At 63.7% G+C, this 56,306-nt stretch carries 54 protein-coding genes (2 of these 54 only partly in view); 33 read left to right on the forward strand and 21 right to left on the reverse strand.

Annotated elements, in window-relative coordinates; translation table 11 throughout:
* The 3 genes in view from AC1DZU_RS25830 to AC1DZU_RS25840 are tightly spaced (each overlapping or abutting the next) and all read right to left on the reverse strand, a layout consistent with a single transcriptional unit that may run on beyond the window.
* On the reverse strand, positions 1–261 hold the start of the coding sequence (locus AC1DZU_RS25830) for a CCA tRNA nucleotidyltransferase (protein WP_477289535.1). 1,005 nt of this gene lie to the left of the window's left edge; 261 of the gene's 1,266 nt are visible here — the first part of the coding sequence; its start codon is at positions 259–261; the stop codon falls past the left edge of the window.
* Entirely contained in the window at positions 258–890 is a 633-nt protein-coding gene (locus tag AC1DZU_RS25835) for a CoA pyrophosphatase (protein WP_477289536.1), read from the reverse strand. The genes AC1DZU_RS25830 and AC1DZU_RS25835 overlap by 4 nt, the downstream gene beginning before the upstream one ends.
* Positions 890–1,519, reverse strand: a complete 630-nt coding sequence (locus tag AC1DZU_RS25840; RefSeq protein WP_477289594.1) for a DUF1285 domain-containing protein — start codon at positions 1,517–1,519, stop codon at positions 890–892. Before AC1DZU_RS25840 ends, AC1DZU_RS25835 begins: the two co-directional genes overlap by 1 nt.
* 157 nt (positions 1,520–1,676) lie before the next feature.
* Here AC1DZU_RS25840 and AC1DZU_RS25845 point away from each other — a divergent pair, with 157 nt between their 5' ends.
* From AC1DZU_RS25845 to AC1DZU_RS25860, 4 genes are all read left to right on the forward strand, one after another.
* Positions 1,677–2,681: an AAA family ATPase gene (locus AC1DZU_RS25845; protein WP_184874690.1), complete on the forward strand. Its 1,005-nt coding sequence runs from the start codon at positions 1,677–1,679 to the stop codon at positions 2,679–2,681.
* Positions 2,681–3,646 carry a DUF58 domain-containing protein gene (locus AC1DZU_RS25850; RefSeq protein ID WP_477289537.1) on the forward strand — a complete coding sequence of 322 codons (966 nt, stop codon included), beginning with the start codon at positions 2,681–2,683 and terminating at the stop codon, positions 3,644–3,646. Before AC1DZU_RS25845 ends, AC1DZU_RS25850 begins: the two co-directional genes overlap by 1 nt.
* Positions 3,643–6,462: a DUF4159 domain-containing protein gene (locus AC1DZU_RS25855; RefSeq protein WP_477289538.1), complete on the forward strand. Its 2,820-nt coding sequence runs from the start codon at positions 3,643–3,645 to the stop codon at positions 6,460–6,462. Before AC1DZU_RS25850 ends, AC1DZU_RS25855 begins: the two co-directional genes overlap by 4 nt.
* A 63-nt stretch (positions 6,463–6,525) precedes the next feature.
* Positions 6,526–8,604: a hypothetical protein gene (locus AC1DZU_RS25860; protein WP_477289539.1), complete on the forward strand. Its 2,079-nt coding sequence runs from the start codon at positions 6,526–6,528 to the stop codon at positions 8,602–8,604.
* 2 nt (positions 8,605–8,606) lie between these two features.
* Here AC1DZU_RS25860 and clpS read toward each other — a convergent pair whose 3' ends face one another.
* The 4 genes from clpS to AC1DZU_RS25880 form a co-directional block, all read right to left on the reverse strand.
* On the reverse strand, positions 8,607–8,912 hold the full coding sequence (gene clpS / locus AC1DZU_RS25865) for an ATP-dependent Clp protease adapter ClpS (RefSeq protein WP_095090829.1): 306 nt from the start codon (positions 8,910–8,912) through the stop codon (positions 8,607–8,609).
* Positions 8,913–9,024: 112 nt separating this feature from the next.
* Entirely contained in the window at positions 9,025–9,417 is a 393-nt protein-coding gene (locus AC1DZU_RS25870; protein WP_477289540.1) for a hypothetical protein, read from the reverse strand.
* Positions 9,418–9,631: 214 nt separating this feature from the next.
* Positions 9,632–9,865, reverse strand: coding sequence for a hypothetical protein (locus tag AC1DZU_RS25875; RefSeq protein ID WP_095090827.1), 234 nt, complete (start codon positions 9,863–9,865; stop codon positions 9,632–9,634).
* A gap of 39 nt (positions 9,866–9,904) precedes the next feature.
* A complete protein-coding gene (locus AC1DZU_RS25880; RefSeq protein ID WP_111542844.1) occupies positions 9,905–10,207 on the reverse strand; it encodes a hypothetical protein in 303 nt (100 codons plus the stop codon).
* Between the two features lie 235 nt (positions 10,208–10,442).
* On the opposite strand from AC1DZU_RS25880, the gene AC1DZU_RS25885 reads away from it, so the two are divergent.
* The gene (locus tag AC1DZU_RS25885) at positions 10,443–11,159 is read left to right on the forward strand and encodes a response regulator (RefSeq protein WP_095090825.1); all 717 of its coding nucleotides are present in this window, start codon (positions 10,443–10,445) and stop codon (positions 11,157–11,159) included.
* Positions 11,156–12,562: an ATP-binding protein gene (locus AC1DZU_RS25890; RefSeq protein ID WP_477289541.1), complete on the forward strand. Its 1,407-nt coding sequence runs from the start codon at positions 11,156–11,158 to the stop codon at positions 12,560–12,562. Before AC1DZU_RS25885 ends, AC1DZU_RS25890 begins: the two co-directional genes overlap by 4 nt.
* A gap of 60 nt (positions 12,563–12,622) precedes the next feature.
* Here the strand turns inward: AC1DZU_RS25890 and choV are convergent, their stop codons facing one another.
* The 3 genes from choV to AC1DZU_RS25905 form a co-directional block, all read right to left on the reverse strand.
* Positions 12,623–13,804 (reverse strand): choline ABC transporter ATP-binding protein, encoded by a 1,182-nt coding sequence (gene choV, locus AC1DZU_RS25895; protein ID WP_477289542.1) that lies wholly within the window; start codon positions 13,802–13,804, stop codon positions 12,623–12,625.
* Complete coding sequence (gene choW, locus AC1DZU_RS25900; protein ID WP_095090822.1) at positions 13,801–14,655, reverse strand: choline ABC transporter permease subunit; 855 nt, start codon at positions 14,653–14,655, stop codon at positions 13,801–13,803. Before choW ends, choV begins: the two co-directional genes overlap by 4 nt.
* A 138-nt stretch (positions 14,656–14,793) precedes the next feature.
* The gene (locus tag AC1DZU_RS25905; protein WP_095090821.1) at positions 14,794–15,729 is read right to left on the reverse strand and encodes a choline ABC transporter substrate-binding protein; all 936 of its coding nucleotides are present in this window, start codon (positions 15,727–15,729) and stop codon (positions 14,794–14,796) included.
* Between the two features lie 258 nt (positions 15,730–15,987).
* On the opposite strand from AC1DZU_RS25905, the gene AC1DZU_RS25910 reads away from it, so the two are divergent.
* The 9 genes from AC1DZU_RS25910 (at position 15,988) to AC1DZU_RS25950 (ending at position 26,746) form a co-directional block, all read left to right on the forward strand.
* Positions 15,988–16,599 (forward strand): thymidine kinase, encoded by a 612-nt coding sequence (locus AC1DZU_RS25910; RefSeq protein WP_477289543.1) that lies wholly within the window; start codon positions 15,988–15,990, stop codon positions 16,597–16,599.
* 185 nt (positions 16,600–16,784) lie between these two features.
* Entirely contained in the window at positions 16,785–17,174 is a 390-nt protein-coding gene (locus AC1DZU_RS25915; protein WP_477289544.1) for a c-type cytochrome, read from the forward strand.
* A gap of 309 nt (positions 17,175–17,483) precedes the next feature.
* Positions 17,484–18,572, forward strand: a complete 1,089-nt coding sequence (locus tag AC1DZU_RS25920) for a hypothetical protein (RefSeq protein WP_095091695.1) — start codon at positions 17,484–17,486, stop codon at positions 18,570–18,572.
* A 31-nt stretch (positions 18,573–18,603) separates the two neighbouring features.
* Positions 18,604–19,749 (forward strand): hypothetical protein, encoded by a 1,146-nt coding sequence (locus AC1DZU_RS25925; RefSeq protein ID WP_477289545.1) that lies wholly within the window; start codon positions 18,604–18,606, stop codon positions 19,747–19,749.
* 24 nt (positions 19,750–19,773) lie between these two features.
* A complete protein-coding gene (locus AC1DZU_RS25930) occupies positions 19,774–21,684 on the forward strand; it encodes an AAA family ATPase (RefSeq protein WP_477289546.1) in 1,911 nt (636 codons plus the stop codon).
* 59 nt (positions 21,685–21,743) lie between these two features.
* Entirely contained in the window at positions 21,744–22,154 is a 411-nt protein-coding gene (locus tag AC1DZU_RS25935; protein WP_477289595.1) for an endonuclease domain-containing protein, read from the forward strand.
* A gap of 67 nt (positions 22,155–22,221) precedes the next feature.
* Entirely contained in the window at positions 22,222–23,523 is a 1,302-nt protein-coding gene (locus AC1DZU_RS25940) for a DUF6638 family protein (RefSeq protein WP_477289547.1), read from the forward strand.
* A gap of 105 nt (positions 23,524–23,628) precedes the next feature.
* A complete protein-coding gene (locus tag AC1DZU_RS25945) occupies positions 23,629–24,753 on the forward strand; it encodes a DUF2333 family protein (protein WP_477289548.1) in 1,125 nt (374 codons plus the stop codon).
* A 313-nt stretch (positions 24,754–25,066) separates the two neighbouring features.
* A complete protein-coding gene (locus AC1DZU_RS25950; RefSeq protein WP_184874706.1) occupies positions 25,067–26,746 on the forward strand; it encodes a formate--tetrahydrofolate ligase in 1,680 nt (559 codons plus the stop codon).
* Between the two features lie 75 nt (positions 26,747–26,821).
* Here AC1DZU_RS25950 and AC1DZU_RS25955 read toward each other — a convergent pair whose 3' ends face one another.
* Positions 26,822–27,466 carry a cysteine hydrolase family protein gene (locus AC1DZU_RS25955; RefSeq protein ID WP_477289549.1) on the reverse strand — a complete coding sequence of 215 codons (645 nt, stop codon included), beginning with the start codon at positions 27,464–27,466 and terminating at the stop codon, positions 26,822–26,824.
* 127 nt (positions 27,467–27,593) lie between these two features.
* On the opposite strand from AC1DZU_RS25955, the gene AC1DZU_RS25960 reads away from it, so the two are divergent.
* On the forward strand, positions 27,594–28,580 hold the full coding sequence (locus tag AC1DZU_RS25960) for a GlxA family transcriptional regulator (RefSeq protein ID WP_477289550.1): 987 nt from the start codon (positions 27,594–27,596) through the stop codon (positions 28,578–28,580).
* 70 nt (positions 28,581–28,650) lie between these two features.
* On the opposite strand, the gene AC1DZU_RS25965 is transcribed toward AC1DZU_RS25960, so the two are convergent.
* Positions 28,651–29,283 carry a cytochrome b/b6 domain-containing protein gene (locus AC1DZU_RS25965; protein ID WP_477289551.1) on the reverse strand — a complete coding sequence of 211 codons (633 nt, stop codon included), beginning with the start codon at positions 29,281–29,283 and terminating at the stop codon, positions 28,651–28,653.
* Positions 29,284–29,288: 5 nt separating this feature from the next.
* Positions 29,289–29,555, reverse strand: a complete 267-nt coding sequence (locus AC1DZU_RS25970) for a PepSY domain-containing protein (RefSeq protein WP_095091693.1) — start codon at positions 29,553–29,555, stop codon at positions 29,289–29,291.
* Positions 29,556–29,721: 166 nt separating this feature from the next.
* Between AC1DZU_RS25970 and AC1DZU_RS25975 the strand changes: the two genes are divergently transcribed.
* Together AC1DZU_RS25975 and AC1DZU_RS25980 are read left to right on the forward strand one after the other, a co-directional pair.
* A complete protein-coding gene (locus AC1DZU_RS25975; protein WP_477289552.1) occupies positions 29,722–30,381 on the forward strand; it encodes a response regulator in 660 nt (219 codons plus the stop codon).
* Positions 30,378–31,712, forward strand: a complete 1,335-nt coding sequence (locus AC1DZU_RS25980) for an ATP-binding protein (RefSeq protein WP_477289553.1) — start codon at positions 30,378–30,380, stop codon at positions 31,710–31,712. The genes AC1DZU_RS25975 and AC1DZU_RS25980 overlap by 4 nt, the downstream gene beginning before the upstream one ends.
* Positions 31,713–31,805: 93 nt before the next feature.
* On the opposite strand, the gene AC1DZU_RS25985 is transcribed toward AC1DZU_RS25980, so the two are convergent.
* Together AC1DZU_RS25985 and AC1DZU_RS25990 are read right to left on the reverse strand one after the other, a co-directional pair.
* Entirely contained in the window at positions 31,806–32,741 is a 936-nt protein-coding gene (locus tag AC1DZU_RS25985; RefSeq protein WP_477289554.1) for an IS110 family RNA-guided transposase, read from the reverse strand.
* Positions 32,742–33,050: 309 nt separating this feature from the next.
* Positions 33,051–33,608 carry a sugar O-acetyltransferase gene (locus tag AC1DZU_RS25990; protein ID WP_477289555.1) on the reverse strand — a complete coding sequence of 186 codons (558 nt, stop codon included), beginning with the start codon at positions 33,606–33,608 and terminating at the stop codon, positions 33,051–33,053.
* A gap of 184 nt (positions 33,609–33,792) precedes the next feature.
* On the opposite strand from AC1DZU_RS25990, the gene AC1DZU_RS25995 reads away from it, so the two are divergent.
* From AC1DZU_RS25995 to AC1DZU_RS26010, 4 genes are all read left to right on the forward strand, one after another.
* Entirely contained in the window at positions 33,793–34,254 is a 462-nt protein-coding gene (locus tag AC1DZU_RS25995; protein WP_095090807.1) for a DUF4126 domain-containing protein, read from the forward strand.
* Positions 34,251–35,627, forward strand: coding sequence for an FAD-containing oxidoreductase (locus tag AC1DZU_RS26000; RefSeq protein ID WP_477289556.1), 1,377 nt, complete (start codon positions 34,251–34,253; stop codon positions 35,625–35,627). Before AC1DZU_RS25995 ends, AC1DZU_RS26000 begins: the two co-directional genes overlap by 4 nt.
* Positions 35,628–35,747: 120 nt before the next feature.
* Complete coding sequence (locus tag AC1DZU_RS26005; protein ID WP_477289557.1) at positions 35,748–36,926, forward strand: MFS transporter; 1,179 nt, start codon at positions 35,748–35,750, stop codon at positions 36,924–36,926.
* Positions 36,927–37,015: 89 nt separating this feature from the next.
* Positions 37,016–38,071, forward strand: coding sequence for a M14 family metallopeptidase (locus AC1DZU_RS26010; RefSeq protein ID WP_477289558.1), 1,056 nt, complete (start codon positions 37,016–37,018; stop codon positions 38,069–38,071).
* Positions 38,072–38,244: 173 nt separating this feature from the next.
* On the opposite strand, the gene AC1DZU_RS26015 is transcribed toward AC1DZU_RS26010, so the two are convergent.
* Complete coding sequence (locus AC1DZU_RS26015; protein ID WP_477289559.1) at positions 38,245–39,015, reverse strand: isocitrate lyase/PEP mutase family protein; 771 nt, start codon at positions 39,013–39,015, stop codon at positions 38,245–38,247.
* 320 nt (positions 39,016–39,335) lie between these two features.
* Here AC1DZU_RS26015 and AC1DZU_RS26020 point away from each other — a divergent pair, with 320 nt between their 5' ends.
* Together AC1DZU_RS26020 and AC1DZU_RS26025 are read left to right on the forward strand one after the other, a co-directional pair.
* The gene (locus AC1DZU_RS26020; RefSeq protein ID WP_477289560.1) at positions 39,336–41,525 is read left to right on the forward strand and encodes an anthranilate synthase; all 2,190 of its coding nucleotides are present in this window, start codon (positions 39,336–39,338) and stop codon (positions 41,523–41,525) included.
* A 5-nt stretch (positions 41,526–41,530) separates the two neighbouring features.
* Positions 41,531–42,478, forward strand: coding sequence for a cation diffusion facilitator family transporter (locus AC1DZU_RS26025; protein WP_477289561.1), 948 nt, complete (start codon positions 41,531–41,533; stop codon positions 42,476–42,478).
* Between the two features lie 7 nt (positions 42,479–42,485).
* Here the strand turns inward: AC1DZU_RS26025 and AC1DZU_RS26030 are convergent, their stop codons facing one another.
* On the reverse strand, positions 42,486–43,577 hold the full coding sequence (locus tag AC1DZU_RS26030) for a hypothetical protein (RefSeq protein ID WP_477289562.1): 1,092 nt from the start codon (positions 43,575–43,577) through the stop codon (positions 42,486–42,488).
* 102 nt (positions 43,578–43,679) lie between these two features.
* Here AC1DZU_RS26030 and AC1DZU_RS26035 point away from each other — a divergent pair, with 102 nt between their 5' ends.
* From AC1DZU_RS26035 to AC1DZU_RS26050, 4 genes are all read left to right on the forward strand, one after another.
* Positions 43,680–44,117 carry a DsrE family protein gene (locus tag AC1DZU_RS26035; RefSeq protein ID WP_477289563.1) on the forward strand — a complete coding sequence of 146 codons (438 nt, stop codon included), beginning with the start codon at positions 43,680–43,682 and terminating at the stop codon, positions 44,115–44,117.
* A 61-nt stretch (positions 44,118–44,178) separates the two neighbouring features.
* Complete coding sequence (locus AC1DZU_RS26040; protein WP_477289564.1) at positions 44,179–44,961, forward strand: SDR family NAD(P)-dependent oxidoreductase; 783 nt, start codon at positions 44,179–44,181, stop codon at positions 44,959–44,961.
* A gap of 62 nt (positions 44,962–45,023) precedes the next feature.
* Entirely contained in the window at positions 45,024–45,338 is a 315-nt protein-coding gene (locus AC1DZU_RS26045; RefSeq protein ID WP_184874721.1) for a putative quinol monooxygenase, read from the forward strand.
* 70 nt (positions 45,339–45,408) lie between these two features.
* Positions 45,409–46,494, forward strand: a complete 1,086-nt coding sequence (locus tag AC1DZU_RS26050) for an AbrB family transcriptional regulator (RefSeq protein WP_477289565.1) — start codon at positions 45,409–45,411, stop codon at positions 46,492–46,494.
* Positions 46,495–46,615: 121 nt separating this feature from the next.
* Here AC1DZU_RS26050 and AC1DZU_RS26055 read toward each other — a convergent pair whose 3' ends face one another.
* Together AC1DZU_RS26055 and AC1DZU_RS26060 are read right to left on the reverse strand one after the other, a co-directional pair.
* Positions 46,616–47,392, reverse strand: coding sequence for an esterase family protein (locus AC1DZU_RS26055; RefSeq protein WP_095090797.1), 777 nt, complete (start codon positions 47,390–47,392; stop codon positions 46,616–46,618).
* Between the two features lie 4 nt (positions 47,393–47,396).
* Complete coding sequence (locus AC1DZU_RS26060) at positions 47,397–48,563, reverse strand: ATP-grasp domain-containing protein (protein WP_477289566.1); 1,167 nt, start codon at positions 48,561–48,563, stop codon at positions 47,397–47,399.
* A gap of 440 nt (positions 48,564–49,003) precedes the next feature.
* Here AC1DZU_RS26060 and leuA point away from each other — a divergent pair, with 440 nt between their 5' ends.
* The 4 genes from leuA (at position 49,004) to AC1DZU_RS26080 (ending at position 54,397) form a co-directional block, all read left to right on the forward strand.
* Positions 49,004–50,761: a 2-isopropylmalate synthase gene (gene leuA, locus AC1DZU_RS26065; RefSeq protein WP_477289567.1), complete on the forward strand. Its 1,758-nt coding sequence runs from the start codon at positions 49,004–49,006 to the stop codon at positions 50,759–50,761.
* Between the two features lie 185 nt (positions 50,762–50,946).
* Complete coding sequence (locus AC1DZU_RS26070; protein ID WP_477289568.1) at positions 50,947–52,713, forward strand: tetratricopeptide repeat protein; 1,767 nt, start codon at positions 50,947–50,949, stop codon at positions 52,711–52,713.
* A 147-nt stretch (positions 52,714–52,860) separates the two neighbouring features.
* A complete protein-coding gene (locus AC1DZU_RS26075) occupies positions 52,861–53,664 on the forward strand; it encodes an alpha/beta fold hydrolase (RefSeq protein WP_477289569.1) in 804 nt (267 codons plus the stop codon).
* Positions 53,665–53,779: 115 nt separating this feature from the next.
* Positions 53,780–54,397 carry a hypothetical protein gene (locus AC1DZU_RS26080; RefSeq protein ID WP_477289570.1) on the forward strand — a complete coding sequence of 206 codons (618 nt, stop codon included), beginning with the start codon at positions 53,780–53,782 and terminating at the stop codon, positions 54,395–54,397.
* On the opposite strand, the gene AC1DZU_RS26085 is transcribed toward AC1DZU_RS26080, so the two are convergent.
* Positions 54,381–55,310 carry a metallophosphoesterase family protein gene (locus AC1DZU_RS26085; protein WP_477289571.1) on the reverse strand — a complete coding sequence of 310 codons (930 nt, stop codon included), beginning with the start codon at positions 55,308–55,310 and terminating at the stop codon, positions 54,381–54,383. The genes AC1DZU_RS26080 and AC1DZU_RS26085 overlap by 17 nt on opposite strands.
* Positions 55,311–55,362: 52 nt before the next feature.
* On the opposite strand from AC1DZU_RS26085, the gene AC1DZU_RS26090 reads away from it, so the two are divergent.
* Positions 55,363–55,860, forward strand: a complete 498-nt coding sequence (locus AC1DZU_RS26090; RefSeq protein ID WP_477289572.1) for an NUDIX domain-containing protein — start codon at positions 55,363–55,365, stop codon at positions 55,858–55,860.
* A 1-nt stretch (position 55,861) separates the two neighbouring features.
* Here AC1DZU_RS26090 and AC1DZU_RS26095 read toward each other — a convergent pair whose 3' ends face one another.
* Positions 55,862–56,306 carry the final stretch of a glutathione S-transferase family protein gene (locus AC1DZU_RS26095; RefSeq protein ID WP_477289573.1) on the reverse strand. 545 nt of this gene lie beyond the right edge of the window, so 445 of the gene's 990 nt are visible here — the last part of the coding sequence; the start codon falls outside the window, past its right edge; the stop codon is at positions 55,862–55,864.

The following is a 56,306-nucleotide window of genomic DNA, read 5'->3' on the forward strand; positions in this document are numbered from 1 at the left end:
GCCGGCGACCACCGTGATCGTCCCATGCTCGATGCCGGTCGGCACCGCCTTGAAGCCTTCCGCCTCGGCGCGGCGGATTGTTTCCTGCGGCAGACACGTGGTGGCGATGTCGATGTCGGCGACCGGCTGGCCCATCAGCGTGTTGCGTACCGCGCCACCGGCAACACGCGCCTCTTCACCGCCTTGCGCCAATGCGGCAAGCAGGCGCTGCAGGTGCTTGTCGCCGAGCCACTTGGCCCGGCCCGCGATAGAGACATTCACGCATAGAGCCTTTCGTAAAGCGTACGGATGATGCCGGCGGTGACGCCCCAGATGCGCCGGTCGCCATAGGGCATGTCGTAGAAGAACCATTCGAGATCGTTCCACATGCGGCTGTCGCGCTTGTGGTTGGCCGGGTCCATCAGGAAACGAAGCGGCACTTCGAAGGCGGCATCGACCTCGTCGGCATTCAAGGTGAGCTGGAAACCGGGCCGTACGATGCCCAGCACCGGCGCGATGCGGTAGCCGCTGCCGGCGACATAATCGGGCATGCGGCCGATGATCTCGATGCGATCCTGGGCAAGGCCGATTTCCTCGAAGGTCTCGCGCACAGCCGCCGCTTCCGGACTGGCATCGGTCGCATCGATGGTGCCGCCGGGAAAGGCCACCTGCCCCGAATGATCGCGCAGCCTTTCGGCCCGTTTGGTCAACAGAACCGTGGCTTCGCCCTCATGATCGACCACCGGGATCAGCACCGCCGCATTGCGCAGCGGCTTGCCCTGGTTGAGGCGCGGATGGCCGGGATTGAAGCGATGATCGCCATAGTCGTCGCCGGCATGCGCGTCCGGCTGCGCGGCAAAGCGCGCGCGAAAATCCGCTGCGGAAAACGGCGCCGGCGACATCTTGTCCATCACGCGCTCAGCCGCTTCAGCTGGTCCGCCGGCATGATCGCAAACACCGCACCCTTCGAACGCACGGCGAACATGGTCTTGCCGTCGATCTCGATCTCCTCGCCATGTCCGACCAGCTCATACATCACCGGCCGCGCAACCAGCGCTTCCAGCCGACCGCGCACCAGCACATAGGGTTTCAGGCCACCGGTCTCGCTCTCGTCAACGAAGCGCAGCGGCCGTTCCGGTCCGGCTTCGACGACATCGCCGACATTGGTGCGAAAGGTGATGATCTGTCCGTCGCCGCTGCCCGAAACATCCATCTCGACGGCGACGAACGGCGCGTCGGCGACGCGGATGCCGACCCGTTCCACAGGTGTCACCAGATAGGTCCTGCCGTCCGCGTCCTTGCGCAGCACCGAGGAGAACAGCTGCACCAGCGGCATGCGTCCGATCGGCGTGCCCAGATAGAACCATGTGCCGTCAGCCTTGATTTCCATGTCGAGATCGCCGCAGAAGTCGGGATTCCAGCGCTCGACCGGCGCCGCGCCCTTGCCAGCGCGGGCCGCGCGCGAAATCAGCGCCTCAAGACCGCGCGCCTCGGTGGCGGTCGTAAGGCTTTGCTGGCGATGTTCGGAGTGTTCCGTCATGGTCACGAAATAGTCACTGTTGTTGCGCTTGTCAGCCTAAGTCTGTGATTTAAGTTTTGACATAGGGGCCACGCGAGGCCGAATCGCGGCAACCTATGCTATGGTGCGTGCCGGTATTTCCAACCATGGTATCTCCAACCAAAGGGATCGAAGCTGCATGAGCGTGATGGTCAAGGAAAGCCCGATGAGCGAAACGGACATGATCGCCGAGGCCGAGAAGGCGCTTGCCGACATCTCCAGGATCCGCGACGGGGTCGGCCGGGTCATCTTCGGCCAGGAGAGCGTCGTCGAGCGTACGCTGGTGGCGTTGCTGGCTGGCGGCCATGCGCTGCTGGTCGGCGTGCCGGGCCTCGCCAAGACCAAGCTGGTCGAGACGCTGGGCGTCGTGCTGGGCCTCGATTCACGCCGGATCCAGTTCACGCCTGACCTGATGCCGTCCGATATCCTCGGCTCCGAGGTGATGGAGCAGGACGAGTTCGGCAAGCGTTCCTTCCGTTTCATCTCCGGGCCGATCTTCGCCCAGCTTTTGATGGCCGACGAGATAAACCGTGCCTCGCCGCGCACCCAGTCGGCGCTGCTGCAGGCGATGCAGGAGTACCACGTCACCATTGCCGGCGCCCGCCACGACCTGCCGGCGCCCTTCCATGTGCTGGCGACGCAGAACCCGCTGGAGCAGGAAGGCACCTATCCCTTGCCCGAGGCCCAGCTCGACCGCTTTCTGATGCAGGTCGACATCCTCTATCCCGAAATCGAGGCAGAGCGCCGCATCCTCTTGGAAACCACCGGCATCGAGGACGCCAAGGCGCAGAACGTGCTGCAGCCGGTGCGGCTGAAGGAGATCCAGACGCTGATCCGCCGCATGCCGGTGCCGGAAAGCGTCGTCGAGGCGATCCTGACGCTGGTGCGCTCGGCGCGCCCCGGCCAGGGCAATGCCGAAACCGACAAGCATGTCGCCTGGGGCCCCGGCCCGCGCGCCAGCCAGGCGCTGATGCTGTGCACAAGGGCGCGCGCGCTTTACGATGGGCGGCTGGCGCCCTCCATCGACGATGTCCGTGCGCTGGCCGAACCGGTGCTGCAGCACCGCATGGCGCTGACTTTCGCCGCCCGCGCCGAAGGTACCAGCGTGCGCGACGTGGTGGCGAAGCTGGTGAAAGGGATTTGATGGCGCGCATCGGCGAGGCCCAGGCTCCGGCAGCGACGCGCGACGCGCTCGCTCGTGGCCGGTTGCGGGCTTCGCTTGTGCCTGACCTGCTGGTCGAGGCGCGCCGCATTGTCAACACCGTGATCGCCGGCTGGCATGGCCGCCGCAAGCGCGGCATCGGCGAGAATTTCTGGCAGTTCCGGCCCTATGTCGAAGGCGATGCCTCGCGCATCGACTGGCGCCGCTCGGCCCGCGACGACCACACCTATGTGCGCGACCGCGAATGGGAAGCCGCGCATACAGTCTGGCTGTGGGCCGACCCGTCGCCGTCGATGCTCTACAAATCGACCGGCGCCAGCGTGTCCAAGCAATCGCGCGCGCTGGTGCTGACGCTGGCCATGGCCGAGCTGTTGTCGCGCAGTGGCGAGCGCATCGCCTGGCCCGGCCTCACCGATCCGTTCACCGCCCGCAACGGCGCCGAGCGCATCGCCGCCCAGCTCATGCATGCCGGCGAATTGCCGGCAAAGCCCGACCTGTCCGACATCCGCCGCTTCTGCGACATCGTCATCGCCAGCGATTTCCTTGATCCGGTCGAGGAAACGATGGCCTGGCTCGACGTGCTCGCCCGCCATGGCGTGCGCGCCCATCTGATCGAGGTCGCCGATCCGGCCGAGGAAACCTTCCCCTATGCCGGCCGCACCGAATTCACCGATCCCGAGACCGGCGACAAGCTGACCGCCGGCCGCGCTGAAATGCTCGGCGATGAATACCGCCTGCTCTACACCGCCCGCCGCCACGAACTGGCCGCCTGGTGCAGGCGGCTCGGCTGGAGCTTTACCGTCAACCACACCGATCGGCTGGCTTCCGACGCGCTGGTGCGCCTGCACATGGCGATGACCGCCGATGGCGGTTATGCCGGGCTGGCCGCAAGCGGCCATGCCGGGCTGGCCGCCGGTGGCGGTCGTGCCGGAAAGGTCGGCGCATGAGCTGGCTGCCGCTCTCCTTTGGCGCCCCCATGGTGCTGTGGGGCCTGCTGGCGCTGCCTGTGATCTGGTGGCTGTTGCGGCTGACGCCGCCCAAGCCGCAGACCGAGGTCTTCCCGCCACTCAAAATCCTGGCGCGTGTGTTCAAGCGCGAGGAGACGCCGCAGCAGAGCCCATGGTGGCTGACGCTGCTCAGGCTCTTGATGGCGGCTCTCATCGTCGCCGCCCTTGCCGAGCCGGTGTTCAACCCGCGCGAAAAACTGCCGGCCGAGGGCGCCGCCCTGGCGCTGGTCATCGACAATGACTGGGCAAGTGCCGCCGACTGGAACAAGCGCGTCGCCACCGCCGAGCGGCTGATCAACGACGCCGGCTCGAACGGCGTGCCGGTCGTCATCGCCTTCACCGCCGAAAAGCCCAATTCGGAAATCGGCCCGTTCGATGCCGCCGCTGCTCTCGACCGGCTGCGCGCCGCCAAGCCGCGACCGATCCCGACCGACCGGCCCGCCGTTTATACCCGCGTCGCCGGCGTGCTGGACAGCTTGCCCGGCGCCAGCGTCGCCGTACTTGCCGACGGCCTGGCGGCGAAAGGCGACGAGGCCGCCTTCAACACGCTGTTGTCGAAAAATGCCGCTCGTGTCGTGTGGGCCAGTTCAGACCGGCTGTCGCTGACCGGCCTGACCACCGCTGACAACCAGGTTGATGGCTTTGCGCTGACCGCCATTCGCGCGCCGGGCGACCCGGCACCCGCACAAGTCACTGCCGGTGCTTTCGACGACAAGGGCCGCCGCATCGCCGATGCGACGCTGACTTTTTCCCCTGGCGAAACCACCGCCACCGGCACCATGGCGGTGCCGTTCGAGCTGCGCAACGACTTCGCCTCGATCGCGCTCGACGGCGAGCGCCAGGCCGGTGCTGTGCGCGTCCTTGACGAAAGCTCCAAGCGCCGCCGCGTCGGGCTGCTGTCGCAGGCCGAGGCCGACCAGGCGCAGCCGCTCTTGTCGCCGCTCTACTACATCAGGCGCGCGCTGCAGCCCTTCGCCGATCTCGTCGAACCCTCCAGCGCCGACCTCGCCGACGCCATCCCGCAGATCCTCGACCAGAAGCCGGCGATGATCGTCATGGCCGACATCGGCACCATTCCCACGCAGGTCCGTCAAAGGCTCGTCGACTGGGTCGACAATGGCGGCACGCTGGTGCGCTTCGCCGGCTCGCGGCTGGCCGCCGCCGGCAATGACGACGACCTGCTGCCGGTCCGCCTGCGCACCGGCGAGCGTTCACTCGGCGGCGCCCTGTCATGGACGTCACCGCAACCGGTCACCGAATTCCCCAAGGCCGGCCCGTTCGCCGATCTTGCGCCGCCGACGGAAGTCACCGTCACCAGGCAGGTGCTGGCCGAGCCGACGCCCGACATTGTCGAGCGCACCTGGGCCGCACTCGCCGACGGCACGCCGCTGGTCACCGGACTGAAGAAAGGCAAGGGCACGCTGGTGCTGTTCCACGTCACGCCCGAGGCGACCTGGTCGAACCTACCAATCTCGGGCAGCTTCGTCGAGATGCTGCGCCGCATCGTGCAGTTGTCGCGCAACCAGGGCGCGGCGATCGCCAATGCCGAAGCCGCGGCCACCTCGCTGGCGCCGTACCGCATGATATCAGCCGACGGCTCGCTGGTGCCGCCGACGCCGGATGCACGGCCGCTGGTGCCGGGTCCCGCGCTGGCGGTGACCTTCGAGAATCCGCCCGGCCTCTACGGCTCCGAAACCGGCGTCTTCGCCCACAACCTGCTCGAAGCCACAAGCATGCTGGCGCCGCTGGCGCGCCCGCAAATCACCGTTCCGGTCACATCGATCCAGTATGCCTTTGACGAATCGCGCAACCTGAAGGGCGCGCTGGTCGTCGCCGCTCTGGTGCTGATGCTGCTCGACACGCTGGCGGTGTTCTGGATGGGCGGCCTGTTCAACCGCCGGCCGCGACGTGCCGGTGGCGTGGCCACCACCGCCGCGATCCTGATTGCGCTTGGCGCGCTGTTTGGCCATGCCGATCCTGCCCGCGCCGACGACGCCAAACCGGGCGACGAGGTCGCCATCGAAGCGATATCGAAGACCCGCATCGCCTATGTGCTGACCGGCGTGCCGGGTGACGATTCGATCAGCCGCGCCGGGCTCGAAGGCCTGACCCGATTCCTGGTCGAGAAGACGGCGCTGGAACCCGGTGCGCCGGCCGGCGTCGACATCGCCAAGGACGAGCTGTCGTTCTATCCCTTGATCTACTGGCCGATCGATCCGGCCGCACCGATGCCGAGCCAGGCCGCGATCGCCCGCATCGACGCCTATATGCAGCAGGGCGGCACGGTGCTGTTCGACACCCGCGACCAGTTCGCCAACGGCATCGGCGCCGATTCGACCAGCCCGGCGACGGAGCGGCTGCGCGACATCCTCGGCAATCTCAACGTGCCGCCGCTGGAGCCGGTGCCGTCCGACCACGTGCTGACCAAATCCTTCTTCATCCTGCCCGAATTTCCCGGCCGCTTCAGTGGCAGCCCGCTCTGGGTCGAGGCCTCGCTCGACGCCAGCAATGCCGAGAACCGGCCGGTGCGCACCGGCGACGGCGTCTCGCCGATCATGATCACCGCCAATGATTTCGCCGGCGCCTGGGCGGTCGACGAGAATGGCGATCCGCTGCTGCCGACCGTGCCGGCGGATCCGATGCAGCGCATCTACGCGCTGCGCGCCGGCGTCAACATCATGATGTACATGCTGACCGGCAACTACAAATCCGACCAGGTGCACGTGCCTATTCTGCTCGAACGGCTGGGGCAGTAGGATGACGTACTTTGTTGCGTTCCCAACCCGGAACTACCCTCCCAACAAGGGGGGGGCTAGTTCATGAACTGGTCGATCTCCCTCGAACCGCTGATCTCCTGGCCCTTGCTGGCTCTGGTGCTGGTGCCGCTGGCGCTTCTGGCACTCGTCGGCCTGTGGTTTCGCCAGCGTGGCGCGGTCTTCCGCTTCGTCGCCCTGCTGGCGCTCGCCGCCGCCCTGTTCAATCCGGTGTTCCTCAACGAGGAACGCGAGCCGCTGAAAAGCGTCGTCGCGCTCGTCGTCGACCGCAGCCAGAGCCAGGATATCGGCGACCGCACCAAGCAGACCGACGAGGCACTGGCCGGGCTGCAGCAGCGTCTTGGCCGCTTCAAGCAGTTCGACGTGCGCGTCGTCGAGGCCGGCAAATCGCAAGCCGCCGAGGAGCGCACCGAGACACGGCTGTTCGGCGCGCTCGAAGGCGCTTTCCGCGACGTGCCGCCGTCGCGCATTGGCGGCGCCATCATGATCACCGATGGCGAGGTGCATGACGCGCCCGCAGGCAGCCCCGATTTCAACGCGCCGCTGCATGCCCTGATCACCGGAAACGATCACGAGAAGGATCGCCGCATCCGCTTCGAGAACGCACCGCGCTTCGGCCTTGTCGGCAAGCCGCTCGACATGACCTACCGCGTCATCTCGACGGAAAACGAGACCGGCCCGGTCGAAGTGCGCGTCTCGGTCAATGGCGAGCAGGTCGCGGTCGAGCATGCCACCGTCGGCCAGGCCATGCCGCTGCAGGTGACCATTCCGGGTGCTGGCCGCAACATCGTCGAGCTCGCCATCGACCGCGAGCCGGGCGAACTGACCGACACCAACAACCGCGCCATCGCGCTCATCGACGGCATTCGCGAAAACCTGCGTGTGCTGCTCGTCTCCGGCGAGCCGCATGCCGGCGAGCGCACCTGGCGCAATCTCTTGAAATCCGACGCCTCGGTCGACCTCGTCCATTTCACCATCTTGCGGCCGCCGGAAAAGCAGGACGGCACGCCGATCAACGAATTGTCGCTGATCGCCTTCCCGACCCGCGAACTGTTCGTCGAGAAGATCAAGGATTTCGATCTCATCATCTTCGACCGCTACCAGCACCGCGACGTGCTGCCGATCCTCTATTACGACTACATCTCCGAATATGTCGAAAAGGGCGGCGCGCTGCTGATCGCGGCCGGGCCCGAATATGCCGGTGAAAGCTCGATCGCACGCACACCGCTGATGTCGGCCCTGCCGGCGATGCCGACCGGCGAGGTGGTCGACAAGGCCTTCTATCCGCGCCTTACCGACCTCGGCCAGCGCCACCCGGTGACGCGCGGGCTCGACGGTTCGGCCACCGAGCCGCCGCACTGGAGCCGCTGGTTCCGCACCATCGGCGTGCAGAATCCCGAAGGCGAAGTGGTGATGAAGGGCGCCGACAACCGGCCCCTGCTCTTGCTCGACCGCAAGGGAGAGGGCCGCGTCGGCATGCTTCTGTCCGACCAGGGCTGGCTGTGGGCGCGCGGCTTCGAGGGCGGCGGCCCGCATGTCCAGCTCTACCGGCGCATCGCGCATTGGCTGATGAAGGAGCCTGATCTCGAGGAGGAGCGGCTGACCGCCGACGGCCGCGGCATGGTGCTGGAAATCCGCCGCCAGACCATGGCCGATGCTCCCGGCCCGGCGCAGATCATCACCCCGTCCGGCAAGACCTTGACCGTCAAGCTCGACAAATCCGATCCCGGCGTCTTCCTCGGCAGCGTTGAGACCAGCGAGATCGGCCTCTACCAGGTCGCCAATGGCGACCTCACCGCGCTCGCCCATGTCGGGCCAGTCAACGCGCCGGAATTCGCCGATGTCATTTCCACGGAAAACCGGCTGAGAACGCCGGCGGAAGCCACCGGCGGCAGCGTGCGGCGACTGGCGTCATCCACGGCCCTTGGCAGTGACATTACGCTGCCCTCCATTGTGCCGGTGCGCTCTTCCGGTCAGGCCACCGGCAGCGACTGGATCGGCCTGCGCACGACGGACGACAGCGTGCTCAAGGCGGTCTCGCGCGTACCGCTGTTCGGCGGCTTCCTCGGTCTCGGCCTGCTGCTTCTGGCGATGGGCTCGATGTGGTACCGCGAGGGGCGGTAGGGCTACTCTTCCGGCTCTGTCGTGAACAGCAGCGGATAGCCCTTGGCCTTGCCGGCATCGGTCGCCCGTGTCGCCTTGGTCTCGGCGACATCCTTGGTGAAGACGGCAACGACGCACACGCCGCGCCGGTGCGCGGTGATCATGATCCTATGCGCCTGGTCTTCGCTGAGCTTGAACTCGCCCTTCAGCACCGTCACCACGAATTCGCGCGGCGTGAAATCGTCATTGATGAGGATGACCTTGTAGAGCTTTGGCCGCTCGGTCTGCGGCTTGACCTCGGTACGCGGTTTTGTGGTGATTTCAGGCATCGGAACCGACAATTTTGCGCAAGCGACCTGGCCCGCATTCTGACACCAGCGAATTCAGCCGTCCATTTTGATTGACGCGCAAAGCCGGTCCGGAGGGCGCCGTCATTCACAACTATGTGGGAAAGTCTCGGTTGCCGTTCAACGGTCCTGGCGGCCGAAGATGCGGCGGCCGGGAATCTGCCGCGCGGCCGTGACGGACGCGCGTATCGGACCGAAGGCGGTTTCCGCCCGCATCCGCCCGGCGTTCCAGCCATGCCGCAATCGGCCACGCAATGACGCAGATCAGCGTTGTGCCGGTGAGAACGATCAGCACCCAGGTCTGTGCCGGCGTGATGTAGTCCCAGTTGGTGGAAATCTCCGGTGCGAACAGCGAAGGCTCGGTGCGTCCGCTGGCCGGATCGGGCACCGGGCTGGCGGTGAGTAGAATCAGCACCCTTGCGGCGCCGGTGGCGACCAGACCGCCAAGCACCAACGAACGCAGAGTGGACGAAAGCCGCTTCTTCATGCGGATTGTCCTACATGGCCGGCATTGCAAACGGGTTAAAGTCGGTCGGGGCGGAAGCTGCCGGCGCGAGGCTTCGGCCAAACATCGGTAGGCTAACCGTCCGCTACATCGCCGATATCAGGGCTTTCAGCGGTCGGACAGGAAGAAGGCCGCCCCAGCCGAAAAACAACTGGAACGGCCTTGTCGCGGACGGGCAAGTTATGCCCGATCTGGATTAAGCCTTCGGGGCGTCCTTCTTGACGGCCTTCGTCGGAGCCTTCTTGTGCTTCTTGGTCTTCTTGACGACCTTCTTGGGAGCAGTCTTGGCCGGGGCGGCAGTAGCCGGAGCGGTGGTCGTCGTCGAAGCAGCCGGAGCAGCGGTCGTGGTGGCAGCGGCGTTACCGAGAGCCGGCATCGCGAAGGCGAGAGCGACGGCGAGACCGGTTGCGGAGAGGATGGACTTCTTCATGGCTTCACTTCCTTTTTTAGCGGGTCGAGTTTTCGAGCGTTACTGAACCGGGTCGTTCGGCGTCACTCCAAGCAGCTTCAAAGCGTTGGCGAGCATCCGGATGCCCTGTGCCTGTTTCTTGGCGGCGCAGTACCGGTTACCCTTTCTCTGAAGTGCCTTTGCCGCGGTGACCTGCGTTGCCGCGGCATGGGTTTCGAGGGCTTCATCAAATTGGTGGCTGAGATTGGCGCACCGTTCGCTCCGGGTGGTGAGCGTCACTTTTGCGTCCGATTGTTCGACAGCGGCAGTAACCAGGCAAATGCCCAGCAACGCACCCAACAAACTGATCGACAACCTTGGCATCGGTTTATCCGTAAACCCGGAGACTAGCGTCGCAGCCGATGACCTGACCGCCACGAGACCAGTTATGCCTTTGTATTTTTTCAGGAGTTTTTCTGAACTGTAGAATTTTGTTTCTGGATTGTGTCTGAGAAAGCCGGTGTGGGACGCATCATCACCACTGGCCAACATATGGCCTGAATTCTATCGTGTGGGTTGGGACAGAAGGGCTTGGCAATCAAACAATGACAGGGCTGCTGTGAAATCCGACGCACACATACTGATCGTCGACGACGACAAGGGCATCCGCGACCTGCTGCAGGAATTCTTCCAGAAGCGGGGCCTGCACACCTCGGTTGCCGCCGACGGCACCGAGATGGAGGCCATCCTGCGCCGCGCGCAAGTGGACCTCATCGTCCTCGACGTGATGCTGCCCGGCAAGAGCGGGCTGGAACTGTGCCGCGACCTTCGCGCCCAGTATTCGACACCGATCATCATGCTGACCGCCGTCACCGAGACCACCGACCGCGTGGTCGGCCTGGAGATGGGCGCCGATGACTATGTGCCCAAACCGTTCGACCCGCGCGAACTTCTGGCGCGCATCCGCGCCGTGCTGCGGCGCAACGGCGCCGCCGAGCCAAAGCGCGCCACCACCAAGCAGATCTACCGCTTCGCCGGCTGGACGATGGACTGTTCGCGGCGCCGGCTGATTGCCCCCGACGATGTCAGGGTCGAACTGACCATGGCGGAATTCAACCTTCTGCAGACCTTCGTCAAGAGCGCGCAGCGCGTGCTGACGCGCGACCAGCTCATCGAACTGTCCGGCGGCGACAGCGACTATTCCTTCGACCGCAGCATCGACATCCTGGTCAGCCGGCTGCGGCGCAAGATGGAAGACGACCCGAAGACGCCCAAGCTGATCCTGACCGTGCGCAGCGGCGGCTACCAGTTCCTGCCCGAGACGACCTCCGAATGAGACGTTTCCTGCCGCAGACCCTGCCTGTCTGGGTGCTGCTGATCGTCATCGCCGGCCTGCTGATCAGCCAGGTCGCGACCCTCTACATCGTGTCGCGCGACCGCGCCGCCGCCAACGACGTCGTCGACCTCTACCGTCTCAACGACCGTGCCTTCTCGCTGGTGCAGCTCATGCATGACGCCAGTCCGGAGCAACGCAAGGCGACGGCGACCGGCCTGTTCAATTCCACCTACGCGCTTACCGTCACCGACACGCCCGCGGTCACCTCGTCGATCGCCGGCGACGACGAACTGGCGGAGTTGGAAGACATCCTCGTCGGCCGGCTGTCGAAATTCGGCATCACCGATGCGCGGGTGCGGCGCGACCCGGCGACGCGCGAGGCCGACGATGCCACCGGCATGGCGCCGGGACCGGATATCGGCCAGGTCGAGCGCGACCTGCTGGTGCTGGCCGCCGACTTCGCCCAAAGCGACAAGCTGACTGCGTCGCTGCGCTTTGCCGACGGCCAGTGGCTGAACTTCACCGAGCCGATCACGCCCGTAGGCCCGATCCTGAGCTTCGACAGCCTGCCACTCTATTCGCTGATCGCAGGCCTGGTGGTGATCATGTCGATCTGGTCGCTGCGCCGGCTGACGGCGCCCTACCGGATGATGGAAACCGCCGTGAACCGGATCGGCAAGGATCTCAAGAGCCCGCCGATCGCCGAAAGCGGCAGCCGCGAGGTGCGTGCCGCCGCCAAGGCGATCAACGCCATGCAGGCCAGGTTGCGTGAATATGTCGAGGACCGCGAACATCTGGCGGCGGCGCTGGCGCATGATCTGCGCACGCCGATGACCAGGATGCGCCTGCGCCTGGAGCTGTTGCGCAAATCGGCGGTTCGCGAGGCGCTGGCGCACGATCTTGCCGATGTCGAGAGCATCGCCAGCTCGGTGATCGACTTCGCCACCTTCGAGGTGACCGAGGAAAAGAGCGAACGCATTGACTTCTGGTCGCTCGTGGAGTCGATCGCCGACAGCTATGACGACGTCTCGTTCGATGACGACACCCGCTCGCGTGGCCTGATCTGCATGGCGCGGCCGGTCGCGCTCAGGCGTTGCGTCACCAATCTGATGCAGAACGCGATCACCTACGGCAAAAAGGCGCATATCAGCTTGCGCCGCTCGGAGAACATGATCCTGCTCACCATCCGCGACGAAGGGCCGGGCATACCGCAGGAGCAGATCGACGCCGTGTTCGGCTCGTTCGTGCGCCTTGAACAATCCCGCAACCGCCAGACCGGCGGTCTCGGCCTCGGCCTGACCATTGCCCGCAACATCGCGCGAGCCGCCGGCGGCGAGATCAGCCTGTCCAACAACCCGGGCGGTGGCCTGCTGACGCAACTGCGCCTGCCGCTGGCGGCGTAGGGCGATCTGGAACCACCAGGCAGCCTTCGCTGCAGCGAAGGCCGCAGCCGAAGCCTGGCGCTACCGCCGCAGCACCGCGCTCAGCACGTCGCGGATGCCGATGGCGCCGACGAAGCGCGACTGGTCGTCGAACAGCGCCACGGGTGCGGTCTGCGAACGGTGCATGGCCAGCATCACGGTTTTCAGCGATGTGCCGGGATTGGCCCAGAACACTTGCGCCGCTTCCTCCGGCTGGCCCTCGACATCGGCGCATGACATCCAGACCGCCGGCTTGCCGTCGCGTTCGGCCGCCGCCACCAGCCCGTGCTCGTCGATCTTGAATCGCGTCGTCTTGCGCCGGTCGAGCCATACCCAGCCATTGTCGCCGTGCTCCAGGTCGCGGCGGTCGCGCATGACGTTCCAGGCGGTCAACACCGAGAGCGGGTTCACATTGGCGATGAAGTCGCGGACATAGTCGTTGGCCGGCCGCAGCACGATGTCTTCCGGCGCACCGGTCTGCACGATGCGGCCGCCTTCCATGATGGTGATGTGGCTGCCGATCTTCAGCGCCTCCTCGAGGTCGTGGCTGACGAAGATGATGGTCTTCTTCAACTCGGCCTGCAGCTGCAGCAATTCGTCCTGCAGCTTGGTGCGGATCAGCGGGTCGAGCGCCGAGAACGGTTCGTCCATCAGCAGGATCGGCGCCTCGGTGGCGAAGGCACGGGCCAGGCCGACGCGCTGCTGCATGCCGCCCGAAAGCTCATGCGCGTATTTCTTCGACCACTGGTCGAGATGAACGAGCTCCAACTGCTTTTTGACGCGCTCCTTGCGCTCGGCTTCCGGAACACCGGCGAGTTCGAGGCCGAGGCCGACATTCTCCTCGACCGTGCGCCAGGGCAGCAGGCCGAACTGCTGGAACACCATAGCTACCTGCTTCTGCCGCAGCCTTCTCAACGTCACCTCATCGCAGGTGACGACGTCGACGGTCTTGTCGCCGTCCTTGACAAGCACCTGACCGCGCGACACCACGTTCAGCCGGTTCACGGCCCTCAACAATGTCGACTTGCCCGAACCGGACAGGCCCATCAGCACGGAAATCTCGCCCTCGTTCACGGTCAGACTGGCGCCTGCGCAACCCAGCACATTGCCGGTCTTTTCGAGGATCTCGGCGCGGGTGGCTCCAGCGTCAATCATTGCCAGAGATCCGGCCTGGTCGGCGCCGAAGACGATATCGACGTTTCTGAAATCGACGGCGACGGTCATTTCTTGCCTCCAACGGCAATGCGGGTCATCCGGTCAAGCACGATGGCGAGGACAACGATGGCCAGGCCCGCTTCAAGCCCGAGGTCGATGCGGCGCGAGCCGAGCGCCCTGTTGATTTCAGTGCCGAGGCCGCCGGCGCCGATCAGCGCCGCGAACACCACCATCGACAGCGAGAGCATGATCGATTGCGTCAGACCGGCCATGATGGTTGGCAGCGCCGAGGGCAGTTCCACCTTCCACAACAGCTGGCTCTTGGTGGCGCCGAACGCTTCGCCTGCCTCGACGATCGACTTCGGTACCGAGACGACGCCGAGATGGGTGAGCCTGACCGCGGTCGGGATGACGAAGATGATGGTGACGATGAGGCCGGGCGCGTTGCCGAGACCGAACAGCGTCAGCACCGGGATCAGGTAGACGAAGGTCGGCAGCGTCTGCATCAGGTCGAGCACCGGCAGCATGATGCGGTAGACCTTCGGCTTGTGCGCGGCCCAGATGCCGAGCGGCACCCCGATGGCCATGGCCATCGCAGCAGCAGCCACCACGAGCACCAGCGTCTGCACCGTCTGCTTCCACAGGTTCTGGTTGATGATGAAGATCAGGCCGAGGAAGACGCCAATTGCGAGCGGCCTTGAGCGCTGCAGCAGCCAGGCGATGGCGGCGATGACAAGCGCCAGCAGCACCGGCGGCACCAGCAGCAGGATGTCGACCAACCCGTCGAGCAGGAAATTGAGGCCATTCGAAAAGGCCCTGAAGACAGTGTCGAAATTGTCGGTGAGGAAGCCGAAGAACGCCTTTCCCCAGGCGCCGATCGGTATCTTGTGATCGACCATGAATTTCGAAATCGGATCCATATCGCCCCTCTCATGCAGGAGACCGCCCTGCCCTCGGCCTCTGATGTCGCAACGTCATCTTGTCACAGGATATGAAAAAGGGCAGCCTTTTCCAGAATGGCTGCCCTTTATTTCGGTCACGCCGAAATCACAGTCGGCTCAGCTTCCGAGCGCGGTCTTGATCGCCGCCGCCGCATCGCCGCCATCAAAGGTGGTGACACCGGCGATCCAGGGCGCAACCGCGCCGGGATTCTTCTTCAGCCAGTCGCTCGCCACAGTGTTGGCATCGCCGCCCTTGAGGATCGCGTCCATCATCTGGCCTTCCATGTCCAGATTGAACTTCAGATTGGCGATGAACTTGCCTGCATTCGGGCACTCCGTGGTGTAGCCCTTGCGCACATTGGTAAACACGGTGGCAGCACCGAAGCCGCTGTCGCCCATGCCGTCGAGATAGGTGATCTTCATGGCACCCATCACCGGATGCGGCGTCCAGCCGAGGAAGGCGATCCACTCATTGTTCTTCATCGACTGCTCGGCCTGCGTCAGCATGCCGGCTTCCGAGGATTCGACCAGCTCGAAGCCTTCGAGATTGTCCTTCGGGTTCTTGATCATGTCGAGGATGATGCGGTTGCCGTCATTGCCGGCCTCGATGCCGTAGATCTTGCCGTTGAACTTGTCCTTGAACTTGCCGATATCGGTCAGCGACTTGACGCCGGCATCCGCGACATAGGTCGGCACGACGATGCCGTAGCCGGCGCCAGTCAGGTTCGTGCTGATTGTCTCAACCGAACCGTCGGCGGTGTAATCCTTGATGTCGTTGGTCATCGACGGCATCCAGTTGCCGAGGAAGACATCAAGATCCTTGTTCTTCAGCGACGCCATGGTCACCGGCACCGACAGCTGGATCGTCTGCGGCTCGTAGCCGAGCGCGGTCAGCAGAACGGAAGCGACACCGGTCGTCGCCTGGATGTCGGTCCAGCCGACATCGGAAAGACGCACCGCCTTGCAGCTTGCCGGATCGCCGGCGAAGGCAGCGCTCGTGGACAACAGAGCCGCCAGGCCGAGGCCGGCGACGAAGGAATTCATGCGCGACATAGATATTCTCCCATTGCGATTCTTTGGCGAAGCGAAGTTACGGTTTCTCTGCCCGCCTTGTTCTGTCAGCCAAACACCATTCTGGTGTGGTTTCAAGCATTAAGGCAATCACGATCAACGGCGCAGGCTTGTCAATCAGCGACACGCTTCCTGCTTTTGCACTGCGCGGCTGTCGTTTTTTGGGGGCGGGTTCGTTTTTTGGGGGAATGCGGCTGCGCCCCCTCCCCGCGCCGGGATAAGTCGGCTTAAAAGGGCGGCATGGCCAAGCTCTACTTCCACTATGCGACGATGAACGCCGGCAAGACGACGATGCTGTTGCAGGCGTCGTACAATTATCGCGAGCGCGGCATGCGCACGATGCTGTTCGTCGCCGGCCACTACCGGAAGGGCGACAGCGGCCTGATCTCGTCGCGCATCGGCCTGGAGACGGAAGCCGAGATGTTCCGCGACGGCGACGATTTGTTCGCCCGCGTCGCCGATCATCATGAGCATACGACCGTGCATTGCGTCTTCGTCGACGAGGCGCAGTTCCTCGAGGAGGAGCAGGTCTGGCAGCTCGCCCGCATCGCCGACCGGCTGAACATCCCGGTCATGTGCTACGGCCTGCGCACCGATTTCCAGGGCAATCTGTTTTCCGGCTCGCGCGCGCTGTTGGCCATCGCCGACGATTTGCGCGAGGTGCGCACCATCTGCCGCTGCGGCCGCAAGGCGACGATGGTGGTGCGCCTCGGTGCCGACGGCAAGGTGGCACGTCAGGGGGAGCAGGTCGCGATCGGCAAGGACGTCTATGTCTCGCTCTGCCGCCGCCACTGGGAGGAAGAGATGGGCCGCGCCGCACCCGACGATTTCATCGGCTTCACCCGGGCCTGATAGGGTAACGGCCCAATGCATGTCGCCAAAAAGTGCGCAGCGGTTGGGACAACGACATGCGTAACAACGAAGGCCCCGGCCCGGTGCGGCGAGATTCGGGCAGGCCTCCCAATCCCGCAACGATGCAGCGTTTGTTAAGGCCTCGGTCCTATAAGACCGCCAGCCAGAGCTCTCCGGGGTCAGCCATGTTTCGAGCCGCGTTTTCTGCCAGCATTCTTCTCCTCGCCACCGCGCTTGCCGCACATGCCGGCGGTGACCCGGCGCTGGGCAAGCATGTCTTCAACCGGTGCATGGCCTGCCATGAAGCAGCCACCAACCGCGACAAGGTCGGCCCGCATCTGCTGGGCGTTGTCGGCCGCACCGCTGGTAGCGCCGAGAGCTTCCTTGGTCACTACTCCGAGGCGATGAAGAGCGCCGGTGCTGCCGGCCTGGTGTGGGATGAAGCCAACCTCGCCGAATATCTCAAGGCGCCTCGGCTCAAGGTGCCCGGCAACAAGATGGCCTTTGCCGGCCTGACCAATGACGACGACATCGCCAATGTCATTGCCTATCTGAAGGCCGATCCCAAGCCCTGAGCAACAGCCGGCTGCGTCGCATGACGACGCAGGCTTGGCCGGATATGTTACGCCTGCAACTGGAATTCCAGGGCGTCCGCGCCAGCGGAGATTGACTGCTTTGCCGGCACAGAAGTTCAATGACAGTTGAACTACGCTTGGCCGGTAAGCTAATCACGCCATGACCACACCTTGATTGACTTTCAAGACCGTGGCGAATTCTTTTGTTTTCGGGGCGGGTCTTGTCTTGCGTCTTTCAATCCCCGGATGCCCCACATATATTCGCCGCTGTTCGCGACCAGCGACGTGATGCCGAAGCGGGAGGCCCCAATGGCGACATTGCAGAATTTCGATGCCGAAATTGCCAAAACCAAGCAGGTCGTGCAGGACATGCGCACCAAGATCGAGCAGTCCGGCACCGTGCTTGATACGCTGGCCACCGCCGACAAGAAGATCGGCGACGCCAATTTCGACATCGAGAACGCCCGCATCGAGGACGTACTGAAGCAGCAGAAGGTGATGGAAGGCAACATCGCCGACCTGATCATCGGGCTGGAGGACGCCACCAACGTCTTCGGCGCCGAGTTCGAAAGCATGAAGAACTACACCGGCTGGGAAAACTTCGTCGGCATGTTCTCCAGCCAGAGCAAGCAGCGCATGCGCACCGATCGCGTCCGCAACATGTCGCTGGCTGGCAACCTGCAGGAATTGCTGGCCAAATCCGACACCATTGTCGGCATCCTGAAGGCGCAGAAAGAGGTCCTCGACCAGCGCTACAAGACCTCCGAGGCCAGCCTGTCGCAGGTCATAGAGCGCCGCAAGACCACCATGTCCAACCTCGAAGCCGTGCAGAAGCGCATCGAGGAGCTCAACCCGATGCTGCTCGACATCGAAAACAAGATCGCCGCGTCCACCAGCCAGAAGGACCGCACGCAACTCGAAGGCGAACGCTCCAAGCTGGCGACGGAATACAATGAAAAGCAGGCCAAGGAGCAGGAGTTGCTGGCCGAGAGCCAGACGCTGGAACGCTACACCTCGATGTTCCAGACCTTCGTCGATTCGCTCAACAACCAGATCGCCGCGCAGTCGACGCTGATCAACAAGCTGACCATCGATACCGAACAGCGCATCGTGCTCTACAAGGCGCTGGAGGATTCGCTGAAGACCGCCGCCCAGCAGGACGTCGCCCACAAGATCAACACGCTTGGCAGCCAGGTCGACAACACCGCCGAGGAAACCATGGCCGGCATCGGTGCCGCCTCGCAGAAACACATCGGCGACCTGCTTGAAATGCACGAGAAGAACATGGTCGCCAGCTCCGACATCCAGCGCCGCAAGAAGTTGGCCGACGATGCCTTTGCCCGCCGCTTCGACGAGGTGCTGAAGAAGCACAACGCGTCAAACTACGTGCAGTCCTAGGGGTGAATGGACTGCCCGCGAGCGCACAGGCATGACCCCCGAAAACGAAGCGGCCGCACGGTATTTCTCGGCCATCACGGCCGCACTGAGCGGCCTTGAAGTGTTCATGCGCGACGATCGCTCGCCGCTCTACCGGCATGGCATCGTCGCCAAGATCGTCGCCGAATACATCGCCCGGCTCGACAAGTCCTTTGCCTGCTGGCGCAACCGGCTGGGCTTCATGGACACGTTCCGCATTTCGCGCGCCGAAAGCGGCTTCCCGGTTTTCCAGAACCTGCTCGAACTCGAAAACGACCGTCGCCAGGCCGACGCGCGGCTTGCCAACATTCCGCTGGCCGGAGAGTTGCGCGAGGAAATGGCCGACTTCATCCTGCGCCACAAGGAATTCCCCGAGGCGCTGCAGAAGTCGATGGCCGAGCGGCTCTATCTCGAGGACGTGAAAAGCGAAAACACGTTCGGCCCGTTCACCTTGGCGCAGACGGCCAAGGTCTCGGTCAATCCAAAGACGGCGCGGCCGTATTACCTCGTCCACTGGGCGACGTTCGACGGCAGCGCCAACCTGCCGCTGGTCTACATGGTGACGGTGGAGGATTCTTCCGACGCGATGGTGCGTCAGCTCGTCGACAGCAACGGCAAGCTCAATGACAAGGTCGACATTCCGCTGCCGGTCGATGGCTTGCTCAATCCCGAGCTGGCCCACCGTTTCGACGATTTCACCGAGAAGAATTCGGCCTACACGCTGTCGCCGGCGACCATCGCCGTCAACCTCGACAACGATTTCGAGCCGCTGCATCCCAAGCAGTTGCGCCGCGTCGTGCTCGGCCCGTTCTATTCGGCGGGGATCACCGACAACAATTCGACGGTGACCGAGGTGCTGGCCAAGGTGCGCAAGCCGGAAAATGCCTGGCTTCTGACCTGGACCATCCAGGAGGTCTATTCCAAGAGCGAGAAACCCGGCCGCAAGGGGCTGTTTTCGAGCGAGAAGACGACGCAGGAATTCTTCATCAACACCGATGACCTCGAAGCCGCGCGCCAGGGTGTGTCCAGCTACGAGAACCATGCCCTGATCCCGCACGAGGCCTACCAGGCACTCTACGCCGCCGGCGAGGCGCAGAAGATCTTTGCCGGCTACAAGGTCCACATCCTGTCCAACGGACAGGTCATCTCAGACGTCTGACCGTCACACCACGGAGCACTCTTCATGGATACCGGCCTGACCACCATTCCGGAAGCTTCGATCGAAAAGCACCGCGCCACCGCGCAGAGCTTCATCACCCGCATCGTCGTGCTGGAAGACCCTTCACGCGAGTCCGGCACGGCGCTGGCCGGCACCAACCGCCGCTTCGTCTCGACAGTTTCGGTCGGCTCGGTGCGGCGCACGCGCGAGGTCGAGCTGTCGAAGACCGTCGGCGCCGTCCATCCCGACGACCAGCTGCTGACCATCCCGCAGCACACTCTGTTGTTTCGCGCCCGGCGCGGTACGGCCATTGCACTTGCCATATCGGACGTCTTTGCCGAAGGCTCGGACCTTGAAAGCCTGCAGGCCAGGAACACCCGCGCCCCGCTCGAAGGCGACGAAGCATCCACCTTCAAGAAGCTTCTGTCGGCCTCGGCCTACATCTCGGCCTTCAGCCTCGCTTCCTATCTGTTCCAGCTGATCGACAGCGATGGCGAGGCGCCCAACGACATCCCGGAGCCGGACTTCCTGTTCGACACGCCGCAGGATGCGGTGAAGTCGATCCTGGCCGGCCTCGACAAGGCGATATCGGGCTCGTCCGACGATGCCGATCTGATGACCAGGGCACGCGCCTTCGCCCGCGTCGCCATCGACGGGCTGCTGGCGCGCAAGGGTCGCTTCGACGGCATTGGCCCATTCGAGAACGCCCATATCCGCATCGATGCCGATGACTTCACCCTCGACGGTTTCGACGTCGCGCCGGGCAAGCGCTCGAAGCCACTGGTGATGACCTTCAAGACGCCGGAAGAGGTGGTCGGCAACCACATCGCCAAATACCAGTCGGTCAAGCTCGCCAAGATGCTGATGGCCTACGACTTCGAGCGTGAGCTCAACCCCTTCGTCGAACTCGGCGGCTTCCTGTTCACCTTCATCGGCGACGGCGCCCCCGGCACCGGCAAGACGACGCTGATCCAGATGATCGCCGGCCTCGTCAACGGCTACAGTCAGGTCGCCGGCTATCCTTTCGCCTATGAGAATTTCGGCGTCGACCAGATCTCGTCCTACCAGGGCAAATCAGGCCAGAACTGCCGCCAGTTCATCAACAATGTGCTCAATCCGCGCGTCATCGGCTTCGGCACCATCGACGACATCGACCAGGTGGCGGCGCGCCGCTCCGACGACCGCGCCTCCGCCGGCCAGCAGGAGATCACCGGCGTGCTGATGGATGCCTTCGCCGGTGCCGGCACGGTGGTGCGCGGCAACTGCTCGTTCGGCATGTTCTCCAACTACCCCGAAAATGTCGACGATGCGCTGCGCCAGCGCGCCGGCGCCCGCTGGCTGGTCGACGGTCCGCAGACTCGCGACGACTACATCGACATCTTCGTGCTGCTTGCCGGCAAGAACCACAAGATCCCGCTCGGCGACCACGATCTCTACGCCGCGCAGGAGATCCAGCGCGCCGTGACCGAGGCCTACGAGGAGCATGAGAAGCCGCAGGAAGACGGGCTGATCAAGGTCTACGAGCGCTACATGAAGGAGAACGGCGCGCCGAAATCGATGGCAGACATTGGCACCTATCTGCACCTGATCAAGGATGCCGAGCCGCGCTTCACCGGCCGCGCCATCAAGAACGTCACCGACGCCATCAAGATGCGCGCCATGGATATCGAGCTTCCCGACGACTGGTTCGAGAAGCCCGAAGCCTTCATGCACAAGGGCTATGACGAGAAGAAGGCCATGATTGAGGAACTGCGCGGGCCGTTCTCGATGGACATGGTCATGCAGGAGATCAACCGCTACGCCGACAGCGAGTTCCGCTATTCAGACAAGTCCGACGACGCCGCCGTCGAAAAGCTGCTACGCGACGCACGCCTGCGCGAACGTGCCGCACGCGAGATGGAGGAAATGAAGAAAAAGGGTCTGTGGAATGCGTGAACTTCCTTCTCCCCGTTCACGGGGAGAAGGTGCCCGAAGGGCGGATGAGGGGCAGCACAATGCGAGGCGGTAACGAGCCGAAGGTGGCGAGAGCCCGTCAGCTACGGAAATTCGAAAACGAGGCCGAAGAAAAACTGTGGAGCGAATTGCGTGGACGGCGATTGAATGGCCACAAATTTCTTCGTCAACTGCCGATCGGTCCATATTTCGCAGACTTTGCCTGCCGCGAAGCCAATCTGGTTGTGGAAGTCGATGGCAGCCAGCACGCAAATCGATCTCAAGATCGATACAGGGACGAAACCATGAATAGGAACGGCTGGTCGGTATTAAGGGTGTGGAACGCTGATGTCCTGGCGGACCGCAAGAGCGTGCTGGATACGATTGTTGCGGCCTTGGATGGTCGGCTCGATCACAAAATGATTTCTGTCGACGCGAAATTTTTGCCCTCTTCAACGTCGGGGGGTAGATGATGAGCGCTCGCGCTGCCCCTCATCCGCCCTTCGGGCACCTTCTCCCCGTAAACGGGGAGAAGGGATAATGACCGCCAAGAAACCCGACCTGCTGCGCGACAATGAGCTGATCTATGGCCGGCTGCTGACGGTCGACGAGCCGCATTTGATCCAGCGCTACAACAAGGCGCTGGCCGCGTTCGGTCTGAAGCCGACGAAGTTGAAGAGCTTCCAGATCGACCGCACCGGGTTCTCGCCCGAAGTGGCCGAGGAATGCGGCGACTATGACTATCTCGATCCCAACGAGGTCAATCGCCGCTTCATCATCCTGACGCCGTCGCAGATCGACCTGCCGGTGGTGCACACCGCCTTCTCCAACACCTCGCAGCTGATGTTCGAGTTCATGTCCAAGAACCAGCGCGCCATAGACGCGCTGACCATCAAGGACGTCATCTACGGCGAGATCGAGGATTCCGTCCCCAAGGTCAACGACATCGAGGACCTGCTGTCGATCAGCCAGGTCGAGTTCAAGGTGCTTTCGGCCGAGGATGTGCTGGGCAAGGCCGCCGAGCTCGGCAAGCTCGTCGACCGGCTGAAGCAGGAGCCAGACGCCTGGCGCGACAACGCCATGCTGACCCGCATGGTGGAGTTGGCCAAGATCTGCGGCGACATCCGCGAGAACGCGCTGGTGCCCGACCAGGTGATCTTCCGCCATAATGCCTACTGGACCAGCCATTTCGGCGGTCTCTACGTGTTCGTCGATCCGGACATGACGACGGTGATCGGTGATCCGGCCGCACCCGGTTTCCGCCGCTCGCGGCCGTGGCAGGTCAGCTATCTCTCGATCAACGACGCCGACAAGGTGTTCAAGTTCCTCGCCACCACCGGCCGCATTGAGCTGCCGCGTGCCTCCTGGATCGAGGCCTCGGGATATCTCGAGCATCGCGCCGAGATGGTGGTGCGCGCGCTGATCCGCGACGCAGAGCCGGACCGCAACCTGACCGATGTCGACAAGGTCTGGCTGCAGACCTGGATCCAGAGCCATGCCGATCTGATCACCAGGGACGGCAACTTTCCCTTCCTCAACGCCGCCAAGCGCGAGATCGCCCAGGTCGGCTACCTCAAGATCGAGGATGTGTTCCCGCAGCAGCGCTTCCTGGTGATCCGCGCCAAATCAGACCATCCCGACGCCTGGCTGACCAACCGGCTGATCTCGGACTTCGTCCCGTCGGACTTCGTCTCGCGCTACATCTTCAACAAGCAGGGCTTCTACAGGGACTATGACGGCTTCAGCGACGCCTGGCGATCGCATGTTGTGGACGTTCTCAAAACCACATATTTGAAGGACAAGGTGGCGTTTCGCACACGCCTCTACGGCCTGACTGACTAGAACGAAATGAACCGTCATTTCGTTCTAACTTGTTGTTTTGGCGCATGATGTTATCCAAAAAGTCTGCAACTTTTTGGCATCATGCTTTGAGGGGGTGACATCGCCATGCTCGATCCGATCGTGAACTTCTTCACCCGGATTTTCCAGTGGATCGGCCGTGGTATCGGCCTCCTGATCGGCGTCATCCTGTGGCCGTTCATGTGGGCCGGGCGCTGGTACACGCAGCGCGGCTGGATCCTCAAGGCGGTGGTCGGCGTCGCCTTGCTGGTGCTGATCGGCCTCTATGCCAACTTCTTCTACGCCACCCAGTGGTGGAACAATTTCAACCCGAATTACCCCGACACCTACACTTTCGAGAAGCGCAACGTGTCCGCGGGCGAACAGGTTGCCGCCGGCTCCGGCACCGATACCGCCAAGACCTGCGGCAACTCCGGTATCGCCCAGATCGCCGCCGACCTGACCGACTTCAACGTCAACCAGAATGCCTGGATCTCGTCGATGATCCTCTACAAGATCGGCCTGTTCGGCATCGACTGGGACCACACGCCGTGGATGGATAACAAGGCCTCGTTCCAGCGCGGCATCAACCAGGCGGTGCGGCGCACGGCGACGGAACTCGCCGACAATCTCGGCCGTGTCCGCACCACGTCGCAGATCGATGCCGATCTGCAGGACGCGCGCGGCAATCTGCAGTTCGACGAATACACCTGGTATTTCGGCCTGAGCCCGTTCGGCCCGAAGACGCCGACGCCGAGCTATTACCGCGACGCGGTGCGCAAGCTGCGCTCCTTCAACGCCCGGCTCGCCACCTGCCAGGCGACCTTCGATGCCCGCGCCGACAATCTGAAGCAATATATCGATCGTATCTCATCCGACATAGGCTCGACGTCGGCGATCCTCAAGGAGCGCGCCGAGAACCACAACGATGGCTGGTTCGATTTCCGCGCCGACGACCGCTACTGGTTCGCCTATGGCCAACTCTATGCCTATTACGGCCTGATGAAGGGTGCCCAGGCCGACTTCGACGACGTCATCAAGGAAAAGCACCTGCAGAGCCTGTGGGACACGATGGACGCGCAGTTCGTCTCAGCGCTGCGCATCCAGCCCTTCATCATCGCCAATGGCCGCGAAGACGGCTGGCTGTTGCCGACGCATCTGACGACGATGGGCTTCTACGTGCTCAGGGTGCGCTCCAACATGGTCGAAATCAGCAACGTGCTGACGCAGTAAGGCTTGCCGGCCGCAGCCGAAGCGATGGCGAATTTGCGCCGTCGCTTCTGTCGCATTCGGTGCATTGTGCGGCTGTTTTGAGACGGCGGAACGACGCATCCTCTGGCTTCTATACGGCGGCAACGGAGCCGGGAAGAACCGATAACAGGTCGGCCGGTCCGCAGATGAATTTTCTTCATAGGAAACATAGTTGCATGCAAGTTGACGCCGCGGCAGCGACAGGGTTAAAACATGCCCGCGCCCCGGTTCCGGCCTGCATGCGAGTGAGATCAAACCCCGTCCCCTCCACCGACCAATCCAGAGGAAAGCCGTCATGGCCGAAGTGAAGTCCGACATCGAGATCGCGCGCGGCGCCAAGAAGAAGCAGATCCAGGAGATCGGCCAGAAGATCGGCATTCCAACCGAACACCTTTTGCCCTATGGCCACGACAAGGCCAAGATTTCCGCCGAGTTCATCAAGTCGGTGAAGGGCAACAAGGACGGCAGGCTGATCCTTGTCACCGCCATCAACCCGACGCCCGCCGGCGAAGGCAAGACGACGACCACAGTCGGCCTCGGCGATGGCCTCAATCGCATCGGCAAGAAGGCGATCGTCTGCATCCGCGAGGCTTCGCTCGGCCCGAACTTCGGCGTCAAGGGCGGTGCCGCCGGCGGCGGCTATGCACAGGTCGTGCCGATGGAGGACATGAACCTCCACTTCACCGGCGACTTCCACGCCATCACCACGGCGCACAACCTTTTGTCGGCGCTGATCGACAACCACATCTACTGGGGCAATGAGCTCGGCATCGACACACGCCGCGTCGTCTGGCGGCGCGTCATGGACATGAACGACCGCGCGCTGCGCGAGATGATCTGTTCGCTCGGCGGCGTCGCCAACGGCTTTCCGCGCGAGGGCGGCTTCGACATCACCGTCGCCTCGGAGGTCATGGCCATCCTGTGCCTGTCGACCGACCTCAAGGACCTCGAGAAGCGCCTCGGCGACATCATCGTCGCCTATCGCCGCGACAAGTCGCCGGTCTACGCCCGCGACCTCAAGGCCGACGGCGCCATGGCCGTGCTCTTGAAAGACGCCATGCAGCCGAACCTGGTGCAGACGCTGGAGAACAACCCGGCCTTCGTGCATGGCGGCCCGTTCGCCAACATCGCGCATGGCTGCAACTCGGTCGTCGCCACCACGACGGCGCTCAAGCTTGCCGACTATGTCGTCACCGAAGCCGGCTTCGGCGCCGATCTCGGCGCGGAAAAGTTCTTCGACATCAAGTGCCGCAAGGCCGGCCTGAAGCCGGCCGCTGCCGTCATCGTCGCCACAGTGCGCGCCATGAAGATGAATGGCGGCGTCAAGAAGGAAGACCTCGGCAAGGAAAACATCGAGGCGGTGAAGAAGGGCTGCGCCAACCTTGGCCGCCACATCGAGAACATCCGCCAGTTCGGCGTGCCGGCGGTGGTTGCCATCAACCACTTCTATTCCGACACCGACGCCGAAATCCAGGCGATGAAGGACTATGTCGCCTCGATGGGCGAAGAGGCGATCCTGTGCAAGCACTGGGCCAAGGGTTCGGCCGGCATCGAGGAGCTCGCCAACAAGGTGGTGGCGCTGGCCGAATCCGGTGCCTCGCAGTTCGCGCCGCTCTACCCCGATGCGATGCCGCTGTTCGAGAAGATCAACACCATCGTCCAGCGCATCTATCGCGGCTCGGAAGCGATCGCCGACAAGTCGGTGCGCGACCAGCTGCACGCCTGGGAGCAAGCCGGCTACGGCCACCTGCCGGTGTGCATGGCCAAGACGCAGTATTCCTTCTCGACCGACCCGAACCTGCGCGGCGCGCCGACCGGCCACACCGTGCCGGTGCGCGAGGTCAGGCTGTCGGCCGGTGCCGGCTTCGTCGTCATCATCTGCGGCGAGGTCATGACCATGCCCGGCCTGCCCAAGGCGCCATCCTCGGAGAAGATATTCCTCAACGAGATGGGCCAGATCGAAGGCCTGTTCTGAGAATTTCGAGATCGTTGCGAGATTTGAAAGGGCGGCCACTGGCCGCCCTTTCTGCTTTCCGAGGACAAACTCTGGCTACGCGGCGCTGCGCGCCAGCGCCCGTTGGTTGGAGGCATAGATCGTATCGCGCTCGGGCAGAGCGCCCTTCTTCAGGCATTCGATCCATTCGGCGGTCTTGAGCACCGCCGCGAAGCGCGACTGCAGGATGATCGTGACCACGCGGTGGATCTCTTCGGCAGAAGCATAACCAGCGCTGTTGGCATAAGGCACGGAGCCGGTCGCGTCGGACAGGAACTCGACGGCAAAGCCCATGTGGACGGCGTGGATGATGGTCGACAGATCGCAATTGTGCGTCATGTAGCCTACCACCGTGAGCGTATCGATGGCGTTGGCGCGCAGCCAGTCTTCGAGATCGGTGCCGGTGAAGGCGGAGGGCAGGTTCTTTTCGACATAATGGTCGCGCTCACGCCTGGCGATCTCGGGATGGAGTTCGCCACCATGGCTGCCCTTGGCGAAGATCGGCGAAGTCTCGGGCGCCATCTGCTTGACGACCACCACCTTGATGCCGGCTGTCGCCGCCGCGTCCATGGCGCGTGCCACATTGACGACGCTGTCGCGGAACGGCGGATGCTGGATGGCGAGATTGCCGCCATCATAATCGTTCTGGACGTCGACGACGATCAGCGCGCGGCGCGGCGTGGTGTTGGCTGGGTCAGACATGGTGTTTTCCTTTCCTGCTTGAATGCGATGGGTCGAAGATAGGCAGGTCGCCAAGCGGTCGAAAGTGTCCCGATTGACATCATTCGAAAGAATCGGGACAATCCACATTCATTTGCTTGGAAGCCCCATGACCGACCCCATCATTGCCGTCCTTGCCTTTGACGGCATCAGCCCATTCCATCTCTCCGTGCCATGCCTGGTGTTCGGCGAGGACAGGACATCGCTTGGCCTGCCGCGCTTCGAGTTCCGCATTTGCGCGGTCAAGGCCGGCCCGATCCACACCGAAGCCGGACTGACGGTTGCCGCGCCGCATGGGCTCGAAGGGTTTGACGGCGCCGACATCGTCATCATCCCAAGCTGGCATCGTCTCGGCGAGGCGCCAGCCCCGGTGTTGGTGGAGGCGTTGCGCCGGGCACACGCGCATGACGCATTGATTGTCGGCCTGTGTCTGGGAACCTTCGCCATCGCCGCGGCCGGGCTATTGTCAGGCCGCCGGGCCGCGACGCATTGGGCCTATTCAGAGCGGCTGCAAAAACTCCATCCCGACATCGCGGTCGATGCCACGGTGCTCTATGTCGACAATGGCGATGTCGTGACCTCGGCCGGCGTCGCGGCTGGCCTCGACTGCTGCCTCCACATCGTGCGCGCCCGCTATGGCGCGGAAGCCGCACTGCGGCTTGCCCGCCAGATTGTCCTTTCGCCGCATCGGCAAGGCGGGCAGGCACAATTCATCGAGCATCCAGTGGCAAAAAGCGCTGATGCCGACCTGTTCACCCAGGCACTTGACGCGGTTCGCGCGACGCTTGGCGAGACGCACAGCCTCGACCGCGTCGCCGAGGCCGCCGGCCTGACCCGGCGCACCTTCACCCGCCGCTTTCAGAAATCGATCGGCACCAGTTTCGGCGAATGGCTGACCAGCCAGCGGATCGAACTGGCGCAGCGGTTGCTGGAGGCAACGGAGAAGTCGATGGACATGGTGGCCTTCGAGGTCGGCTTCGGCAGCGCCACGTCGCTGCGCCAGCATTTTTCGGCACGGCTCAAGACGTCACCGGCGCAATACCGGCGCGAGTTCTCGAGGCGGGCCGATCAGGACGAACCAGTGCCGCACGCCTAACTTTCCTGAGAAAGAGCGGCCAAAGGCGCCGCATCACCGCGGCGCCTTTGGTATTCCCTGATCCAGGCAGTCAGGCGACGTCTCCCGGCGATGGCGCGCGTTTGCGGCCAGTGAGCATGGCGCGAACCAGATTCTCACGATGGCGCAGGCTGGCCAGCAGCACGCCGCCGACATGAAGCCCGACGAGCACGAGAATTCCATTGCCCAGGATCTTGTGCGCGTCCTCCACCCAGGCCACGCCCCACCAGGCATCGGTGGTCTGCATCCAGCCCGTAAGCGCAATTCCCGCCACGCAGGTGAGAAGCGCCAGCACCATGGCGCCGCCGGCAGGGTTGTGGCCGAGATGACGCCTTTCGCGACCCTGCGCCACGTCGGCTATGTACAAGCTCACCGCGCGCGGCCCGCGCGCGAACTGACGGAAGCGTGTGTAACCCGATCCCGCCAGCCCTGCGATCAGCCGCGAGGCTATCAAGACCCCCGCACTGTAGCCGGCCAGTTCATGCAGCTTCATGATTTCTCCCGAGGAAAGCCAGGCCACCGCAACGCACAGGACCAGCGACCAATGAAAGAGGCGGACGTAGGAACTCCAGACCCTGACCGAGCCTTCTCGTGTCGACCCGACCGAGCCTTCTCGTGTCGACCCGACCGAGCCTTCTCGTGTCGACCCGACCGAGCCTTCTCGTGTCGAAACGGTGGCGTTCATGGCGATCAACCGTCGTCGGAATCGGCGCCGACCGACTCGAGCGTCTTGGGATTGAACACGGCCTCCAGCTTTTTGCCGTTGGCATCGAGTGCCTTGGCTTCATAGCAGCCGTTCTCGGTCTTGATGCTGCGAACCTTCCAGCCTTCGCTTTCGAGCTTCTTTTGCAGCGCCTCGCGCGGTTGCCACTGGTCGGTCGGCACATCGCATTTGTCGGCAGCGAAAGCCGGTCCGGCAACAGCCATCACCAGCGCGGTCAGGATCAAGGTCTTCATCTTGTTTTCTCCATCGGCCAATTCCGATGTCACGGACCCTGAGCGTGAAACCTGACAGCAGCCTGAACGCGTATCGTATCGCTCAAAAGCCGCAGTTGGCTTTCGTTCAGGTTCCTGTCAGCCTTGTTCCGCATGGAGGTGGCGTGTTGCTGAACACGGAGGCAAGGTGCGCGTTCTGCTGATCGAAGACGACCCCGTGCTGGGCGAGGCGGTGCGCGATCATATCGCCGCCGACGGTCATGCCGTGGACTGGAGCACGACGCTTGGCGATGCCGGCGATCACCTTCATGTCGTCTCCTATGAGCTCGTCCTGCTCGATCTCCATCTGCCGGACGGCAAGGGGCTCGAATTGCTGAAGACGCTGCGCCGCGAAGGCACCGATACGCCGGTCATCATCCTGACCGCACGCGACCAGCTCTCCGACCGGATAGAGGGGCTGAATTCCGGCGCAGACGACTATCTGGTCAAGCCGTTCGATCTCGGCGAGTTGTCCGCGCGCCTCGCTGCGGTCGCGCGCCGCTATGCGGGAAACCCGAATCCTCTGGTTCGGCTCGGGCCGGTCGAAATCGACCAGGCCGCCCGCCGCGTTGTCGTGGACGGCAGGGAGGCCATGCTGACGTCCCGCGAATGGGCGGTGCTGGAGCAGTTTTTGCGCCGGCCCGGCATGACCGTCGGCAAGAACCAGATCGAGGATGCGCTCTATGCCTTCGGGGCGGAGATCGAAAGCAACACGGTCGAAGTCTATGTCAGCCGCCTACGCAAGAAGATCGGGCGCGAGGCCCTCATGACCGTAAGGGGGCTGGGCTACCGTCTGGCATTCCCATGAGGTTCTTCGACAGCCTTGCCGGTCGTCTCGTTGCCTCGCTGATCCTGGTCACGGTCGCCTTCGGCCTGGTCGCCGCGGGCACGGGAAGCATCACCCTGCATCGTGAAATCAACGAAGCCATGGACAATTCGATGCAGGAAGCGGCCCGCCGGCTGCTGCCGCTGGTCATCGACGATCTTTTCGGGCGCGAGGTTTCGCAATCGCCCCGCAGGCTGGCAGAGGCCGTCTCAGACGATATAGGCGGTCGCCTCATCTTCCAGGTGCGGGACGGCAGTGGCCGTGTTCTCCTGCACTCCTACAATGCTCCCGCGGAGCCGCTCACGGCTGAACTCGCGCAGGGCTTTGCGGAGGCCGCCGGATGGCGCATCTACACCGAGCCCGCGGTTGGCGGCACGATCTTCATCCAGGTCGCCGAGCTCGATGCACGGCGCAACGAGGAAACCTTCGAAGCCGCCACCGGCTTCCTGATACCGATGGTCATCCTGATCCCGTTGAGCGCACTTGTCGCGTGGCTGACCCTGGCGCGTTTCCTGAGGCCGATTGCAACATTGCGCGGCGAGATCAGCGCACGTCACGGCGACAACCTCGCTGCGATCCGCACCACCGAACTGCCTTCCGAACTCGCCGCCATTGCCAAGTCGGTCAACAGCCTGATGCGGCGCCTGCACATGGCGCTTGAGGCGGAAAAAGAATTCACCGCGAATGCCGCGCATGAATTGCGCACGCCGATTGCCGGCGCACTGGCACAGACGGAGCGCCTGATCGCGGAAGCTCCGGACGACGCGGCAAGAAAACGGCCGCGCCAGATCAAGGCAGCGCTGTCCAATCTCGCCGGCCTGTCCGAAAAATTGATGCAGCTGGCACGTGCCGACGCCGGAATGGCCGCCGCCGGAAAGCCTGCCGACCTTGCCGCGGTCGCGGCACTGGTGGTCGAAGACTTCGAGCAGCACAGCGAAAACAAGGGCCGCCTTCGCCTTGAGACGCCGGTGAAAGGCAAGGCGCTGGCCGCGATCGACACGGATGCGCTGGCCATCGTCCTGCGCAACCTTATCGAGAATGCCTTGCTGCATGGCCCCGAAGGCGGAGAGGTTGTCGTGCGCATCGACGAAGACGCCCGACTTAGCGTGATCAACCAAGGTCCGGTGGTTCAGACCCCAGGCAGCCTGATCAAACGGTTCGAGCGCGGCGCAACGCGCGCCGAGGGATCGGGCCTCGGGTTGGCGATCGTCAGCCGGATCCTGCAACAGATCGATGCGACGCTGGTTCTGAACTCACCGGCATCCGGGCGGCAAGACGGGTTCGAAGCGACGATCCGGTTTCCCGCCGCCTAGAGCCGAACTCGAAGAGATGAAGAGATAGAGCATGATGTCGTCCGAAAACGGCTTCACACTTTTCGGCACCATGCCCTAGAGTATCCGTGTTGGTCAAGGAAGGGATTGGGTCCAAATTCGACCGTCCCTGAGCAGAGCGTTTGCGAGAAGGATGAGCCTTCTCATGATTGCGGTGATAGCGACCTTTGAGGCTTTGCCTGCCGCTCTGAGTTGATCGTACTTGGTCTTGAGATCTGGATTGAAGCGCATGGCGACGAGTGCGGGCATGTAGAGTGCTCGTCGGACATTGGCCCGACCGCCTCTGATGAAAGCGCGGCCGGTCCATTGTCCGGACTGGCGGGTGACTGGAGCGAGGCCTGCGAGGGAAGCGGCCTGGGCTTGGCCGAGCGTGCCGAGTTCGGGCATGTCGATAAGAAGCGCGCAGGCGGTGATTGCCGAGATGCCTGGAATCGAGACGAGGATGGCGAAGCGGCGGGCGAGATCGGGATCGGCCTGGATGAGCGCCATGATCTCCTTTTCGACAGCGGCCATTTGACGTTCGATCTGCCTGAGCTGCTGAGAATTATGGCGCTTGAGGATGGGAAGGGTCAGCGCCTTGGCCCTGTTCTTCGCCGCCGTCCGGTTCTTCACCAACGCCTCGCGCGCCATGTGCAGATCCTTGAGATCATTTAGAATCGGGCTGCGTACTGGCCGTGCCTCGAGTGCGAGCAGTGCACCCATGCGGGCGAGCATGGCGGCATCCAACCGGTCCGTCTTGGCGAGCCTGCCAGTGGCCTCGGCGAAGCGCCGGGCCTGGCGCGGGTTGACCTTGACCAGCGCGAAGTCTGCTGCGGCCAGCCTGCGTTCAAGAGCGCGGTGATACGGGCCGGTCGGCTCGTAGACGATGCGAGCTTCGGGCTCTCCCAGCCACGTCATGAAGGCCTTGTGGCCCGGATTGTCGTTGGCAAAGCGGCGACTGGTACCGTCGCTCAGCCTATGGGCGTCGAGATGGTCTTTCGATATGTCGACCCCGATGGTATCGTTGGTCATCTTTCGCTTGTCCTGTGCCTGTCGTCCGGAGCCGAACTCCGGGTATCCGTTCAGGCCTCAAGGGAAAGACGAGGGCGATCCGACTCTAGCTCGACCCGTCAAACGGTCCGCAATTCCACCGATCCGACCCTCGCCGCTGGGAGAGGGCGGCTACCCTCTCCCAGCGGTTCCTTTCTGACCCGTTCGGCGCCAATGTCATAAGACAAGCAATTCCAGGAAAAGTGTGAAACGGTTTTCCGTCCGGATTTGCGTCAAAACAAAGAGATAGAGCGGTTCGGCGTTTCCGTGAAACGGTGAACCGCTCTAGCGTCAGCCGCGCTTGACCGCCCGCGCCGGATTGCCGACAACCGTGGTGTTCGCGGCGACGTCGCGCGTCACCACGGCGCCGGCGCCGACGATGGCGCCCTCGCCGATGCTGACTCCGCCAAGGATGATCGCGCTGCCGCCGATCCATGCATTGGCGCCGATCTCGACAGGCCTCGCGATTTCCAGCCCCGCTTGCCGCCCGGCGGCCTCCTTGTGGTGCTCGGCGCAATAGATCTGGACATTGGGGCCGAGCAGCGTTCCCTTGCCGATGCGTACGCTTGCCGTGTCGAGAATGGTGCAGCCGGCGTTGAGAAAGGCGGCATCGCCGAGAAAGATGTTGAAGCCGTAGGCGCAGTGGAACGGCGCCTCGATGCGGGCGCCCTCGCCCACGCCGCCGAGCAATGCCTTCAAGCCCGGCCCGAGGTTTCCGCGCTGCCGGGGTGGCAGGCAATTGTGCTCGAACACCGCGTCGCGCGCCGTGACGCGCAAGGCCTCCAGTTCGTCATCGAGGCAGGTGTACCATTCGCCGGCCGCCATCTTGGCGCGCTCGCTTCCAGCCATGACGGTGTCCTCCCTTTGGCATCCCCGCCAAAGCACAAATGCCGCGGACGGAGAAGTGCCAGCTTCTGCCAATTCCGGGCGCAAAATCCATTCCGATTTTTCGAAGTCATGTCTGGTCAAAGGCCAAGCCTATGCTAGCCTGCTCTTGCTGGGCTGTCCTGGCCCGGCGATGAGGGGATCAATCATGCTGTATATTCTCGCCCTTCTGATCGGCGTCATTGCCGGTCTTCGCGCGATGACCGCGCCGGCCGCCGTCGCCTGGGGCGCTTATCTCGGCTGGCTGCCGGTCGCCGCCACCTGGGCCAGCTTCATGAGCCACTGGGCGGCTGTCGGCATCTTCACCATCCTGGCCATCGTCGAACTGGTCACCGACCAGTTGCCTTCGACGCCGAGCCGTAAAGTGCCGCAGCAATTCGGCGCCCGCATCATCATGGGCGCGTTTACCGGCGCTGTCATCGGCGCCACCGGCGGTTCCACCATCGGCGGCCTGATCGCCGGCGCCATCGGCGCTGTCATCGGCACGCTGGGCGGTGCCGAAGCGCGCGGCCGGCTGGCAGCCGCCTTCGGCAAGGACCCGCCCGCCGCCTTCATCGAGGACGCAGTGGCGATCATCGGCGGCCTGCTGATCGTGGCGGCGGTGGCATGACGGCAAAGACCTTCGACGCCATCATCATCGGCGCCGGACAGGCCGGCCCGTCGCTGGCCAGCCGGCTGAATGCCGCCGGCATGAGCGTGGCGCTGATCGAGCGCAAGTTGGTCGGCGGCACCTGCGTCAACACCGGTTGCATGCCGACCAAGACCATGGTCGCCAGCGCCTATGCCGCGCATCTGGCGCGGCGGGCCGCCGACTATGGCGTCACGCTCAGCGGCCCCGTCGGCGTCGATTACAAGGCGATCAAGGCGCGCAAGGACAAGGTGTCGAACGACGCCCGCATCGGGCTCGAAACCTGGATCGCCGGCATGGACAAATGCACGCTCTATCGCAGCCATGCGCGTTTCGAATCCGCCAACACCGTGCGCGTCGGCGACGACCTTTTGGCCGCCGAAAAAATCTTCCTCAACACCGGCGGCCGCGCCTCGGTGCCCGACCTGCCCGGCATCCACGATATCGACTATCTGACCAACTCCTCGATGATGGATCTCGACGTGCTGCCGCGCCATCTCGTCGTCGTCGGCGGCAGCTACATCTCGCTCGAATTCGCGCAGATGTTCCGCCGCTTCGGCAGCGACGTCACGGTGATCGAGAAGTCTCCCAGGCTGACCGGCCGCGAGGACGAGGATGTTTCCGACGCCATCCTTTCCATCCTCGAAAACGAGGGCATTACGGTCCATCTCGGTGCCGACGACATCGCCTTCGCCAAACAAGGCAACGACACTGCCGTGACCTTCTCCGCCGGCAAACCTCCGGCGGTCGGCTCGCATGTGCTGCTGGCTCTGGGACGCGTGCCCAACACCGACGATCTCGGCCTCGACAGAGCCGGCGTCGAGGTCGACAAGCGCGGCTTCGTCACCGTCGACGACCAGTTGCGCACCAGCGTGCCCGGCATCTGGGCGATGGGCGATTGCAACGGCAAGGGCGCCTTCACTCACACGTCCTACAACGACTACGAGATCGTCGCCGCCAACCTGCTCGACAATGATCCGCGCAAGGTCAGCGACCGCATCGAGGCCTATGCGCTCTACATCGACCCGCCGCTCGGCCGCTGCGGCATGACTGAGGCCGCGGTGAAGAAATCCGGCCGCCGGGCGCTGGTCGGCCAGCGGCCGATGACCCGCGTCGGACGCGCCGTCGAAAAGGGCGAGACGCAGGGCTTCATGAAAATCCTCGTCGATGCCGACACCAGGGAGATCCTCGGCTGTTCGGTACTTGGCCCCGGCGGCGACGAGGCGGTGCATTGCGTGCTCGACCTGATGTACACCAAGGCGCCCGTCGACACGCTGGCGCGTGCCGTGCACATCCACCCGAATGTCTCCGAACTGCTGCCCACCATCGCCCAGGAGCTGAAACCGCTGGTGTGAGACACTCACTCTCGCGCCAGGCTCTGTACTTTATGCATTGCTGCATTGCAGCAATGCATATTGCGTGGAACAGGGCTACGCGTTCAATCTGATTTTGAACCGATTCAGTCTGGACGCCTCATGCCCTTGCCGATCCTTGCGCTTGCCATTGCGTCCTTCTGCATCGGCACCACCGAATTTGTCATCATGGGCCTGCTGCCGGAAGTCGCCGCCGACCTCGGCGTGTCCATCCCTTCGGCCGGCCTGCTGGTCACCGGCTATGCGCTGGGCGTCGTCTTCGGCGCCCCAATCGTGGCGATGGGCACCGCGCATTTGCCGCGCAAGCCGGTGCTGGTTGGCCTCGCCGCGCTGTTCGTCGTCGGCAATCTGTTCTGCGCCATCGCGCCCAACTACTGGATGCTGATGGCCGCGCGCGTCTTCACCGCCTTCGGCCACGGCGCCTTCTTCGGTATCGGTTCGGTCGTTGCCGCGAGCCTGGTGCCGCGCAACAAGCGCGCCAGCGCCATCGCGCTGATGTTCGCCGGGCTGACGCTGGCCAACATCCTTGGTGTTCCCGCCGGCACCGCCCTTGGCGAAGCCTTCGGCTGGCGCGCCACCTTCCTCGCCGTGGTCGGCATCGGCCTGATCTCGGTCGCTTGCATCGCCTGGCTGGTGCCATCCGACGTCGCTGAACCGAGCGGTGGCGGCCTGCGCGGCGAGCTGCGCGTGCTGGGCAAGCTGCAAGTCTGGCTGGCGATGCTGATCGCCGCCCTGGCCTCGGCCAGCCTGTTTGCCGTCTTCACCTACATAAAACCCTATCTGACCGACGTGTCCGGGCTGTCCACCTCCGCGGTCACCTGGGTGCTGCTGCTGTTCGGCGTGGGCATGACCACCGGCAACATCATCGGCGGCCGGCTCGCCGACTGGAAATTGATGCCGACGGTCATCGGCACGCTGCTGTTGCTGGCGCTGCTGTTTGTCGGCTTCATGCAGTTCGGCGCGATAGCCGGCGTTGCCATCGGCATCGTTTTCCTGTGGGGCCTGCTCATCTTCGTGGTCGTGCCGCCGCTGCAGATCCGCGTCGTCGAGGCCGCCTCCGAAGGGCCCAACCTTGCCGCCACTCTGAACCAGGGCGCCTTCAATGTCGGCAATGCCGGCGGCGCCTGGATCGGCGGCGCGGCCCTTTCCGCAGGTGTTTCCTATGCCAATCTGCCGCTGGTCGGCGCGTCATTGGCGCTACTGGCGGTCATCGTCGCGGTGCTGTCGCAGACGCTGGATCGGCGCGCGCCTGCCGTCCCGCTTCAGGCTGCCGCGGAATAACCGCTTGCGCCCATAGCGCGGCAGGCTGGACCAATCGACATCGGCACCTTCAAATGGGCATGTCTCGTCGCTCTTGATGGAGGAAGGTCATGCAAAAATCGATCGAGCGCATTGCCGGCGAAAGCGAAGGTGTTTCCTACGAATTTCCGCTGTTCCGGTTTGCCGGAACCGGCAAGGCCGCTCCTTCAGCCTATCTGCAGGCGGCACTCCATGCCGGCGAATTGCCGGGCGTCGTCGCCATCGACGCGCTGATGCCGATGCTGGCCAAGGCCGAGGCCGAAGGCCGCATCAAGGGCGACATCACCGTCGTGCCCTGGGCAAACCCGATCGGCCGCGCCCAATATCATTTCGGCGAGCATCAGGGCCGCTTCCATCTCGGCACCCGCACCAACTTCAACCGCGGCTTTCCGCTGCTTGCCGCTCCCGACGCAGCACTCTTGCCCGAGACCGGCCTTGGCCCTGTCGACCAGCGGCTGAAGACCCGGCTGGTGCAGCTTTCGCTCGGCCACGACATCGTGCTCGACCTGCATTGCGACGACGAGGGCCTCGCCTATCTCTATGTCCATACCAGCCTGTGGCCGGCGATGGCCGACTGTGCCGCCGCCATGGGCGTCGATGCGGTGATGCTGTGGAGCGAAGACACCGACGGTACCTTCGAGGGCGCCTCGATCATGCCCTACCAGAACGTTCCCGATGACGTGGCCAAGCTCGACAGTCGCGTCGCCACCACGGTCGAATATCGCGGCATCCTCGACGTCGACGGCGCCTTGGCCGCCGGCGACGCCGGAGGTCTCTACCGGCTGCTGGTCGCGCGCGGCGTGATCGCCGATACCGCCCTGCCTGCCCCCGGACCTTTCACCGGTGTCGTCGCACCGCTCGAAAACATCGAGATGATGCCGGCACCCCGGGCAGGTGCCGTGCTTTACGACGTGAAGCCCGGCGACCGCGTCGCCAAGGGCGCTCGCCTCGCCACCATCGTCCATGCACCGGGTGAGGCCGGCGGCCGCACCGAAGTCTTCGCACCGCAGGACGGCATCATCCTGACCCGCCGCTCGCGCCGCATCATCCGCGCCGGCGAAGACTTGTTGAAGCTGGTCGGCGACAGCAAGAGCGCCGACGCCAGGTCGGGAACGCTTGAGGACTGAGAGCAGAACGGCCCAGCCCCTATTCGAGATGCTTCAGGGCATGTTGAGATTCAGGTCAGGCCGAGTCGAAAATGGCGGGTTCCGCGGAGCGGAGCGTACTTTTGGGTACGTGAGCACCGGAAGCGCAGGAAACCACCATTTGCAGGCCGGCATCACCTGAATATCAGCATGCCCTAGCCTGAAATAGCCAGCCGCGCTTTCGCCTCCAGCCATTCGGCCATCTGCCGGTAAGGCACCGGCCCGTGGCTGATGCGGGCGACGCCGAGTTCCGCCAGCCGCTGGCGCGGCGGCACATACGCCAGCGCAATGATGTTGACCGGCAACGCGATTGCCTTGCAGAGCGCCTCGATCAGGCGCTCATCGCCAAGGCCCGGCGCAAAGAAGCCGTTCGCTCCGGCCCTTTCATAGGCGTGTGCTCGTTCGATCGCCTGGTCGAGCAGCGCCTTGTCGTGCGTATCCGGTTTGGCCTTGAGGAAGATGTCGGTTCGGGCGTTGAGGAATGCCGGGATACCCGAGGCCTTGACCGCAGCGGCGGCGGCTTCGATCCGCTTCACCTGTAGCGCGATGTCGTGCAGGCCGGTGCCGCCGACGATCTGGTCCTCGAAATTGAAGCCGATGGCGCCGGCCTGCACGGCACGCGTCACGGTCCGGGCGACGGTTTCCGGTTCAACGCCGTAGCCGCCCTCGAGATCCATGGTCACCGGCAGGTCGACCGCCCCTACGATGCGCCTGATGTTGTCGAGCGCCAGCTCCAGCGGGATCTTCTCGCCATCGGCGTATCCGAAGGCGGCCGCCACCGGCCAGCTTCCCGTGGCGATCGCCTTGGCCCCTGCTTTCTCGACAATCTTGGCCGAACCGGGGTCCCAGGCATTGTAGAGGACGATCGGGTTTCCCCTAGCGTGGAGGGAATGGAATGCGCGCGCACGCTCAATCTGCTCGGTCATTGCTGTTTTCCCATGTTTCTGCTGTTGGACATCCAGCCTAGACGGGACCACTGGCTCAGGCGATGTGCCATGAGGTGCAGAAGCGGCGGCCAACGAACAGACTTTTCAAACCTGTTGCGCATCCGGGTTTTCGCAGCTATGGATTTCGCCCATGAACATGCGTTCAACCAAGACCATTTGGTGGTGGGCCTGCTGACAGCGGCCTGTTCGAACGCGTGCGCGTGAAAATAGAGGGTGGCCGCAACGGAATGTCCGGGCGGCCATTTGTTTTTTCAAGCCATTCCCGGGTCCGTTGCCCCAAGAAGCTGATGGAGACGGCAATGACGATGAAGGTTCTGGAAAACGGGGCGGAAAGTTTCGTGACCGCGGGTGGCATCACCATCACCCGCGAGCGCCACGACCGGCCCTATGCGGGCGCCATCGACGCCTACGTCGACGGGCTGAATGCGCGCCGCGGCGCGGTGTTTTCCTCGAACTATGAATATCCCGGCCGCTATACCCGCTGGGATACCGCCATCATCGATCCGCCGCTGGTCATTTCGGCGCGTGGCCGCGCCATGCGCATCGAGGCGCTGAACGGTCGTGGCGAGGCGCTGTTGCCGGTCATCGACAAGGCGATCGGCAGCCTGGCTGATGTCACCATTGCCGAAACTTCGAAGAAACTGATCCGCCTCGACGTCGCCAAACCCGGCCGTGTCTTCACCGAGGAGGAACGCAGCCGCGTTCCCTCGGTCTTCACCGTGCTGCGCGCCATCACCGCTCTGTTCAAGACCGAGGAAGATGCCAATCTCGGCCTCTACGGCGCCTTCGGCTATGACCTCGCCTTCCAGTTCGACCCGGTCGACTACAAGCTCGAGCGCAAGCCGAGCCAGCGCGACCTCGTCCTGTTCCTGCCCGACGAGATCCTGGTCGTCGACCATTACTCGGCCAAAGCGTGGACCGACCGCTACGACTATTCGGGCGACGGGTTTTCGACGGAAGGCCTGCCGCGCGATGAAATCGCCGAGCCGTTCAAGACCGCGGACCGCATCCCGCCGCGCGGTGACCATGAGCCGGGCGAATATGCCAATCTGGTTCGCAAGGCCATGGATTCGTTCAAGCGCGGCGATCTGTTCGAGGTCGTGCCCGGCCAGATGTTCTACGAGCGCTGCGAGACGCAGCCGTCCGAGATTTCGCGCAAGCTGAAGTCGATCAACCCCTCGCCCTATTCCTTCTTCATCAATCTGGGCGAAGGCGAATATCTGATCGGCGCCTCGCCGGAAATGTTCGTGCGCGTCAACGGCCGCCGCGTCGAGACCTGCCCGATTTCCGGAACCATCAAGCGCGGCGACGACGCCATTTCGGACTCCGAGCAGATCCTGAAGCTGCTCAACTCCAAGAAGGACGAATCCGAACTCACCATGTGCTCGGATGTCGACCGCAACGACAAGTCGCGGGTCTGCGAGCCGGGCTCGGTGCGCGTCATCGGCCGCCGCCAGATCGAGATGTATTCGCGCCTGATCCACACCGTGGATCACATCGAGGGGCGGCTGCGCGAAGGCATGGATGCCTTCGACGCCTTCCTGTCGCATGCCTGGGCAGTCACCGTCACCGGCGCGCCGAAACTGTGGGCCATGCGCTTCATCGAGCAGAACGAGAAGAGCCCGCGCGCCTGGTATGGCGGCGCGATCGGCATGGTCAATTTTAACGGCGACATGAACACCGGCCTCACCCTTCGCACCATCCGCATCAAGGACGGCATTGCCGAGGTCCGCGCCGGCGCCACTTTGCTCTTCGACAGCATTCCCGAGGAAGAAGAAGCCGAAACCGAACTGAAGGCATCCGCCATGCTCTCCGCCATCCGCGACGCCAAGACAGGCAATTCCGCCAGCACCGAACGCACCACCGCCCGGGTCGGCGACGGCGTCAACATCCTGCTCGTCGACCATGAGGACAGCTTCGTCCACACGCTGGCCAATTATTTCCGCCAGACCGGCGCCAACGTCTCGACCGTACGTACGCCGGTGCCGGAGGAAGTCTTCGACCGGCTGAAGCCCGACCTCGTCGTGCTGTCGCCCGGCCCCGGCACGCCGAAGGATTTTGATTGCGCCGCCACCATCAAGAAGGCCCGCGCCCGCGAGTTGCCGATCTTCGGCGTCTGCCTTGGCCTGCAGGCACTGGCCGAGGCCTATGGCGGCGAGCTCAGGCAGTTGCATGTGCCGATGCACGGCAAGCCGTCGCGCATCCGCGTCTCGAAGCCGGGCATCATCTTTTCCGGCCTGCCCAAGGAAGTCACCGTCGGCCGCTATCACTCGATCTTCGCCGATCCGGTGCGCCTGCCCGATGATTTTATCGTCACGGCCGAGACCGAGGACGGCGTCATCATGGCCTTCGAACACCGCAAGGAACCAATCGCCGCGGTGCAGTTCCACCCGGAATCGATCATGACGCTCGGTCACAATGCCGGCATGCGGATCATCGAGAACATCGTTGCCCACCTGCCGCGCAAGGCCAAGGAAAAGGCCGCCTGACGACCATGGCCGAAACCGAGAACACGATGGCGATCGCGGCCAAGGCCGCGGCGAAGCGCAAGGTCGCCAACCTTGCGTTTTGGTCGATCATCATTGCCGCAGTCGTGCTCGGTCTGAAGCTCGTCGCCTGGTACATCACCGGCTCCGTGGCGCTCTATTCGGACGCGCTGGAATCGATCGTCAACGTCATCGCCTCGATGGCCGCCTTCTGGGCGATCCAGGTCAGCTACAAGCCTGCCGACCAGGACCATCCCTTCGGCCACCACAAGGCCGAGTATTTCTCGGCTGTGCTCGAAGGCGTGCTGATCGTTCTCGCCGCGCTTTTGATCCTAAACGAAGTCTGGCGCGCCTGGCAGGCGCCGGCGCCCATCGAAAAGCCCTGGAACGGCCTAGCGGTCAACGGCATCGCGACGGTGATCAATGCCTTCTGGGCCTGGACGCTGATCCGCGCCGGCAGGGCCGAGAAATCGCCTGCGCTGGTTGCCGACGGCAATCACATCATGACTGATGTGGTGACCTCGATCGGGGTCTTCGGCGGCCTGGTCGGGGCGATCCTCACCGGCTGGCACATCCTCGACCCGGCACTGGCGGTCATCGTGGCGCTGAACATCCTGTGGCAGGGCTGGCACGTCATCGGCTCGTCGATGAACGGCCTGATGGACCGTGCCGTCGACACGCAGGCGCACATGCGCATCCGCGACGTCATCTCGGCCAACTGCAAGGGCGCGTTGGAGGTGCATGACCTCAAGACGCGCATCGCCGGCCGCGCCACCTTCATCGAGTTCCATCTGGTCGTCGACGCCGACATGTCGGTCGGCGCAAGCCATGTCATCTGCGACCGTATCGAGGACGCGCTGAAAGCCGAAATCCCCTCGGTGCGCGTCACCATCCATGTCGAGCCCGACGACGAAGCCAAGCTGCCGAAAGGCACTACTGCCGTGCCGTTCGCCTGAGGTCAGCTCACGGCGCGCAGGCCGATTGCGGCATCGGCTGCAGCCGATAGACCTTGTCGTCAGATTTCGTCTTGCCGTCGGCGGCCTTCGAACACAGATCGACGATCGCCAGGCTGCTGTTGGGATTGGCCAGCATCATCGTGCCGTTGGCGCCGCGCTTGAGGAAGATCTCCCTCTGCGCGATGTCGCAAGAAAAATCGCTCATCTTGGAACTTGCCGCGCAGCGCCACTGGTCGGCCTCGCCCTGACAGGAATAGGTCTGCGTCACCTTGGCCGATTTCTGCCGCGTGGTGACGGTGACGGCAATGTCGGCGCCATCGGGCCAGTTGGCCGCGTCGCCTCCCGAAGCAAAAGACGCCAGTTCCACCGAGCCGCGGAAAACCCGGATCGACTGCGTCAACTGATCGGGGTGCGCGGCCAGGTGCGCTGCATCGTAGTCGCGCCCATAGCAGAAGGCCTGGTCCGGTTTCAGCCGTTCGCGCAGCGGCGGCCCGAGCGCCGGGTCGATCGGATCGATGCGCGCGAACTCCGCCTTGCAGGTCGCGGCCGGCATCGGGTCGAGGCGGAAATTGTCATCCTCCTTGCCCAGCGCCTGCCTGTCGTATTCCGCTGCACCCAATTCCTCTTCCGCCCCGGCATCGAGATAGATATCGGACTGCAGATCCGAGAGGATCAGCCGGCCCTTGTCGTCAACCTTGAGCGACGCCAGCGTCCGGTCGCAGTCCATGCCGCAATGGATCGGGCCTGTCTTGCCGTCCTCGGACTCGTGATTGCACCAGCCGCCGGCCCATTCCGGCGCCTTGGCGCCGCGCACGATCGTGGCGACGAAGGCGTTGTAGGACGAGTCGGAATTCGCCGTCGGCTCCTCGTTCGGCCGGCTGACCGGATCATGGCCGTAGTAGAAGAATATCCGCGCCACCTTCTGCTTCGGATGCGCCTTGAGGTGCGCTGTGTCATAGACGCGACCGAAACAGGCGTCGGCGCCGTTGGGGCTGAGTTCGGTGAGCTTGAGCGCATCATCGGCCAAGGCCGAGCCGGCCAGCAGGCTAAGTAGCGCGACACCCCAAGCGCCACGCACCAATACCTTACAAAGCGTCATGTGACCCCTCCTCCGCATCGACAGGACGTAGCGTCAATTTATGCTAGTATTGCGGCCGCAGCCACGCATTTTGCGGTGCGCCGTCAAGCGGAGGAGAATGCGATGCGCCGGCGCGATATGTTCCGCGCGGTTCTTGCCGGAACCGGAACGTTTGTTGGCCTGCGGGTGGTGCAGGCAGCCGCCACGGAGCCCGCCAGGCAGAAGGTCGCCTATCATCTCAGCGATCTCGACAAGGTCAATTTCGTTCTCGGCAACATCAAGAACCACTATGACGGCACCGGCGGCAATGTCGACATCGTGCTGGTCGTGCATGGTCCAGCCCTTGCCGCCTTCAAGTCCAAAGGCATATCGGCCGCTATCTCCGGCCGCTTCGCCAGCCTGGTGCAGCAGGGGCTCGATCCGCACGCCTGCGCCAACACCATGCAAGGCATGGATATTTCTTTGACCGACCTGCTCGACGGGTTCCACGCCGCCGACAAGGGTGGCGTCGTCAAACTCGCGGAACTGCAGGGCCAGGGCTACGTCTATCTGCGCCCGTGAGGCTTGAACATCTGGGCACCAAAGGCCTACGAAGGACCGGCAGAAATCCCGGAGGACGCGCGTGCCAGCCACCACCACACTCAGCATTCCCGATCTCGCCGGCAAGGCGGTACTGGTTACCGGTGCATCCACCGGCATAGGCGCGGCCCTGGCGTCGGCCTACGCCGCACAGAAATGCCGCGTAGCACTGCACTACAATTCGAGCCGCGACGCCGCCGAGGCTCTGGCCAAGACCATTGCCGACAAGGGCGGCGAGGTGCTCCTCGTCCAGGGCGATTTCTCGGTTCCCGCCGATGTCGAACGCGTCGTCGAGGACAGCGCGCAGCATTTCGGCCGCCTCGACGGGCTGGTCAACAATGCCGGCGGCATGCTCGGTCGCGTGCCCTATGCCGAGCAGACCGAGGCGCACTACGACGCGGTGATGGACCTAAATGCGCGTTCGGTGCTGACCGCCTCGCGCAAGGCGATCCCGTGGCTGAAGAAACAGGGCGGCTTCATCGTCAACACCTCGTCGATCGCCGCGCGCAACGGCGCCGGCGGCGGCGCCGGCCTCTACGGTTCGGCCAAGGCCTTCGTCTCCAACGTGACGCGCGGCATGGCCAAGGAACTGATCGGCTTCGGCGTCCGCGTCAACGCAGTGGCGCCCGGCACCATTCTCACGCCGTTCCACGAGCGCTATTCGACCGACGAGCAGATAAAGGGCATGGTCGCCACCATTCCACAGGGGCGCGCCGGCACTGCGGAAGACTGCGTCGGCGCCTACCTGTTCCTCTCTTCCGACCTTCTGAGCGGCTACATCACCGGCCAGGTGATCGAGGTGAATGGCGGCCAGTTGATGCCTTGACCGGCTATCTGCATACTGACGATCTGCATATCTTGTCGAAAACCTCGAAGGGAGACAAAGGAATGTATGGACTGATCGGCAAGATGCGGGCGTCGCGTGGCCAGCGCGACGCGGTCATGGAGGTCCTGCGCGCCAGTACCAGCACCGGAGCCCTGCCGGGTTGCCTGAGCTACATCATTGCCCGCGACCCCGCGGATGCCGATGCGATCTGGGTCACCGAAGTGTGGACCGACGCCGAAAGCCACAAAGCCTCGCTGCAGCTTCCCGAAGTCCAGGCGGCGATCGCCAAGGCGCGGCCGTTCATCGCCGGCTTTGAATTCCAGGTCGAAACCCACCCTGTCGGCGGCTTCGGCCTGGCCGACGGCAAAAAAGCCTAAGCTCACGCGAGGCATCCTTTTTCGGCGCAGCGGGGTTCGCATCGCCCCGCTTCGAGTCTAAGACCAAGACATGGATTCCCCGGACCAGCCCGTTGTCGAGCGCATGGCGCGAATGCGCAAGGCCTGGCAATGGCTGGCGATCCTGACCGTCTCCGCCCTGTTTGCCGGCGCGCTGGAGCTCGCCGCTTTGCCGGCCGCTCTGCTGATCGGACCGATGCTGGCGGCCATCGTCGCCGGCACCAATAGCGCCACGGTGCGCGTGCCGCGTCTTCTGTTCGGCGCCGCCCAAGCGATTGTCGGCTGCCTCGTCGCCAGTTCGATCTCAGCCGACATCTTTCCCGTCTTCTATCGGGAATGGCCGCTGTTTCTCGGCGTCGTGGCGGCCACCGTCACGGCCTCCAGCCTGCTCGGCTGGCTGATCAGCCGCTGGCGCATCCTGCCCGGCACCACCGCCGTCTGGGGCTCCTCGCCAGGTGCCGCCACCGCCATGGTGCTGATGGCCGGTGCCTTCGGCGCCGACCAGCGGCTCGTCGCCTTCATGCAATATCTGCGCGTCATCTTCGTCTCGATGACGGCGGCTCTCGTTGCAAAGATGTGGGTCGACACGTCGGGGGTCGAAATCCCGCCCATCGTCTGGTTTCCGCCGATCGATACACAAGCCTTAGCTGCCACCATCGGCATCGCGCTTGTCGGCGGTCTGGCGGGAAAGCTTTGCCGGCTGCCTTCGCCCTTCTTTCTCGGCACCTTCATCTTTGGCACGGTGATCCATCTCGGCCTTGGCGTGGAGATGCAATTGCCGCAATGGCTGCTGGCAGTGAGCTACGCGATGGTCGGCTGGTCGATCGGCCTGAACTTCACGCGGCCGATCCTGCGCCATGCGACGCGTGCCTTGCCGCAGATCATCGCCTCGATCGTGGCGTTGATTGCCTTTTGCGGCGGCCTTGCCTTCATGATCAGCCATCTCTTGGGCATCGACCCTTTGACCGCCTACCTGGCGACCAGCCCCGGCGGCATGGACAGCATCGCCATCATTGCCGCCGCCGCGCAGAACGTCGACATCTCCTTCGTCATGGCGCTGCAATCGGCGCGCTTCCTGATCGTGCTGCTGGTCGGCCCGAGCGTGGCGCGGTTGGTGGCGAGAAGCGTCAGGCAGTAGCCAATGCTCCCTCTGAAATCACAACCAGGTTGTGATTTCACAGCCAGGGAAGCCCGTCAGCGGCCGGCGTACAACAGCCCACCGACGTTTCAGGCCGACATCACCCGAATATCAATGCGCCCTAATCCAGCCTGTGCATCAGGTCCTCATCCAGCCAGCGGCCGAAGAAATAGACCAGTTGCTTGTGCCACCACGGCCAGTCATGGCTGACATCGCCGCCCCAATAGTCGACCCAGGCGGGAATGGACCTGTCGCGCAGGATCTGTTCCAGCTTGCGCGTCTCGACCAGCATCCGTTCCTCCCAGGCGCCCTGTCCGCAGCAGAAGATCAGCCTGAGCGCCTTCAGGCGGGCAAGCAGTTTGGGATCGACGATGCCGGGCAGATAGTCGAGCGGCGAGTTGTAGAAGATGTCGCCTTCAAGCGCCTTGCCGAAGAAGTCGCGGGCCGAATAGACGCCCGACAGCGAGATGACGCCGCTGGCGAGTTCGGGAAAGCGGAAGACGAAGTTCGACGAATGGTAGCCGCCCATCGAACAGCCTGTGAACAGCGGCTTCAGCTTGCGCCCGCCATTGGCCTGCGCGGCCGTGGACAGGAATTCCGGCAGCGCCTCCTCGCGCACATAGCGGAAATAGGCCTCGTGCCGGCCGATGCGGTGTGCGGCGTCGGCATGCTTGTCGAAGAAGGATTCCGAATCGATGCCGTCGACCGTGAACAGCTGGATGCGGCCGGTGTCGATGAACTCGGCCAGCGCCCCCACCCCGCCGGAATCCTCGAACTGGTAGAACCGCCCTTGCGAGGTCGGGAACACCACCACCGGCCGGCCGGCATGGCCGTAGCGCTTGTATTCCATGTCGCGGCCGAGATTGCGGGCGAAAGTCTTGTGATAGGAAACGTCCATCGCCTCACGCCTTTTCCGCGTGGATGTAGGCGACCGCTTCGCGCAGCGCCGCTTCGTCCTTCGAGCGCATCTGGTAGGCGTAATTTCCCATGGCGCGGCTGAAAACCTCTTCGATGGCCTGATGGTGGACGATCTTGTCGCGATGGGCGGCTAGCACGTCCTCATGGCTGTGCAAATAGCTGAGGCGCCGCTTGCGGCTGGCATAAGCGGTGAAATACTTGCCCTCATAGGGGCCGCCGGCGGCATCCCTGACCACCATGTCGGCCCAGGCTCCGTAGACATCGATGTCGAAGGTGTAGTTGATCGCATCGGTCATCCAGGCGCCCGGCGGACGCATGTTGACCTCCAGCGCGATGACGCGGTCGTCCTTGGTCTCGAACAGCTCGATGTGGAAGAAGCGCTCGCGCACGTCGAACGCCTTCAGGATCTTGCGGCCGGCCTCCTCGACCGCAGGGCTGATCCGCGGAAAACAGGTGTAGCTCATGTGACGGTCCTTGTTGACCACCTCCATGACACTCTGGTCGTAGCGGTGGCTGGCGGCCAGCACCACCTCGCCATCGCGGTTGACCAGCCCGTCGAAAGTCACCACCAGCCCCTCGATGAACTGCTCCATGACGAAGGTCACATCCTCGGGCTTGTCCCTAAAGAATTGGTCGAGCTCCCCTGTGTTGGAAATCTTGAAGGTGTTCGAGGCGCCAGAGCCGCTGTCGGGCTTGACCACCACCGGATAGCCGACGCGCCGGATGAACGTCATGGCACCGGCCCGGTCGGAGCATTTCCTTTGCGCGATGGTGTCGACGCCGCTCTTGCGGAAGAAGGCGCGCATGCGGCTCTTGCGCTTCAAATTCTTCACGAAATCGAGCTTGGTACCGTAGATATTGAAGTCGGTGCGGATGTTGGCTTCCAGCTCCAGCCAGTGTTCGTTGAGCGATTCAAAACGGTCGATACGACCCCATTTGTGGATGAAATGCCCCATCGCCCGGAACACCGGATCGTAGTCCTCCATGTCGGCAACACGGTAATATTCGCTGAGCGCCGCCTTCAGCTTGCCGTCGAGCGCCTCGTAGGGTGCGTCGCCGATACCCAGCACCCTGGCTCCGGCCTTCTTCAACCGGTCGCAGAAATCCCCGCCATTGACGGGAAAATGCGGCGAGAAGAACACGAAATTCATGGATGACCCCTCCCGGCAACAGGACATCGCAGCCCCTTCGACGCCCAAGTCTGGCGCATTTGCAGCGCGTGGGGAAGAGCACTCACGTTAGCGATAATATCCGACCGAACCCCGTCCGCCCTGCGGCCCCACTTGCCTCCCACAAGCCGCTCCTGTATGAGAACCGCCATGAACACGCGCGCCACCAACGCTTCCCGTCCGACCGGTTTTTCCGGCGAGACCGTGCGCGCGCTGGCTTCGACCCTGCTTCTTCTCGGCCTTATCGGCGATCGCCGGGTTCGCTGAAGGAGCGCCCGGCGGTCGAACCGCCGCGCAAGCGCATGCTCCTTGGCCAGTCACAAAAATGGCACGTCACATCAAGCGAACGAAATTCTGGTAAAGGCGCCGCTCGCCATCAATCCATCTGAGGATGGATCCATGAGCCGCCCGGAGAAACGACGATGAACGCACGAGAAGAGATCCGCCCCGATGCCGCGGTAGCCGGCAAGGATGCGGCGAAGGGCGCGCCCGAGGCCCGGGGCATGCCGGACGCGGCGCGCAAATATCAAGCCTACCCCACCGTAGGCCTCACCGACCGCACCTGGCCCTCGAAGGTCATCGACAAGGCGCCGATCTGGTGCTCGGTCGACCTGCGCGACGGCAACCAGGCGCTGATCGATCCAATGGGCCATGAGCGCAAGGCGCGCATGTTTGGCCTGCTGCTCGACATGGGCTTCAAGGAGATCGAGATCGGCTTCCCGTCGGCCTCGCAGACCGACTTCGACTTCGCCCGCTGGTGCATCGAGGAAGGCAACGTACCCGCCGACGTCTCGCTGCAGGTGCTCGTGCAGTGCCGGCCCGAACTGATCACCCGCACCTTCGAGGCGCTCAAGGGCGCCACCAATCCGATCGTCCATTTCTACAACTCGACCAGCGAGTTGCAGCGCCGCGTCGTCTTCGAAAAGGACGTCGGCGGCATCAAGCGCATCGCCACCGATGCGGCCAAGATGATCACCGACATGGCGGCCAAGGCCGGCGGCGGCTACCGTTTCGAATATTCTCCGGAGAGCTTTACCGGCACCGAACTCGAAGTGGCGCTGGAGATCTGCAACGCCGTCACCGAGATCGTCAGGCCGACACCCGACAACAAGCTGATCATCAATCTGCCGTCGACGGTCGAGATGTCGACTCCCAACATCTACGCCGACCGCATCGAATGGATGTGCCGCAACCTCGACAACCGCGAAAACCTGCTGGTCTCGCTGCATCCGCACAATGACCGCGGCACCGGCATCGCCACCACCGAGCTCGGCCTGATGGCCGGCGCCGATCGCGTCGAAGGCACGCTGTTTGGCAATGGCGAGCGCACCGGCAATGTCGACATCGTCACGCTGGCGCTCAACATGTACACGCAAGGTGTCGATCCGGGGATCGACTGCTCCGACATCAACCGGATGAAGGATGTCTACGAATATTCGAACCAGTTGAAGATCCCCGAGCGCCATCCCTATGTCGGCGAACTCGTCTACACTGCCTTTTCCGGCTCGCACCAGGATGCCATCAACAAGGGTATGAAGGCGCTGAAGAAGGCCAACACGAGCCTGTGGGAAGTGCCCTATCTGCCGATCGATCCGGCCGATGTCGGCCGCAGCTACGAAGCGATCATCCGCATCAACTCGCAATCCGGCAAAGGCGGCATCGCCTATGTGCTGCAGGCCGATCACGGCCTCAACCTGCCGCGCAATCTGCAAATCGAGTTCAGCCAGGAAATCCAGGCGATCACCGATGCCGAGGGCAAGGAAGTGCCGGTCAGGCGCATCTACGAGCGCTTTCTCGAGACCTATGTCGACCAGCCGCGCGCGCGGCTGAAATTCCTCGACCACCACACCTATCCCAGCACCGAGACCAAGGGCCGTCGCGTCGTCGAGGCGGTCATCGTCGACAACGGCAAGGAGGTGACGATTACCGGCACCGGCACCGGCCCGATCGACGGCTTCGTCGATGCACTCTCGCGTCACCTCGGCATCGAGATGTCGGTGCTCGATTATTCCGAGCACTCGATGCAGCGCGGCTCGAACGCCTCGGCCATCTCCTATGTCGAGATGGAACATCCTGATGGCAAGCTGTTCGGCGCCGGCATCAACACCAACATCGTCGCCGCCTCGCTAGAAGCGGTGATGTCGGCGGCGAACCGCATCGTCGTCAAAAAGGCCGGTTGACGCACGACCAGAACGAAGGTCGGAACCCTCCCCCATTCGGTGATCGGTTCCGACCCTTCGCATCATTAACCACCGAAGAATTATCCGGTGGGGTACGTGATCGCATAATGGGTGCATACTTGTACGGCGGTGCGGGAACTATATGATCGCGCCTCAACCTGTGCCGAGTTCGAGAGGATCGACACTTGCAGCATGCCACGCCTGCCGCCCCCGCAGTGCGCGAAACACTGGAGCGACTTCTTGCCAGCCAGACGTTCGGGCGATCTGAACGCGCGCGCAAGTTGCTCCGTTACCTTGTCGAACGCGAACAAGCCGGCGAAGCCGACAGGCTCAAGGGCTTCTCCATCGCCATGGATGTTTTCGGCAAGGACGGCGATTTCGATCCGTCGACCGACGCCGTGGTGCGGGTTCAGGCGGGCAGGCTGCGCGAGCTTCTGCAGCATTATTTTGCCAATGAGGGCGTTGCCGAGCCGGTCCGCATCGCCATTCCGCGAGGCGGCTATGTCCCTGCCTATGAACTGAATGCGATCCGGCTGCCGGCCGAGGTTGTCCCCGAACTCAGGCTGGATGGCGCCACGTCCGCCGATCGTGCCAACGAGGCCAGCACGGGTATGCCGGATGCGGTGTCGCCGGCTTTCGCGAAGCCCACCCCCTCGGTGGTGCGCCAGCTCCGCTTCTTCTGGATGGCGATCGCCCTGGTCATCGCCATGCTGGGCCTGCTGATCCTTCGTCAGGGCGGCAGCGCCTTGCTGACCGGTGGCGGCGACATGTCGGCGACCCTCGAGACCGCCGGCGCAACCAGCAGCATCGCGCCGTCGGCAACGGCCGACGCCCTGCCGCTGGTCTATATCGACGTCAAGGCCGAAGGCGCCGATGCCAGCCGCGTCGCCGCCTCGCTGCGCGCCGGCTTGAGCGGCTTCGATACGATCGATTTCATCGGCCGCGACACATCAACCGATCCGGCCGACGACGCCACCAGCTTCATATTCGACATCCTGCCGGGCCCGAACGCTGGCGATATCACGATCGAACTGCAAAGCATGGCGTCCGGACGGGTGCTTCTTTCGCGCAATCTGACCCCTGCCGACAGTGCACCGGCCGCGGTCGAAGACCGTATCGCCGACATGCTGAGTTCGGCGCTTCCGGCCTCGGGCACGATCTACAACTATATCGAGCAGACCGGCGCCCCAAATGGCCTGACGCAATGCCTGCTGCTCAACGACAAATATTATCTCGACCAGAACGCCAGAACCCATGAGGCTGCCTATCGCTGCCTCGAAAATTTGGTCAATGGCGGAGCGAAATCCTCGCTCGTCTATTCGGAACTCGCCTCTCTGCAGCTCGAGGCGGTCTCCGATCATTATGCCTATCCGCCGAATGCGACGATTGAAAAGGCCGTGGAGTTTGCCCATCGCGGCGTGCAGATGGGGCCGACCAGCCCTTATGCGCATCGCTCCTACGGCTATGTCAGTTCGCGTCTCGGCAATACGGATGAAGCGATCCGCTGGATGCGCAAGGCCTATGAACTCAATCCCTACGATCTCGGCATGGCTGCCGCCTACGGCTACGGGCTGATCTTCGCCGGTCGATACGCGGAGGGAACGCCGATCCTGGCCCATGCGGCGGAGACCTTCAGCGGCCACTCGACATGGTGGGACTACGGGCTGTTCGTCGGCGAATTCATGCTCGGCAACACGAACAAGGCGGTCGCGGCCAGCATGGCACTCAGAACGACGGCAACGAAATCGCACTATCTTGCGGCGCGGTTGATCGGTGCGAAGGCTGCCGGACAGGACCATCTGGTCAGCACGCTGCTGGGCGAACTGAACACCCAGTTCCCTAAATTTGCCGCCGATCCGCGCGCGACCTTCGTTGAGCGGAAATATCCGGCCGACCTGACCGACCGGCTGGTCCAGGCTCTCCGCGCCGCAGGTCTCGGCAACGCGAGCTGACATCAATCGATATCCACAGACTAGGCGCGCCGGCTCTGTCCGCGACCGTACAAATCGCGAAGATTTTACTGGTCATTAAGCTAGACTAGGCGCAATTCAGCCACGGTTGGTGTCGCGCATTCTGCAATAACAAAAAAATCAGCTTTCATGACCGCATCGCTTTTTGCCGCCGAACAGGGTGTTGGCTCGAAGGCCATCGTCCTGCTGCATGGTTTCGGCGGCTGCCACGATGTCTGGCGCGAGGTGATTTCTTCCCTGGCGCCTGCCACCCACACGCTGGCCTATGATCTGCCGGGGCATGGGCTGTCGCTCGATTTTCCCGGAGCCGGTCCGGCCAAGGTGGCGGCTAGGGCCGTGCTCGCCGATCTCTCGGAACGCAGACTGAAGCGTGTTCATCTCGTGGGCCACTCGATGGGCGGTGCGGTGGCAATGCTGATGGCGCTGGCCGAGCCTGGAAAAGTCGCCTCGCTGACGCTTCTGGCGCCGGGCGGTCTTGGCCCCGAGATCAATGGACCGTTGTTGCGCCGCTATGGCGGCGCTGCGGACCGGTCCGAGATCCGCGCCTGCCTTGCCGCCATGTCCAGGCCCCACAGCCCGCCCCGGAAGCGTATCGTTGACGTGCTTTGCCGAATGCGCGGACGTCCAGGCCAAGTGCCGAAGCTGGTCGAGATCGCGGCCGCCATGACCATGGACGATCGGCAAGGCGTCATCCCGCACGAACGTCTCGACGGGCTGAACATGCCGGTGATGGTGGCGTGGGGAACCGACGACGCAGTGTTGCCCTTTACCCAGGCGGATGATCTGCCGGCACATTTTCATGTCCACCATGTGCTGGAGGTCGGCCATATGCTGGCCGAGGAAGCACCCGACCTCGTCGCCGAGATCATTCGCCGCAACACCAACCGGCGCGCCAGGCCGCAGCGCCAGAAATTCGCCGCTGCTGCCAGTTGACCTTTTTCGCGCACAACCGCCTACTGAACGCGCCTCGATCCCGTTGCTCTCGCCAGTGCATTTTACCGGCGGCTGTGTTAACCCCGTGTTAACCAAACCCGCGAGGCGAACGCCGATGAAGGAAGCAGGCGAGAAGACCATCGATCAGTCAAGGAAACTCTCGGATGCCGTCCGTGATGTGAAGAATGCCTTCGCCGACCGCGACGACGTCGTCGTCGACATGCGCGAAGCCCATCGCATGCGCCTCGATCTGCTTGCTGCCGAACTGGCGCCGGTTTTTGCCGATGTTCCCGCCGACATGGACAATTTCGACTTTGTCGTCTCGTCCGGCTTGCAGCCGCGCCTGTGGATCGACGCCGTCAGCCATGTCGCCATGGGGCGCGATCGCCGCACCTATCGCTTTGTCAGGGACACCCGCATCGGCCGGGTCGTGCTTGCCGAATCGACCGACATGAAGCCGGTTGCTGATCAGGTGACGCGCTATGTTGCCGAGCGGATTGTCGAGCGCCAGAAGATGATGGAAGGCGGGGTCGAACTGGCCGTCGCCGGCATGAAGCGCGCCGATGTGCCGGAAGCCGAACCGCCACTGCGCTCGAAGACGCGCAGCAAGGCCTGGTCGGCGTTTCTGTCCGGCCTTGGCCTGGTCGCCGCTGGCGCTCTGGTCGGACTTGTGGTGTCGGTTATCCTGTTGTGGGACCGCATCGTGGCCATGGTTCTCAACGTGCGGCCATAGCCGCACCGGCCTCCGCGCCAAGCTCCAGCGTCTGCAGATCGGATGGCGGTATGGACGGCCCGGTCAGGCCGCGCCGTGTCAGCCGGATCCGCCAATTGCCCTTTTCGCCGTCGATGTCGAACAGATTGTACTGCGCCGCCGGGTGCTTGCCGCCCGGCGCCTGGCCGGCGGCAGCAACGCCGACCACCGGAACCTTGGCGCCCCGGTTGCCGATGAAGAACAGCGACGGCAGATGCGAATGGCCGTGCAGGACAAGTTCGGCGCCATGGCGGCGAATGATCTTGTGGAAGCGGGCAATGCCGAACAGCCGCTTGTGCTGCGAGACCGCGCCGCGCACCGGCGGATGATGGATCATGATCGCGCGAAACAGCCCTTGCCCGGCCGTGGTGTCGAGCAGCTTGCCAAGCCGTTTCGCCTGACCCTCCATGAAGAAGCCGTTGGCCATGAACGGCGCCGTGGCACGCGCTGTCGAGATGCCGATCAGCGCGACATCGCCGCGCACCCGCAGATAGGGGAATGCGTTGCGGTCGACCGGCGTATTGACACCGTCGCCACTCATCCACGCCGCCCAGGACCGGCAGACCTTGTCGAAGGCGCCGGGCACATAGGCATCGTGGTTTCCAGGAACGACCGAGACATCATGCGGCGATCCCAGCGTCTCCAGCCAGTGCCTGGCCATCTCGATCTCGCCGTCGAGCGCCAGATTGACCAGGTCACCGGTGACGGCGAGGTGGTCAGGCGTGTTCGCCTTGATGTCGGCGACGATCGCGTCGATGACGGCATCATGCATGTGGCGGCGGCGGTTGCGCTGCCAGTTGACGTAGCCGAGCACGCGCTTGGAGGCGAGATCGCGATAGGATACATCGGGGAGCGGCCCCAGATGGACATCGGAAATATGCGCAAGCCTGAACATCCATCCTTCATATGCGACGCGCCCCCCGCTTTCCACCACGGTTTCGTACCTGATGGAAACTGATCCGGAGAACACCTTCCGCCAGACCGGTTGGGCGGGCCTCCGGGCCCGGTTGTTCCATCTCTATTTCGTGCTGCGGCGGCCGATGACGCTTGGCGTGCGCGGTCTGGTCCACGACACGGCGTCCAATTCCGTCTTCCTCATTCGCCACACTTATGTGCCGGGCTGGCAGCTTCCTGGCGGCGGCGTCGAAGTTGGCGAGACGCTTGGTGAGGCACTGGCGCGCGAACTGGCCGAGGAAGGCAACATCGCACTGACGTCATCGCCGGCGCTGAGGTCGATGCATTTCAACCGTCGCGCCAGCAGGCGCGACCATGTCGGTCTCTATCTGATCGAGCATTTCAGCCAGACGGCGCCGAAGCTGCCGGACCACGAGATCGCCGAGTCCGGCTTCTTTCCCCTGGACCGTTTGCCGGAAGGCACGACACCAGCCACGCTACGGCGGATCACCGAGGTTTTTGGCGGCGCGCAGCCCTCGCCCTACTGGTAGATCACGCCGCCTTCTTGAACCGTCCCCGGTCATGCCGCGCGTCATAGTCCAGTTCCGGCCCTACCGGCACGATCCGTGTCGGGTTGATCGACTCGTGGCTGCCGTAATAATGCGCCTTGATGTGATTGAGGTTCACGGTCTCGGCGACGTCAGGCACCTGGTAGAGGTCGCGCAGATAGTTGGACAGGTTCGGGTAGTCGGCGATGCGGCGCAGATTGCATTTGAAATGGCCGACATAGACCGGGTCGAAACGCACCAGCGTGGTGAACAGCCGCCAGTCCGCTTCGGTGATGCGATCGCCCACCAGATAACGCTGCCTTGAGAGGCGGTCTTCCAACGTGTCGAGCGCCGCGAACAGCTCGCCGAAGGCTTCTTCATAGGCGCCTTGCGTGGTGGCGAAGCCGGCGCGATAGACGCCGTTGTTGACGGCGGGATAGACCAGCGCG

This window comes from Mesorhizobium sp. P2_A12 (genome assembly GCF_056405075.1).

Coding starts and splice junctions, on each gene's coding strand:
- AC1DZU_RS25835 (WP_477289536.1), bottom strand. CDS start 890: ATGGACAAGATGTCGCCGGCGCCGTTTTCCGCAGCGGATTTTCGCGCG.
- AC1DZU_RS25840 (WP_477289594.1), bottom strand. CDS start 1,519: ATGACGGAACACTCCGAACATCGCCAGCAAAGCCTTACGACCGCCACC.
- AC1DZU_RS25845 (WP_184874690.1), top strand. CDS start 1,677: ATGAGCGTGATGGTCAAGGAAAGCCCGATGAGCGAAACGGACATGATC.
- AC1DZU_RS25850 (WP_477289537.1), top strand. CDS start 2,681: ATGGCGCGCATCGGCGAGGCCCAGGCTCCGGCAGCGACGCGCGACGCG.
- AC1DZU_RS25855 (WP_477289538.1), top strand. CDS start 3,643: ATGAGCTGGCTGCCGCTCTCCTTTGGCGCCCCCATGGTGCTGTGGGGC.
- AC1DZU_RS25860 (WP_477289539.1), top strand. CDS start 6,526: ATGAACTGGTCGATCTCCCTCGAACCGCTGATCTCCTGGCCCTTGCTG.
- clpS (WP_095090829.1), bottom strand. CDS start 8,912: ATGCCTGAAATCACCACAAAACCGCGTACCGAGGTCAAGCCGCAGACC.
- AC1DZU_RS25870 (WP_477289540.1), bottom strand. CDS start 9,417: ATGAAGAAGCGGCTTTCGTCCACTCTGCGTTCGTTGGTGCTTGGCGGT.
- AC1DZU_RS25875 (WP_095090827.1), bottom strand. CDS start 9,865: ATGAAGAAGTCCATCCTCTCCGCAACCGGTCTCGCCGTCGCTCTCGCC.
- AC1DZU_RS25880 (WP_111542844.1), bottom strand. CDS start 10,207: ATGCCAAGGTTGTCGATCAGTTTGTTGGGTGCGTTGCTGGGCATTTGC.
- AC1DZU_RS25890 (WP_477289541.1), top strand. CDS start 11,156: ATGAGACGTTTCCTGCCGCAGACCCTGCCTGTCTGGGTGCTGCTGATC.
- choV (WP_477289542.1), bottom strand. CDS start 13,804: ATGACCGTCGCCGTCGATTTCAGAAACGTCGATATCGTCTTCGGCGCC.
- choW (WP_095090822.1), bottom strand. CDS start 14,655: ATGGATCCGATTTCGAAATTCATGGTCGATCACAAGATACCGATCGGC.
- AC1DZU_RS25905 (WP_095090821.1), bottom strand. CDS start 15,729: ATGTCGCGCATGAATTCCTTCGTCGCCGGCCTCGGCCTGGCGGCTCTG.
- AC1DZU_RS25910 (WP_477289543.1), top strand. CDS start 15,988: ATGGCCAAGCTCTACTTCCACTATGCGACGATGAACGCCGGCAAGACG.
- AC1DZU_RS25915 (WP_477289544.1), top strand. CDS start 16,785: ATGTTTCGAGCCGCGTTTTCTGCCAGCATTCTTCTCCTCGCCACCGCG.
- AC1DZU_RS25920 (WP_095091695.1), top strand. CDS start 17,484: ATGGCGACATTGCAGAATTTCGATGCCGAAATTGCCAAAACCAAGCAG.
- AC1DZU_RS25925 (WP_477289545.1), top strand. CDS start 18,604: ATGACCCCCGAAAACGAAGCGGCCGCACGGTATTTCTCGGCCATCACG.
- AC1DZU_RS25930 (WP_477289546.1), top strand. CDS start 19,774: ATGGATACCGGCCTGACCACCATTCCGGAAGCTTCGATCGAAAAGCAC.
- AC1DZU_RS25935 (WP_477289595.1), top strand. CDS start 21,744: ATGCGAGGCGGTAACGAGCCGAAGGTGGCGAGAGCCCGTCAGCTACGG.
- AC1DZU_RS25940 (WP_477289547.1), top strand. CDS start 22,222: ATGACCGCCAAGAAACCCGACCTGCTGCGCGACAATGAGCTGATCTAT.
- AC1DZU_RS25945 (WP_477289548.1), top strand. CDS start 23,629: ATGCTCGATCCGATCGTGAACTTCTTCACCCGGATTTTCCAGTGGATC.
- AC1DZU_RS25950 (WP_184874706.1), top strand. CDS start 25,067: ATGGCCGAAGTGAAGTCCGACATCGAGATCGCGCGCGGCGCCAAGAAG.
- AC1DZU_RS25955 (WP_477289549.1), bottom strand. CDS start 27,466: ATGTCTGACCCAGCCAACACCACGCCGCGCCGCGCGCTGATCGTCGTC.
- AC1DZU_RS25960 (WP_477289550.1), top strand. CDS start 27,594: ATGACCGACCCCATCATTGCCGTCCTTGCCTTTGACGGCATCAGCCCA.
- AC1DZU_RS25965 (WP_477289551.1), bottom strand. CDS start 29,283: ATGAACGCCACCGTTTCGACACGAGAAGGCTCGGTCGGGTCGACACGA.
- AC1DZU_RS25970 (WP_095091693.1), bottom strand. CDS start 29,555: ATGAAGACCTTGATCCTGACCGCGCTGGTGATGGCTGTTGCCGGACCG.
- AC1DZU_RS25980 (WP_477289553.1), top strand. CDS start 30,378: ATGAGGTTCTTCGACAGCCTTGCCGGTCGTCTCGTTGCCTCGCTGATC.
- AC1DZU_RS25985 (WP_477289554.1), bottom strand. CDS start 32,741: ATGACCAACGATACCATCGGGGTCGACATATCGAAAGACCATCTCGAC.
- AC1DZU_RS25990 (WP_477289555.1), bottom strand. CDS start 33,608: ATGGCTGGAAGCGAGCGCGCCAAGATGGCGGCCGGCGAATGGTACACC.
- AC1DZU_RS25995 (WP_095090807.1), top strand. CDS start 33,793: ATGCTGTATATTCTCGCCCTTCTGATCGGCGTCATTGCCGGTCTTCGC.
- AC1DZU_RS26000 (WP_477289556.1), top strand. CDS start 34,251: ATGACGGCAAAGACCTTCGACGCCATCATCATCGGCGCCGGACAGGCC.
- AC1DZU_RS26005 (WP_477289557.1), top strand. CDS start 35,748: ATGCCCTTGCCGATCCTTGCGCTTGCCATTGCGTCCTTCTGCATCGGC.
- AC1DZU_RS26010 (WP_477289558.1), top strand. CDS start 37,016: ATGCAAAAATCGATCGAGCGCATTGCCGGCGAAAGCGAAGGTGTTTCC.
- AC1DZU_RS26015 (WP_477289559.1), bottom strand. CDS start 39,015: ATGACCGAGCAGATTGAGCGTGCGCGCGCATTCCATTCCCTCCACGCT.
- AC1DZU_RS26020 (WP_477289560.1), top strand. CDS start 39,336: ATGACGATGAAGGTTCTGGAAAACGGGGCGGAAAGTTTCGTGACCGCG.
- AC1DZU_RS26025 (WP_477289561.1), top strand. CDS start 41,531: ATGGCCGAAACCGAGAACACGATGGCGATCGCGGCCAAGGCCGCGGCG.
- AC1DZU_RS26030 (WP_477289562.1), bottom strand. CDS start 43,577: ATGACGCTTTGTAAGGTATTGGTGCGTGGCGCTTGGGGTGTCGCGCTA.
- AC1DZU_RS26035 (WP_477289563.1), top strand. CDS start 43,680: ATGCGCCGGCGCGATATGTTCCGCGCGGTTCTTGCCGGAACCGGAACG.
- AC1DZU_RS26045 (WP_184874721.1), top strand. CDS start 45,024: ATGTATGGACTGATCGGCAAGATGCGGGCGTCGCGTGGCCAGCGCGAC.
- AC1DZU_RS26050 (WP_477289565.1), top strand. CDS start 45,409: ATGGATTCCCCGGACCAGCCCGTTGTCGAGCGCATGGCGCGAATGCGC.
- AC1DZU_RS26055 (WP_095090797.1), bottom strand. CDS start 47,392: ATGGACGTTTCCTATCACAAGACTTTCGCCCGCAATCTCGGCCGCGAC.
- AC1DZU_RS26060 (WP_477289566.1), bottom strand. CDS start 48,563: ATGAATTTCGTGTTCTTCTCGCCGCATTTTCCCGTCAATGGCGGGGAT.
- leuA (WP_477289567.1), top strand. CDS start 49,004: ATGAACGCACGAGAAGAGATCCGCCCCGATGCCGCGGTAGCCGGCAAG.
- AC1DZU_RS26075 (WP_477289569.1), top strand. CDS start 52,861: ATGACCGCATCGCTTTTTGCCGCCGAACAGGGTGTTGGCTCGAAGGCC.
- AC1DZU_RS26080 (WP_477289570.1), top strand. CDS start 53,780: ATGAAGGAAGCAGGCGAGAAGACCATCGATCAGTCAAGGAAACTCTCG.
- AC1DZU_RS26085 (WP_477289571.1), bottom strand. CDS start 55,310: ATGTTCAGGCTTGCGCATATTTCCGATGTCCATCTGGGGCCGCTCCCC.
- AC1DZU_RS26090 (WP_477289572.1), top strand. CDS start 55,363: ATGGAAACTGATCCGGAGAACACCTTCCGCCAGACCGGTTGGGCGGGC.